The 55,805-nt window shown below is 65.0% G+C and carries 56 protein-coding genes (1 of these 56 cut by a window edge); 26 read left to right on the plus strand and 30 right to left on the minus strand.

Features of this window, described 5'->3' with window-relative positions; all coding sequences use genetic code 11:
* The first annotated feature begins 84 nt into the window (after positions 1–84).
* Together F3W81_RS15945 and F3W81_RS15950 are read left to right on the plus strand one after the other, a co-directional pair.
* On the plus strand, positions 85–840 hold the full coding sequence (locus tag F3W81_RS15945) for a metallophosphoesterase family protein (RefSeq protein ID WP_193080166.1): 756 nt from the start codon (positions 85–87) through the stop codon (positions 838–840).
* 75 nt (positions 841–915) lie between these two features.
* Positions 916–2,094 carry an acetyl-CoA C-acyltransferase family protein gene (locus F3W81_RS15950; protein WP_193080168.1) on the plus strand — a complete coding sequence of 393 codons (1,179 nt, stop codon included), beginning with the start codon at positions 916–918 and terminating at the stop codon, positions 2,092–2,094.
* A gap of 98 nt (positions 2,095–2,192) precedes the next feature.
* Here F3W81_RS15950 and F3W81_RS15955 read toward each other — a convergent pair whose 3' ends face one another.
* From F3W81_RS15955 to puuE, 4 genes are read right to left on the minus strand one after another with little or no spacing between them, the layout of a single operon-like run.
* Positions 2,193–3,548, minus strand: a complete 1,356-nt coding sequence (locus F3W81_RS15955; protein ID WP_193080169.1) for a uracil-xanthine permease family protein — start codon at positions 3,546–3,548, stop codon at positions 2,193–2,195.
* A 51-nt stretch (positions 3,549–3,599) separates the two neighbouring features.
* A complete protein-coding gene (locus tag F3W81_RS15960; RefSeq protein ID WP_193080171.1) occupies positions 3,600–4,085 on the minus strand; it encodes an ureidoglycolate lyase in 486 nt (161 codons plus the stop codon).
* Positions 4,082–4,903 carry a bifunctional allantoicase/(S)-ureidoglycine aminohydrolase gene (locus F3W81_RS15965; RefSeq protein ID WP_193080173.1) on the minus strand — a complete coding sequence of 274 codons (822 nt, stop codon included), beginning with the start codon at positions 4,901–4,903 and terminating at the stop codon, positions 4,082–4,084. The genes F3W81_RS15960 and F3W81_RS15965 overlap by 4 nt, the downstream gene beginning before the upstream one ends.
* Positions 4,900–6,312 carry an allantoinase PuuE gene (gene puuE / locus F3W81_RS15970; protein ID WP_193080175.1) on the minus strand — a complete coding sequence of 471 codons (1,413 nt, stop codon included), beginning with the start codon at positions 6,310–6,312 and terminating at the stop codon, positions 4,900–4,902. Before puuE ends, F3W81_RS15965 begins: the two co-directional genes overlap by 4 nt.
* Before the next feature lie 102 nt (positions 6,313–6,414).
* Between puuE and uraH the strand changes: the two genes are divergently transcribed.
* Positions 6,415–6,774, plus strand: coding sequence for a hydroxyisourate hydrolase (uraH, locus tag F3W81_RS15975; RefSeq protein ID WP_193080177.1), 360 nt, complete (start codon positions 6,415–6,417; stop codon positions 6,772–6,774).
* Between the two features lie 67 nt (positions 6,775–6,841).
* On the opposite strand, the gene F3W81_RS15980 is transcribed toward uraH, so the two are convergent.
* The 3 genes from F3W81_RS15980 to F3W81_RS15990 form a co-directional block, all read right to left on the minus strand.
* On the minus strand, positions 6,842–7,486 hold the full coding sequence (locus F3W81_RS15980; RefSeq protein ID WP_193080179.1) for an OmpA family protein: 645 nt from the start codon (positions 7,484–7,486) through the stop codon (positions 6,842–6,844).
* A gap of 173 nt (positions 7,487–7,659) precedes the next feature.
* Positions 7,660–8,547: a methylated-DNA--[protein]-cysteine S-methyltransferase gene (locus F3W81_RS15985; RefSeq protein ID WP_193080181.1), complete on the minus strand. Its 888-nt coding sequence runs from the start codon at positions 8,545–8,547 to the stop codon at positions 7,660–7,662.
* A 100-nt stretch (positions 8,548–8,647) separates the two neighbouring features.
* Positions 8,648–9,223 carry a Hint domain-containing protein gene (locus tag F3W81_RS15990; protein WP_193080182.1) on the minus strand — a complete coding sequence of 192 codons (576 nt, stop codon included), beginning with the start codon at positions 9,221–9,223 and terminating at the stop codon, positions 8,648–8,650.
* A 190-nt stretch (positions 9,224–9,413) separates the two neighbouring features.
* Here F3W81_RS15990 and nth point away from each other — a divergent pair, with 190 nt between their 5' ends.
* Together nth and F3W81_RS16000 are read left to right on the plus strand one after the other, a co-directional pair.
* Positions 9,414–10,058 (plus strand): endonuclease III, encoded by a 645-nt coding sequence (gene nth / locus F3W81_RS15995; RefSeq protein WP_193080184.1) that lies wholly within the window; start codon positions 9,414–9,416, stop codon positions 10,056–10,058.
* On the plus strand, positions 10,055–11,041 hold the full coding sequence (locus F3W81_RS16000; RefSeq protein WP_193080185.1) for an adenosine kinase: 987 nt from the start codon (positions 10,055–10,057) through the stop codon (positions 11,039–11,041). The genes nth and F3W81_RS16000 overlap by 4 nt, the downstream gene beginning before the upstream one ends.
* A gap of 70 nt (positions 11,042–11,111) precedes the next feature.
* On the opposite strand, the gene lpxK is transcribed toward F3W81_RS16000, so the two are convergent.
* From lpxK to F3W81_RS16030, 6 genes are all read right to left on the minus strand, one after another.
* On the minus strand, positions 11,112–12,119 hold the full coding sequence (gene lpxK / locus F3W81_RS16005) for a tetraacyldisaccharide 4'-kinase (protein ID WP_193080186.1): 1,008 nt from the start codon (positions 12,117–12,119) through the stop codon (positions 11,112–11,114).
* Entirely contained in the window at positions 12,119–13,339 is a 1,221-nt protein-coding gene (locus F3W81_RS16010) for a 3-deoxy-D-manno-octulosonic acid transferase (RefSeq protein WP_193080188.1), read from the minus strand. Before F3W81_RS16010 ends, lpxK begins: the two co-directional genes overlap by 1 nt.
* Before the next feature lie 6 nt (positions 13,340–13,345).
* Positions 13,346–13,591, minus strand: coding sequence for a DUF4170 domain-containing protein (locus F3W81_RS16015; protein ID WP_193080189.1), 246 nt, complete (start codon positions 13,589–13,591; stop codon positions 13,346–13,348).
* Between the two features lie 125 nt (positions 13,592–13,716).
* Entirely contained in the window at positions 13,717–14,568 is an 852-nt protein-coding gene (locus F3W81_RS16020) for an inositol monophosphatase family protein (protein ID WP_193080191.1), read from the minus strand.
* The gene (locus tag F3W81_RS16025) at positions 14,555–15,898 is read right to left on the minus strand and encodes a TldD/PmbA family protein (protein ID WP_193080193.1); all 1,344 of its coding nucleotides are present in this window, start codon (positions 15,896–15,898) and stop codon (positions 14,555–14,557) included. Before F3W81_RS16025 ends, F3W81_RS16020 begins: the two co-directional genes overlap by 14 nt.
* 98 nt (positions 15,899–15,996) lie before the next feature.
* The gene (locus F3W81_RS16030; RefSeq protein ID WP_193080195.1) at positions 15,997–17,460 is read right to left on the minus strand and encodes a DUF2125 domain-containing protein; all 1,464 of its coding nucleotides are present in this window, start codon (positions 17,458–17,460) and stop codon (positions 15,997–15,999) included.
* 185 nt (positions 17,461–17,645) lie between these two features.
* On the opposite strand from F3W81_RS16030, the gene F3W81_RS16035 reads away from it, so the two are divergent.
* From F3W81_RS16035 to F3W81_RS16045, 3 genes are all read left to right on the plus strand, one after another.
* On the plus strand, positions 17,646–18,401 hold the full coding sequence (locus F3W81_RS16035) for an SDR family oxidoreductase (protein ID WP_193080196.1): 756 nt from the start codon (positions 17,646–17,648) through the stop codon (positions 18,399–18,401).
* Entirely contained in the window at positions 18,401–19,003 is a 603-nt protein-coding gene (locus F3W81_RS16040) for an enoyl-CoA hydratase/isomerase family protein (RefSeq protein ID WP_193083941.1), read from the plus strand. The genes F3W81_RS16035 and F3W81_RS16040 overlap by 1 nt, the downstream gene beginning before the upstream one ends.
* A gap of 131 nt (positions 19,004–19,134) precedes the next feature.
* On the plus strand, positions 19,135–20,295 hold the full coding sequence (locus tag F3W81_RS16045; protein ID WP_193080197.1) for a TIGR03862 family flavoprotein: 1,161 nt from the start codon (positions 19,135–19,137) through the stop codon (positions 20,293–20,295).
* On the opposite strand, the gene F3W81_RS16050 is transcribed toward F3W81_RS16045, so the two are convergent.
* The 4 genes from F3W81_RS16050 to leuS all read right to left on the minus strand — a co-directional run bounded on the left by F3W81_RS16050 (position 20,292) and on the right by leuS (position 25,113).
* Positions 20,292–20,894: a glutathione S-transferase family protein gene (locus F3W81_RS16050; protein WP_193080198.1), complete on the minus strand. Its 603-nt coding sequence runs from the start codon at positions 20,892–20,894 to the stop codon at positions 20,292–20,294. The two genes, F3W81_RS16045 and F3W81_RS16050, sit on opposite strands and share 4 nt — an antisense overlap.
* Positions 20,895–20,967: 73 nt before the next feature.
* Positions 20,968–21,996, minus strand: a complete 1,029-nt coding sequence (gene holA, locus F3W81_RS16055; RefSeq protein WP_193080199.1) for a DNA polymerase III subunit delta — start codon at positions 21,994–21,996, stop codon at positions 20,968–20,970.
* Positions 21,993–22,541, minus strand: coding sequence for an LPS assembly lipoprotein LptE (gene lptE / locus F3W81_RS16060; RefSeq protein ID WP_193080200.1), 549 nt, complete (start codon positions 22,539–22,541; stop codon positions 21,993–21,995). Before lptE ends, holA begins: the two co-directional genes overlap by 4 nt.
* Positions 22,528–25,113 (minus strand): leucine--tRNA ligase, encoded by a 2,586-nt coding sequence (leuS, locus tag F3W81_RS16065; protein WP_193080201.1) that lies wholly within the window; start codon positions 25,111–25,113, stop codon positions 22,528–22,530. The genes lptE and leuS overlap by 14 nt, the downstream gene beginning before the upstream one ends.
* Before the next feature lie 173 nt (positions 25,114–25,286).
* Between leuS and F3W81_RS16070 the strand changes: the two genes are divergently transcribed.
* Positions 25,287–26,534, plus strand: coding sequence for a glycosyltransferase (locus tag F3W81_RS16070; RefSeq protein ID WP_193080202.1), 1,248 nt, complete (start codon positions 25,287–25,289; stop codon positions 26,532–26,534).
* Positions 26,535–26,587: 53 nt separating this feature from the next.
* Here F3W81_RS16070 and F3W81_RS16075 read toward each other — a convergent pair whose 3' ends face one another.
* Entirely contained in the window at positions 26,588–27,085 is a 498-nt protein-coding gene (locus F3W81_RS16075) for a DUF3576 domain-containing protein (protein ID WP_193080204.1), read from the minus strand.
* 488 nt (positions 27,086–27,573) lie between these two features.
* On the opposite strand from F3W81_RS16075, the gene F3W81_RS16080 reads away from it, so the two are divergent.
* Entirely contained in the window at positions 27,574–28,491 is a 918-nt protein-coding gene (locus F3W81_RS16080) for a porin (RefSeq protein WP_193080206.1), read from the plus strand.
* Positions 28,492–28,605: 114 nt separating this feature from the next.
* Positions 28,606–29,253 (plus strand): YggS family pyridoxal phosphate-dependent enzyme, encoded by a 648-nt coding sequence (locus tag F3W81_RS16085; RefSeq protein ID WP_193080208.1) that lies wholly within the window; start codon positions 28,606–28,608, stop codon positions 29,251–29,253.
* A gap of 77 nt (positions 29,254–29,330) precedes the next feature.
* Here the strand turns inward: F3W81_RS16085 and F3W81_RS16090 are convergent, their stop codons facing one another.
* Together F3W81_RS16090 and ribA are read right to left on the minus strand one after the other, a co-directional pair.
* Positions 29,331–29,816, minus strand: coding sequence for a L,D-transpeptidase family protein (locus F3W81_RS16090; RefSeq protein WP_193080210.1), 486 nt, complete (start codon positions 29,814–29,816; stop codon positions 29,331–29,333).
* A complete protein-coding gene (ribA, locus tag F3W81_RS16095; RefSeq protein ID WP_193080211.1) occupies positions 29,813–30,904 on the minus strand; it encodes a GTP cyclohydrolase II in 1,092 nt (363 codons plus the stop codon). Before ribA ends, F3W81_RS16090 begins: the two co-directional genes overlap by 4 nt.
* A gap of 173 nt (positions 30,905–31,077) precedes the next feature.
* On the opposite strand from ribA, the gene F3W81_RS16100 reads away from it, so the two are divergent.
* Both F3W81_RS16100 and F3W81_RS16105 read left to right on the plus strand, forming a co-directional pair.
* On the plus strand, positions 31,078–31,764 hold the full coding sequence (locus tag F3W81_RS16100) for a response regulator transcription factor (protein ID WP_193083943.1): 687 nt from the start codon (positions 31,078–31,080) through the stop codon (positions 31,762–31,764).
* Positions 31,765–32,206: 442 nt separating this feature from the next.
* On the plus strand, positions 32,207–32,995 hold the full coding sequence (locus F3W81_RS16105) for an exodeoxyribonuclease III (RefSeq protein ID WP_193080212.1): 789 nt from the start codon (positions 32,207–32,209) through the stop codon (positions 32,993–32,995).
* Positions 32,996–33,022: 27 nt separating this feature from the next.
* Here the strand turns inward: F3W81_RS16105 and F3W81_RS16110 are convergent, their stop codons facing one another.
* Positions 33,023–34,441, minus strand: coding sequence for a hypothetical protein (locus F3W81_RS16110; protein WP_226941713.1), 1,419 nt, complete (start codon positions 34,439–34,441; stop codon positions 33,023–33,025).
* A 200-nt stretch (positions 34,442–34,641) separates the two neighbouring features.
* On the opposite strand from F3W81_RS16110, the gene F3W81_RS16115 reads away from it, so the two are divergent.
* The 4 genes from F3W81_RS16115 (at position 34,642) to F3W81_RS16130 (ending at position 36,962) form a co-directional block, all read left to right on the plus strand.
* The gene (locus F3W81_RS16115) at positions 34,642–34,911 is read left to right on the plus strand and encodes a hypothetical protein (RefSeq protein ID WP_193080213.1); all 270 of its coding nucleotides are present in this window, start codon (positions 34,642–34,644) and stop codon (positions 34,909–34,911) included.
* A gap of 243 nt (positions 34,912–35,154) precedes the next feature.
* Positions 35,155–36,072 carry a thioredoxin family protein gene (locus F3W81_RS16120; protein ID WP_193080214.1) on the plus strand — a complete coding sequence of 306 codons (918 nt, stop codon included), beginning with the start codon at positions 35,155–35,157 and terminating at the stop codon, positions 36,070–36,072.
* A gap of 42 nt (positions 36,073–36,114) precedes the next feature.
* A complete protein-coding gene (locus F3W81_RS16125; protein WP_193080215.1) occupies positions 36,115–36,759 on the plus strand; it encodes an LON peptidase substrate-binding domain-containing protein in 645 nt (214 codons plus the stop codon).
* Positions 36,756–36,962 (plus strand): Trm112 family protein, encoded by a 207-nt coding sequence (locus F3W81_RS16130; protein WP_193080216.1) that lies wholly within the window; start codon positions 36,756–36,758, stop codon positions 36,960–36,962. Before F3W81_RS16125 ends, F3W81_RS16130 begins: the two co-directional genes overlap by 4 nt.
* 1 nt (position 36,963) lies before the next feature.
* Here the strand turns inward: F3W81_RS16130 and F3W81_RS16135 are convergent, their stop codons facing one another.
* On the minus strand, positions 36,964–38,214 hold the full coding sequence (locus F3W81_RS16135; RefSeq protein WP_193080217.1) for a UbiH/UbiF/VisC/COQ6 family ubiquinone biosynthesis hydroxylase: 1,251 nt from the start codon (positions 38,212–38,214) through the stop codon (positions 36,964–36,966).
* Between the two features lie 82 nt (positions 38,215–38,296).
* On the opposite strand from F3W81_RS16135, the gene F3W81_RS16140 reads away from it, so the two are divergent.
* From F3W81_RS16140 to F3W81_RS16155, 4 genes are all read left to right on the plus strand, one after another.
* Complete coding sequence (locus F3W81_RS16140) at positions 38,297–39,631, plus strand: amidase (protein ID WP_193080218.1); 1,335 nt, start codon at positions 38,297–38,299, stop codon at positions 39,629–39,631.
* 121 nt (positions 39,632–39,752) lie between these two features.
* Positions 39,753–40,931, plus strand: a complete 1,179-nt coding sequence (locus F3W81_RS16145) for an aminotransferase class I/II-fold pyridoxal phosphate-dependent enzyme (RefSeq protein ID WP_193080220.1) — start codon at positions 39,753–39,755, stop codon at positions 40,929–40,931.
* Between the two features lie 12 nt (positions 40,932–40,943).
* Complete coding sequence (locus F3W81_RS16150; protein WP_193080222.1) at positions 40,944–44,207, plus strand: DNA translocase FtsK; 3,264 nt, start codon at positions 40,944–40,946, stop codon at positions 44,205–44,207.
* Positions 44,208–44,339: 132 nt separating this feature from the next.
* A complete protein-coding gene (locus F3W81_RS16155; RefSeq protein WP_193080224.1) occupies positions 44,340–44,966 on the plus strand; it encodes a LolA family protein in 627 nt (208 codons plus the stop codon).
* Positions 44,967–45,026: 60 nt separating this feature from the next.
* Here the strand turns inward: F3W81_RS16155 and F3W81_RS16160 are convergent, their stop codons facing one another.
* Both F3W81_RS16160 and F3W81_RS16165 read right to left on the minus strand, forming a co-directional pair.
* Positions 45,027–45,605, minus strand: coding sequence for a transglycosylase SLT domain-containing protein (locus tag F3W81_RS16160; protein ID WP_193080226.1), 579 nt, complete (start codon positions 45,603–45,605; stop codon positions 45,027–45,029).
* A gap of 83 nt (positions 45,606–45,688) precedes the next feature.
* On the minus strand, positions 45,689–46,570 hold the full coding sequence (locus F3W81_RS16165) for an AEC family transporter (RefSeq protein WP_193080228.1): 882 nt from the start codon (positions 46,568–46,570) through the stop codon (positions 45,689–45,691).
* Positions 46,571–46,654: 84 nt separating this feature from the next.
* Between F3W81_RS16165 and hspQ the strand changes: the two genes are divergently transcribed.
* Positions 46,655–46,981, plus strand: a complete 327-nt coding sequence (gene hspQ / locus F3W81_RS16170; protein ID WP_193083953.1) for a heat shock protein HspQ — start codon at positions 46,655–46,657, stop codon at positions 46,979–46,981.
* A 38-nt stretch (positions 46,982–47,019) separates the two neighbouring features.
* Here hspQ and F3W81_RS16175 read toward each other — a convergent pair whose 3' ends face one another.
* The 3 genes from F3W81_RS16175 to F3W81_RS16185 all read right to left on the minus strand — a co-directional run bounded on the left by F3W81_RS16175 (position 47,020) and on the right by F3W81_RS16185 (position 49,672).
* Positions 47,020–48,594: a gamma-glutamyltransferase family protein gene (locus F3W81_RS16175; protein WP_193080230.1), complete on the minus strand. Its 1,575-nt coding sequence runs from the start codon at positions 48,592–48,594 to the stop codon at positions 47,020–47,022.
* A 258-nt stretch (positions 48,595–48,852) separates the two neighbouring features.
* A complete protein-coding gene (locus tag F3W81_RS16180; protein ID WP_193080232.1) occupies positions 48,853–49,344 on the minus strand; it encodes an ATP-binding protein in 492 nt (163 codons plus the stop codon).
* A complete protein-coding gene (locus tag F3W81_RS16185) occupies positions 49,334–49,672 on the minus strand; it encodes an STAS domain-containing protein (protein WP_193080234.1) in 339 nt (112 codons plus the stop codon). Before F3W81_RS16185 ends, F3W81_RS16180 begins: the two co-directional genes overlap by 11 nt.
* Before the next feature lie 109 nt (positions 49,673–49,781).
* Here F3W81_RS16185 and F3W81_RS16190 point away from each other — a divergent pair, with 109 nt between their 5' ends.
* From F3W81_RS16190 to F3W81_RS16205, 4 genes are read left to right on the plus strand one after another with little or no spacing between them, the layout of a single operon-like run.
* The gene (locus tag F3W81_RS16190; RefSeq protein WP_193080236.1) at positions 49,782–50,954 is read left to right on the plus strand and encodes a thiolase family protein; all 1,173 of its coding nucleotides are present in this window, start codon (positions 49,782–49,784) and stop codon (positions 50,952–50,954) included.
* Positions 50,955–50,975: 21 nt separating this feature from the next.
* Positions 50,976–51,431 carry a GAF domain-containing protein gene (locus tag F3W81_RS16195; RefSeq protein ID WP_193080238.1) on the plus strand — a complete coding sequence of 152 codons (456 nt, stop codon included), beginning with the start codon at positions 50,976–50,978 and terminating at the stop codon, positions 51,429–51,431.
* A gap of 45 nt (positions 51,432–51,476) precedes the next feature.
* Positions 51,477–51,854, plus strand: coding sequence for a GFA family protein (locus F3W81_RS16200; protein ID WP_193080239.1), 378 nt, complete (start codon positions 51,477–51,479; stop codon positions 51,852–51,854).
* A gap of 39 nt (positions 51,855–51,893) precedes the next feature.
* Positions 51,894–52,553: a pseudouridine synthase gene (locus tag F3W81_RS16205; RefSeq protein ID WP_193080241.1), complete on the plus strand. Its 660-nt coding sequence runs from the start codon at positions 51,894–51,896 to the stop codon at positions 52,551–52,553.
* Between the two features lie 101 nt (positions 52,554–52,654).
* Here the strand turns inward: F3W81_RS16205 and F3W81_RS16210 are convergent, their stop codons facing one another.
* From F3W81_RS16210 to F3W81_RS16220, 3 genes are all read right to left on the minus strand, one after another.
* On the minus strand, positions 52,655–53,497 hold the full coding sequence (locus tag F3W81_RS16210; RefSeq protein ID WP_193080243.1) for a PhzF family phenazine biosynthesis protein: 843 nt from the start codon (positions 53,495–53,497) through the stop codon (positions 52,655–52,657).
* Positions 53,498–53,606: 109 nt separating this feature from the next.
* Entirely contained in the window at positions 53,607–54,635 is a 1,029-nt protein-coding gene (locus tag F3W81_RS16215; RefSeq protein ID WP_193080245.1) for a serine/threonine protein kinase, read from the minus strand.
* A 320-nt stretch (positions 54,636–54,955) separates the two neighbouring features.
* On the minus strand, positions 54,956–55,805 hold the 3' portion of the coding sequence (locus F3W81_RS16220) for an aldehyde dehydrogenase family protein (RefSeq protein WP_193080247.1). It continues 596 nt past the right edge of the window; the window shows 850 of its 1,446 coding nt (coding positions 597–1,446); the start codon falls outside the window, past its right edge; the stop codon is at positions 54,956–54,958.

Here is a 55,805-nt window from a genome sequence, read left to right on the forward strand (position 1 = left end):
GTTTACGCTGACTTTCGCGGGCCGGGCTCTGGCCATTGGCGGCGAAAGCTGCTTCCTTCGCGGCGAAGCAGCAGGAGCGGTGTCATGAGCATCTATGCCATTGGAGATATTCACGGACAGCTGGAAATGCTGGAAGGCGCATTGGCCAAAATTGAGGCTGACGGCGGCCAGACCGGGCCGGGTGGCGCGGACGAGGTGATGTTTCTCGGCGATCTGGTGGACCGGGGGCCGCACAGCCGCGAAGTGATCGAACGGGTGCGGTCTGGCATCGCAGAGGGGCGCAACTGGACAGCGATTCGCGGCAATCACGACGACATGTTCCGCAAGTTCCTGACCGGCGGCGTCGTCTGGCACGAAGAGATCAAGAGCGATCTGGCCTGGACGCATCGCCGTCTTGGCGGGCTGGCGACGATGCAGAGCTATGGCGTCGACGTCGCTGAAGGGCGGCCTCTGTCCGAGATCTGGGCCGAGGCGCGGGCATTGGTGCCCGCCGCGCACCGGGAGTTTTTGAACGAGACGCCCTTCTGGGCCGAGCGCGGCAAGGTGCTGTTCGTGCATGCGGGCATCCGCCCGGATGTGCCGCTGGAGGAGCAGACGATTTCCGATCTGACATGGATCCGCGGGCCGGGGTTTGAGGATTATACGCGGCCGCACCCCTGGCTGGTGGTTCATGGGCACACGATCATGGAGCGGCCGATGCACTTTGGAAACCGCATCAACCTCGACACCGGAGCGGGGGCCAACGCGGGGCCGCGGTTCCTGACGGTGGCGGCGTTCGAGGGCGAGGAGTGCTTTGTGCTGACGGACGCGGGCCGGATGCCTTTGCGCCCTGCCACGTAACGTCATTTGGTGGATCTGTTGCGCGGCCCCGGTGGGGCGGGCAAGACAGGGAGACGGATTGAGGGAGGAAAGACCATGGACGATATCGTTATTCTGAGCGGCGTACGCACCGCCATCGGCACCTTTGGCGGCAGCCTGTCGAGCGTGCCCCCGATCGAGCTGGGCACCATTGCCGCCCGCGCCGCGCTGGAGCGTGCCGGGGTCGAGGGCGGCCAGATCGGCCATGTCGCCTTTGGGCAGGTGATCAACACCGAACCGCGCGACATGTATCTGGGCCGGGTGGCGGCGATGCAGGCGGGCATTCCCGACACGACGCCAGCGATGAACGTCAACCGGCTGTGTGGGTCGGGCGCGCAGGCGATTGTCTCGATGGTGCAGGCTCTGGCGCTTGGCGATGCCGATTTCGCGCTGGCGGGCGGTGCTGAGAGCATGAGCCGCGCGCCCTATATCGTGCCGGATCAGCGCTGGGGCGCCAAGATGGGCGATGTGCGCACGCTCGACATGCTGCTGGGCACGCTGAACTGTCCGTTCGGTACCGGGCATATGGGCATCACGGCCGAGAACGTCGCCGCCGAGCATGGCGTCAGCCGCGAGGCGCAGGACGCCTTTGCGCTGGAGAGCCAGCGGCGCGCGGCGGCGGCCATTGAGGCGGGCTATTTCGCCGAGCAGATCGTGCCGGTCGAGATCACTGGCAAACGCCAGAGCGTGCGCTTTGAGGTCGATGAGCATGTGAAGCCGAAGACGACTCTGGAGGCGCTGGCCGGGCTGCGGCCTGCGTTCCAGAAAGACGGCTCGGTCACGGCGGGCAATGCCTCGGGCCTGAACGACGGGGCGGCGGCGCTGGTGCTGGCGCGGGGCGATGCGGCAGAGCGTGCGGGGCTTAAGCCGCGCGCGCGGGTGCTGGGGTATGCCCATGCCGGGGTGCGCCCGGAGGTCATGGGCGTCGGGCCGATCCCGGCGGTGCAGGCCTTGCTGAAACGCACCGGGCTGAGCGTGGCAGATTTCGACGTCATCGAGTCCAATGAGGCCTTTGCGGCGCAGGCGCTGGCGGTGACGGCGGGGCTTGGCTTGGACGCGGCCCGTGTGAACCCGAACGGCGGCGCGATTGCGCTGGGGCATCCGGTGGGCGCGACGGGGGCGATCCTGACCGTGAAGGCGCTCTATGAATTGGAGCGGGTCGGGGGCAAGCGCGCGCTGATCACCATGTGTATTGGTGGTGGTCAGGGGATTGCGCTGGCGATCGAACGGATCTGATCTTTGCGCTTTGAGAGGTGAAAAAGGGCGCGCCTTACGGCGCGCCCTTTGCCTTCGGCGAAAGTATTTTTGGCAAGATGAGAGAGCGCCGGGGCGCCTCAGTCCATGTGGTCGGGCAGGACCAGGTTGAGGATGACCGAGAGGGCGGCGGCGGGCAGCAGGCCTGAGGTTAGCAGGATCTGCAGGGTGCGCGGCAGGTGCTGCAGGGCGGTGGGTTCGAGTTGCAGGCCGAAGCCGACCGAGAGCGAGATGGCAAAGATCACCATGTTGCGGCGGTTCCAGGCGACCTCGGACAGCATGTTGATGCCGGCGGCGGCGACCATGCCGAACATCACCACGACTCCGCCACCGAGCACGTTGATCGGGACGGTGGAGACGATGGCGCCGAATTTCGGGATCACGCCGCAGAGGATCAGGAAGATCGCGCCGATGGTGACGACGTGGCGGCTCATCACGCCGGTCATCGAGATCAGGCCGACGTTCTGACTGAAGGAGGTGTTGGGCAGGCCGCCGAAGACACCGGCGATGGCCGTGCCGAGGCCGTCGGCGTAGGTGGCGCCCGAAATCTCGGTGTCCGTTGCCTCGCGCCCTGCGCCGCCCTTGGTGATGCCGGAGACGTCGCCGACGGTTTCGATCGCGGAGATCACGGCCATGAAGCACATGCCGACGATGATCGCCGGGTCAAAGCCGAAGCCCCACATCAGCGGATTGGGCAGGTCGAAGACCGGGGCGCGTCCGACGCCGGCAAAGCTGACCTGGCCCATCAGCAGCGCCACGACATAGCCCGTCAGCAGGCCGACCAGCACTGCCGAGACCGACAGCAGGCCGCGTGCAAAGAAGCTGAGGGCGAGGGAGACGATGATCACCACGAGGGCCGGGATCCACATGGCGGCGGAGCCGAACTCGGGCTTGCCGAGCAGCGGCACGCCTCCGGCGGCGTATTGGATGCCGGTTTTCAGCAGGGCGAGGCCGATCATCAGCACGATCAGGCCGGTCACAAGCGGCGGCAGGGCGAAGCGCATCTTGCCGATCACCGAGCCGAGGCAGAAGTGGAACAGTCCGCCGATCATGATGCCGGTCATAAGCGCGCCCATGCCAGCGGTGCCTTGTCCCGCGACCGCCGGGATCATCACCGGCAGGAAGGCGAAGGAGGTGCCCTGCACGATGGGCAGGCGCGCGCCGACGGGGCCGAAGCCGATGGTCTGGAACAGCGTCGCCACCCCGGCAAACAGCATCGACATCTGGATCATGTAGGTCATGTCGGGAAAACCGAGCGCGCCCTGATCCGAGCCGAAGCCGAAGCCTGCCGCGCCGGCAATGATGATCGCGGGCGTCACGTTGGAGGCGAACATCGCCAGCACGTGCTGGATGCCCAGCGGAATGGCCTTGGAAAGCGGCGGTGTGAAGTTCGGGTCACGCCGCTGTTCCGGCGTGCCCATGGAGGTGTTGACCATGTTTCTGTCCCCTGACTTTTGTCACTGCGCCCCTGTTGCCGGGGCACTGGGTCAGGAGGTTACAGTAAATGGCTGGTCGAGGAAGTGCTCTTCTAGGTTCGGTGTGGTGCCGATGCGGTCCACAACCGCAAATAGTCCCGGTGCTGCCAAAGGGGTGAGCACGCCGTGCCATGTGTCGCGCAGGAAGTTCACCCCCTGACCCGGCGCGCAGAGGAAAGCGCGCGGCATGCCGGGGGTGCCGTGGTCGTCCGGGGCGACGATGACCATCCAGGGCGACTCGGACATCGGGATGAAGGCCTGCGAGCCTTCGGGGTGACGCTCCAGCAGGTCGCAGGTGTAGGGCAGGCTGCGGGCCTGCGCCTTGAAGATCGAGATGCCCGCCCGGCCTGCCTCGCCGAAATCGAGGCGGGCGCGGTCGTGGTGGCGGTTGCACATCCCGGCGTTGATCACCTTGTCGACCGCGCCGCTGGCGTCGAGGATATCGCCAAAGGGGGCGAAGGCCTCGGGCGTCAGGGGCTCGGCTTTGACGGTGATCACAGGGTCAGCTCCGGATGGCGGTTGACGTCCTTGTAGAGCAGGTAGCGGAAGGGTTCGTCGCCGATCTGTTCGCAGGCCTGTGGGCAGAAGGCGCGCAGCCACATGAAATCGCCGGGGCCGACCTCAACCCAGTCGGTGTTGAGCAGGTAGCGCGCGCGCCCCTCCAGCACGTAGAGGCCGTGTTCCATGATGTGGGTTTCAGCAAAGGGGATGCGGCCGCCGGGCTGGAAGGTCACGATATTGACGTGCATGTCGTGGCGCAGGTCGGTCGGTTCGACAAAGCGGGTCGTGGCCCAGGCGCCATTGGTGCCGGGCATGGCGACCGGGGTTTTGTCGTCGTCGTGGCTGGTGAAGGCAGTCGGTGCCTCGATCCCCGGCGCGGGGGTGTAGCGCTTGCGCACCCAGTGGAAGCTGGTCGTGGCGTCCGTGTCGTTGCTGAGCTGCCAGTCGGCGGCGGGGGGCAGATAGGCATAGCCGCCGGGGGTCAGCTGGTGCACCGCGCCGTCCAGTGTCAGCGTCAGGGTGCCGTCGGTGACGAACAGCACGCCCTCGGCGCCTGCGTCGGGTTCGGGGGTGGTGCTGCCGCCGCCCGGGGTCAGCTCAACGATCAGCTGCGCGAAGGTTTCCGAAAAGCCCGACAGGGGCCGGGCGATGATCCAGGCGCGGCAGCCGGTCCAGCCGGGCAGGAACGAGGTGACGATATCGCTCATGCAGGCCGCCGGGATGATGGCGTAGGCGGTGGTAAAGCGCGCCGGGTCGTAGTGGCGTTCGTCCTGCGCGGGCAGGCCGCCACGGGGGGTGTAATAGCTGCGGGTCAAAGCAGATCCTTCAGTCGGTGATAGGCGATACGCTCAACCTGAGCGCAGGCGGTCTTGAATTCGGTGGCGGCGTCGTTTTGCAGACGCGCGGTGAAGGCGGCGATGATGCCCGCCTTGTCGGTATCCTTGACGGCGATGATGAAGGGAAAGCCGAACTTCGTCTGATAGGCGGTGTTCTGGGCCTCGAAGAAAGCGCGTTCGTCGTCGGTCAGCGCATCAAGTCCGGCGCTGGCCTGCTCGGAGGTGCTCTCTGCCGTCAGGCGTTTCGCGGCGGCGAGTTTGCCGGCGAGGTCGGGGTGGGCCTGCAGCACGCCCAGTTTCTCGGCGTCACTGGCCGAGCGGAAGGGGCGGACGAGCGCGCTCCACATGCCGATGGGGGTGTCATGGGCGGGGCCAAGCTCCAGCTCGAACGCGCGCTCGGCGATCCAGGAGGAGTGTTCGTAGATGCTGCCGAAGGTGGCCACGAAACTGTCGCGGTCCATCTGGCTGGGGATCAGCGCGGGCGTGACGTTGGGGTGCACGGCGGCCCAGTGATCGGCGATGTCGATACGGCGGGGGAACCAGACGTCGCCCTTGGACTGCGCATATTCGATGAATTTCTTCAGCGCGGCGATGCGACCGGGGCGGCCCAGCAGGCGGCAATGCATGCCGATGGACATCATCTTGGGGCTGCCTGCCTCACCTTCCTCATACAGGATGTCGAAGGAATTCTTCAGGTGCTCGTAGAACTGATCCGGGCCGCCAAAACCGGCGGGCACGGCAAAGCGCATGTCGTTGGCGTCCATCGTGTAGGGGATGACCAGTGTCTCGTGCCCCTCAACCGTCAGCCAATAGGGCAGGTCGTCATCGATGGTGTCGGAAACCCACTTCATGCCAAGCTCGGCGGCCAGCTTGACGGTGTTCATCGAGCAACGCCCGGTGTACCAGCCCTGCGGCGCTTCGCCCGTCAGCTCGGTATGCAGGCGGATCGCCTCCACCATATCGGCGCGCTCGACCTCTTCGGGGGCGTCCTTGTACTCGACCCACTTGAGACCGTGGGAGGCGACCTCCCACCCGGCCTCCTGCATCGCCCAGAGCTGTTCGGGGCTGCGGGCCAGCGCCGTGGTGACGCCGTAAACGGTCAGGGGGATACCCGCGCCGGTGAACAGGCGGTGCAGGCGCCAGAAGCCCGCGCGCGCGCCGTATTCATAGACCGATTCCATATTCCAGTGGCGCTTGCCCTCCCATGGCGTCGCGCCGATGACTTCGGACAGGAAGGCCTCGGAGGCCGCGTCACCGTGCAGGATGTTGTTTTCGCCGCCTTCTTCGTAGTTCAGCACGAAAGACACGGCGACCTTGGCGCCACCGGGCCACTGCGCATCAGGCGGTGTGGGGCCATGGCCGATCAGGTTGCGCGGATAGCGGTTCATGTGCTTTGTCTCCGTCTGTACTTTGGGGCTGCCACGGGGGCCGGAGCATAGTCTCCACGGCTGCCGGGGGGTTTCAAGCAAATTTACGGGAAAGGGACAGGAATGGCGACAGGCTACCTGACAACGCATGTTCTTGATACGGCGCGGGGTGTTCCGGCAGCGGGGATGGAGATCGTTCTTTATCGTCTGGCGCATGGCGCGCGCGACGAGCTGGCGCGGATGACGACCAATGCGGACGGGCGCACCGACAGCCCGATCCTGCCGGCGGCGCATTTCCTGCAAGGGCAGTATGAGCTGGAGTTCCACGCGGGTGCTTACCTCGACGCCTGTGGCGTGCCGGCTGAGGCGCCGCGGTTCCTCGACGTGGTGCCGATCCGGTTCGGTATCTCGGACGAGGAGAGCCATTATCACGTGCCGCTGCTGCTCTCTCCCTTCGGGTTTTCGACCTACCGGGGCAGCTGAGGGCCACATAGCAAAACGCCCCGTCCTTTCGGGCGGGGCGTTTCAAATGTCGGATCGTTGCGTCGGATCAGCTGTTCGGCAGGATCACGATATCGACGCGACGGTTCTGCTGGCGGCCTTCCGGGGTCAGGTTCGACGCGCGCGGCTGATCTTCGCCACGGCCGTACGCCTGAACGCGGTTGCCCGAGACGCCGTAGTTGATCAGCGTGCCTGCAACCGAGCTGGCGCGACGTTGCGACAGATCTTGGTTGTACGCGGCGGTGCCGGTGTTGTCGGTGTGGCCGATCACCTGCACGGTGGTGCCCTGGTACTGGTTGATCGACTGCGCAACGGCGCGCAGATCCGACGTCAGGTCGGGGCGCAGGTTGGCGCTGTCGGTGGCGAACAGGATGTCCTGCGGCATGGTCACGACAAGGCGGTCGCCGGTGTTGACGATCTGCACGTTGTTGCCCAGCTGGTTGCGCAGTTCCGCTTCCTGCTTGTCGAGGACGGAGCCATAGGCACCACCGGCCAGACCACCGGCGACGGCACCGATTGCAGCGCCTTTGCCTGCGTCCTTGCTGACAACAGCCCCGAGAGCGGCACCGAGCAGAGCGCCCGTTCCGGCACCGGCGCGGGTGTTCTGGTAGCCATCATTCGGATCTGTACAGGCCGAAAGCAGGATCATCGCAGAGCCGGCAAGGGCAAAGGTGGCGGTTTTCATAAGGTGCATAGCTGCCTCTTTAAAATTCTTCGACCGCGCTGAGCGGCCCAAACACGCTTCAGCACAACGCATGTCGCTAAAGCTCCTAATCTATAACGCACGACTCTCCGGCAGGTTTCCGCTTTTGTAAAATGAATTCCGAGACCGGCGCTTACCCGCCGGTTTGGGCCTTGCCTGAAGGGTCAGGATGGCTGGGTCGCATCGCTCTGCGCGCTTTCCCAGGCCAGCATGGCGCGTTTCACCGGCAGACCCCAGTGATAGCCGCCCAGACCGCCGGATTTGCGGATGGCGCGGTGACAGGGGATCAGAAAGCTGACCGGGTTGCGCCCGACAGCCGTGCCGACGGCGCGCACGGCGCGGGGGCTGCCGATGGCCTGCGCCAGATCGGAATAGGTGCTGACATGGCCGCTGGGAATCGCCAGCAAGGCCTCCCACACCTTGATCTGGAAGGGCGCGCCCAGCATGTGCAGCCGGGTTTCGCCGCGCTGCGCAAAGGCCGGATCGGCGAGGGGGGCGATATGGGCGGCATCCTCGGTATAGGTCGCGCGGGGCCAGCGGGCGGTCATGTCGGCCCAGGCGGCGGCGCGCCCGGTCTCGGCGGTGAAGGCGATCCCGCAGAGGCCCTTGTCCGTCGCCATCACCAGCGCCTCGCCAAAGGGGCTGTCCCTATGGGCCCAGCGGATCGTCAGGCCCGCGCCGCCCAGAGCATAGTCGCCGGGGCTCATCGCCTCCCAGCGCAGAAACAGATCGTGCAGGCGGCCAGAGCCGGAGAGGCCGGTTTCCAGCGCGGTGTGCAGGGTGGAATGACGGGTCGCCAGCAGATCGCGGGCATGGCCGAGCGCGAGGTACTGCTGATAGCGTTTTGGCGACACGCCGACCCAGGCCGAGAAGAGGCGCTGAAAATGCGCCGTGCTCATCCCCATTTGCGCGGCGAGGTCCGAGAGGGCGATCGGCGTCTCGGCCGCGTCGATGGCCTGCATGGCGCGTCGCATCAGGGCGTAGTGATAGCGCGCCTCGACCCCGGTCTGGGCAGGCTCGGTCGCGGGAAGGGTGCGGGCAGGGTCGGACATGGCGGGCCTCATGGCGGGGCGGTTTTGACGACGATAGGCGCGTCTGCCACCCGGCGCGACCCGGTTCTTGCGCGAAATGACGGGGCGGGCGCGCCGCTGTTCAGGCCGCCAGAAGCTCCAGCAGGGAAAGATCTGCGGGGCAGTTCTTCCGGATTAGCTTTGCCTCCTCGCGCGACAGGCAGTGACGGGCAAGGTCCGCGTCGCTGTCCAGCAGCCCGGTGTTGCGGCGCACGGCGGGCGGCAGATCAAGCCGCGCGGCCATGGCAGGATCGGTGGTTTCGACCCAGAGTGCGCCGGCGCTGATGATCTCATGTCGCTCCATCAGGATCAGGTGATAGGTCAGGCCGCCCATCCGGGGGTCGTGGTGGATACGATCACGGCGCGACACCTCGCCAAAGCGGGCCAGCACCTCGTCACAGCCGAAGGTCGCGGCGACCTCGGGGTGCCGGATCAGGCCGCGATGGCCAGGGGCCACGCGGGTCTGTTCGTGCAACACGCCCTGCGGGCCAATCTCGCCGCGCAGGAAGGCCATCGGCGCGGGCAGCGGCAGCCCTTCCGGTGTACGATGCAGCCGGGTGATATGCACGATTGGCCGCGAGCCGTTGTCGCGTGTCAGCAGCCGGTCGCCCGGCGCCAGCCATTCCACAGGCATCTCGCCCTCGATCGTCAGGACCATCGTGCCCGGTCCGAGCCCTGAGATGGGGGATTGCTGGCCGGGGCCGCCGCGGGCCCTTTTGGGGAAAAACAGCGGTGAAACCGGGTGTGAAACGTGCATGTCGCGACCTCCGCACCCAGAATGCGGCTCAGCCCTTGATGCGGGGTTAAATGCCCTTGTTGTAATCGCGCTTTCAGGGCAGAAACCGCGCATGGCCCGCCAATTACCCTATCAGACCCTGCGCGAGATCTTTTCCCGGTTCCAGGCGGCGGACGCCGAGCCGAAGGGCGAGCTGGATCACGTCAACGCCTATACCCTGCTGGTGGCGGTTGCGCTGTCGGCGCAGGCGACGGACAGCGGCGTCAACAAGGCGACGCGGGCGCTGTTTCCCATCGCTGATACCCCAGAAAAGATGCTGGAGCTGGGCGAAGACGGGCTGATCGCGCATATCAAGACCATCGGCCTGTTCCGCAACAAGGCCAGGAACGTCATCAAGATGGCGCGTATTCTGGTGGATGAGTACGGTGGTGAAGTGCCCAATTCCCGCGCTGCGCTCGAGGGGCTGCCCGGTGTCGGGCGCAAGACTGCCAATGTGGTGCTGAACATGTGGTGGCACTATCCCGCACAGGCGGTCGACACGCATATCTTTCGCCTCGGCAACCGCTCTGGTATCGCGCCGGGCAAGGATGTGGTGGCGGTAGAGCGTGCAATTGAAGACAATATTCCGGCAGACTTTCAACTCCATGCCCACCACTGGATGATATTGCACGGGCGCTATACCTGCGTCGCCCGCAAACCCAAATGCGCGGCCTGCCTGATCCGCGATCTCTGCGAATATGAGGACAAGAACCTATGACCAAATATGACGTGATCGGGATCGGCAATGCCGTGATGGATATCATCAGCCAGACAGACGAGGTGTTTCTGTCCGAGATGGCGATCCAGAAGGGCATCATGCAGCTGATCGATCAGGATCGGGCTGAGGTGCTTTATGCCGCGATGCCGACGCGGCGGCAGATCCCCGGCGGCTCGGTCGCCAATTCCATCGCCGGTGTGGCCAATCTGGGGCTGAAGACCGCCTTTATCGGCAAGGTCAGCGACGATGATGTCGGGGCGAGCTATGCCGAACAGACCCGCGCGGGTGGCACCGATTTCCCGAATGATCCGGTGGCGGGGGGCGATCTGCCCAGCTCGCGCTCGATGATCTTCGTCAGCCCGGATGGGGAGCGTTCGATGAACACCTACCTCGGGATTTCGTCCGAGGTCGGTCCCGATGATGTGCCCGAAGAGGTCTGCAACGGCGCGCGGATCCTGTTTCTGGAGGGCTACCTCTATGACAAGGACAAGGGCAAGCAGGCGTTCGAGACGGCTGCCAAGCTGGTGCGTTCGGCGGGCGGGATGGCGGGGATCGCGCTGTCGGACCCGTTCTGCGTTGACCGGCATCGCGCCGATTTCCGTCGGCTGGTGAAGGAGCTGGATTACGTCATCGGCAATGAGCACGAGTGGAAAGCGCTGTATCAGACCGAGGAACTGGATGTGGCGCTGGACACCGCCGCGAGCGAGAGCGGGCTGGTGGTCTGCACGCGCTCTGGTCATGACGTGGTGATCGTCAAGGGGCATGAGCGCGTCACGGTGCCGGTGCATGAGATCACGCCGGTGGATGCCACAGGCGCGGGCGATCTGTTTGCGGCTGGGTTCCTCTATGGGCTGGCGACTGGTGCGGATCTGGAGACGTCGGGGCGGATGGGCTGTATCGCAGCGGCCGAGGTGATCAGCCATTACGGCGCGCGCCCCGAGGCGGATCTGAAGGCGCTGTTTGCCGAGCAGGGGCTGATGTAGCGCCGCCTGCCAGGGGGGGCCGTTGGATATTTATAACAGGGAAACATCAGGGGCGTTCGCGCCCCTTTTTCTATGCGCGGCGCGTGTCGCGGAAGAGGCGGTCGAGGGCCGTGTCGAGGGGGGTGGCGTTGGCGATGGCGAGGCGGACGGGCAGGGTCAGCACCTTCTGGCGGTAGCTTTGCGGCAGGCGCACGGCGTCTTTTTCGGTGGTCACCAGCTGCGCGCCGAGGGCGGCGGCGTCACGCTCCAGCCGGGTGAGGAGGGCGGTTGTCAGGGGCTGATGATCGGCCAGAGGCTCGGCATGGCGGAGGTTGGCGCCGAGGGCGCGCAGGGTGGCGAAGACCTTTTCCGGGTGGGCGATGCCAGCGAAGGCGAGGACGTCGAGGCCCTGCCAGTCCATCCCCGTCTGCAGCGGCGCGAGGTGGCCGGTGAGGTGGGGCAAGGTGATGTGCGGCCCCCAGGTGTTGGCGAAGCTGGACTGGGCCTGCGGGTCACCGATCGAGAGCAGAAGATCTGCCCGGTTGAGCCCGGGTCCAACGGGTTCGCGCAGGGGGCCGGCGGGCAGGCAGTAGCCGTTGCCGAAGCCCTTTGCTGCGTCGACCACGACGATGGAGAGCGCCTTGGTGAGCGAGGGGTCCTGAAAGCCGTCGTCCATCACGATGACATCCGCACCTGCGGCCACGGCGGCGCGGGCGCCTGCGACGCGGTCGCGCGCGACCCAGCCGGGGGCGAAGGCGGCGAGAAGAAGTGGCTCGTCGCCGGTTTCGGCGGCGCTGTGGCGGGTCGGGTCGACGCGGGTCGGGCCGGTCAGGCTGCCGCCATAGCCGCGTGACAGGAAGTGCGGGGTCAGGCCGCGCGCGCTGAGGCGCATCAGCAGGTCGATGGCGGTCGGCGTCTTGCCGGTGCCGCCTGCGTTGAGGTTGCCGATGCAGATCACCGGCACGCCGGGGTCGGTTGGCGTGCCCTGTGCCAGACGCCTTGCGGTCGCGCGGCCATAGAGCCAACCCAGCGGCGAGAGCAGGCGGGCGCGCAGCGTGGGTCGGTCGGGCGGGGTGAACCAGAAGCCGGGCGTCTGCATCAGCGCTTGCCTGCCATGTCGAGCTCGGCGCGAATCCAGTCGACCACACGGTCCGTGGCTTCGGCGCCGTCGGTGGCGACCTGCCAGGCGGCGGCGGCCATGGTGGCGGCCTGATCGGGGGCGATCAGACGCGAGAGCGCCTTTTGCAAGCCGTCGGAATCGCGCACGATGCGGGCGGCTCCGGCCTGGGCGAGGCGGGTGTAGGCGGCGATATGGCGCGACACGAAAGGCCCGTAGACGATGGCCGACCCGAGGGCGGCAGGCGCATAGGGGTCGTGCCCCTTCATGCCGCGCTTCAGCGATCCGGCCATGAAGGTGATGGGCGAGAGGCGATACCACAGGCCCATCTCTTCGGGACTGTCGGTCAGCAGGATCTGCGTTTCCTCACGCGGGGCTTCGTCTTCGGACCAGCGCAGGGCGCGCCAGCCTTCGCGCGACAGGGTTTCGGCCATGACTTCGGCATCCTCGGCGCGGGCGGGCACCAGCACCAGCAGCAGGCGGTGCGCAAGGCGCGAGGCGCGGCGGTGGGCATCCAGCACCGTCTCAAGCTCATCCAGCTGCACCATGGCGGCCAGCCAGATCGGGCGACCAGCCAGACCCGCGGCGAGGTCATCGCGCAGGGCGTCATCGCAGGGCAGGGCGCAGCCGCCTTCCTGCAGGGGGCCGGTGATTTCGATCAGCGCCTGCTCGACACCATGGCGCTGCAGTTTGCGCGCGGTATTGGCCGAACTGGCAAGCACGGTATGAAAGCCCACTAGCAGACGGCGGCTCTGGCCGACGCGCAGGCCCCAGCGGGGTTCGTCAAAGGCGTCTTCCTCGGCCTCGGCCAGCAGCATGGCCAGATTTTGACGGCGCGCCTGATGGAGCAGCACCGGGCGCAGATAGCCGGTCAGCCAGATCAGCAGATCCGGGCGCCAGTGATCGAGAAAGGCGGTGACGGCGGCGCTGTCATCCTCGGGCAGGTCGCCATAGATCAGGCCGGGTTCGTCGAGCGGCGGCTGGGTGCCGCCCTCGGTGAAGGTCAGCAGGATGGTATAGCCTTCGTCCTGCGCAATAAGGCGGCTGGCCAGTTGCTCGGCCGCTTTCTGGCGGGCGGCCAGCGGGCAGTGGATCCAGATCAGCACGCCGCGCGGGCGTGCAGGGACTGCACCCGCCGTCTGCGGGCGCGCAGCACGGCGGGTCAGTGCCTTATAGGCCGCAAAACCGGCAGCGCGCCCCATGTCGGATCAGTGACCCAGTTCCTCGGTGGTGGAGACTTCGACCTCTTCATCGCGCAGGCGGTGAATATGGGCGATGAAATAGCGCATATGGGCGTTGTCCACGGTCTTTTGCGCGGCAGCTTTCCAGGCGTCGAAGGCGCTGGCGTAATTGGGGAACATCCCGACGATATCGATGTCATCGACATCGCGGAACACGTTTTTCGCCGGATCGACCAGCTCTCCGCCGAAGACGAGGTGAAGGCGTTGCGCCATGGGCAGGCTCCTGTTGACGAGGGGCGGTGAGGCCCGAAATTGATGGGGGCAACCTGCGCAGATTGGCCCGCAGGGTCAAGGGGAAGGGGCAAATGCAAGCGGCTTTGCGCGTCTCAGGGGCCGCTTCAGTCGCGCTGTGGCGGCAGTCCGGGGTCGTCTGGCGCAGAACCGGGCTTGTGCGGGCCACGCGGCGCTAGCCGGGCCATCATCTTTTCGTGCAGGCTGGGCCCGGCAGCGATGACCCCGTTCAGCAGGGGACGCGGGTTGTTGAAGCGCAGCGGCGCGCCGATCCGATCCGAGGCGATGGCCCCGGATTCCGAGACGATCAGCGACCCGGCGGCGATGTCCCATTCCCAGCTCGGGCGCAGGGTCAGCATGGCATCGAAACGCCCCTGCCCGACCAGCGACAGCCGGTAGGCCAGCGAGGGCCGGTAGACGCGGGTGAAATCGGGCACGCTATCACGCCAGTTGGCGGCGTCGAAGTTGGGCCGCGCCGCCAGCACCGTCGCACCAGAGAGCGCGTCCTTTCCGGTGCACAGGATCGGCACGCCGTTCAGCGTGGCGCCGCCGCTGCGCGTGGCGGCATAGAGGCGGTCCTTCATCGGCAGATAGACCACGGCGGCGGTGATCTGCCCGGCTTCGGCCACGGCCAGCGAATGCGCCCAGGTCTCGCGTCCGTTGACGAAGGCGCGGGTGCCGTCGATCGGGTCGATGATGAAGACGCGGTTCTGGGTCAGGCGCGCGTCGTCATCGGGGCTTTCCTCGGACAGCCAGCCATAGCCGGGGCGGGCGCTGCCAAGCTCGCGGTGCAGCATGGTATTGACGGCGAGGTCCGCCTCGGTCACCGGGCCCTGATCGTCGGGCTTTTCCCAGGTCTGATAGCCGCGCTCAGCAAAGCCGCGCGCGATCTCGCCCGAGGCAAGGGCGGCGTCGATCAGCAGATCAAGGTCATTGGTGGCGGTCTCAGGACCCTGCAATCGTCATCCCTTCGACCAGCAGAGAAGGCACCACTGTCGCGCGCCATGTCTTGCCGTCGTTCGCCGGGATCAGCCGCTGCAGCATGTCACGCAGGTTGCCCGCAATGGTGCATTCGTTGACCGGCTTGACGATCTCGCCGTTCTCGACCCAGAAGCCAGCAGCCCCCCGGGAATAGTCGCCCGTGTTGGGGTTGATGGTGGACCCGATCATCGAAGTGACCAGCAGCCCGGTGCCCATCTGCGCCATCAGGTCGGCGCGGCTGGCCTCGCCCATGCTCAGCGACAAGTTCCAGTTCGACGGCGAGGGCGGCGAGGACAGACCCCGCGCCGCATTCCCGGTCGAGGCCATGCCGAGCTTGCGCGCGGTGGCAAGGTCCAGCGTCCAGCCGGTGAGGATGCCGTCCGAGACGATTTCGCGCCGCCTTGTGGTCAGGCCTTCGGCGTCAAAGGGGCGGGAGTTGCCGACGCGCACGCGCAGCGGGTCCTCGACCAGCGACATGCCCTCGGGCAGCACCTGTTCGCCAAGGCGATCGCTGAGGAAGGACGAGCCGCGCGCAATCGCCGCGCCATTGACCGCGCCGAGCAAATGGCCGATCAGGCTGACCGCGACACGCTCATCAAACAGCACGGGATAGGAGCCGGTTTTCGGCGCCGTCGCCCCGACGCGCTGCAACGCACGCTCGGCGGCCAGTGCGCCGATTTCATCCGGGCTGCGCAGATCGGCCTGAAAAATCCGGCCATCGCCGTCATAATCGCGCTCCATCCCGGCGCCGGTACCGGCAATCGCCACGCAGGAGGTCGAGCGGGACGAGCGTTTGTAGCTGCCTGAAAAGCCGTTGGTCGCGGCCATGTAGACCTCGCTCGCGCCATATCCGGCAGAGGCTTCGACCTGGCTGATGCCGTCCTGGGCCAGCGCTGCGGCCTCGGCACGCATGGCGTCGTCCTGCAAGGCGGCGGGGTCGGGTTCGGGCGCGGGGTCGTACATCTCAAGGCCTTCGGCGTCGCGTCGCGCCGACAGCTGGTCGGGGTCGGCAAGGCCGATATGGGCGTCCTCGGGGGCCTCGCGGGCCATGGCGACGGCGCGTTCGGCCATCATGGCGAAGGTCTCGGAGCGGCTGTCGGAGCCGGAGACGCAGGCCTGACGCTTGCCGACGAACACGCGCAGACCGGCCTCAAAGCCTTCGGCGCGTTCGGCGTGTTCCAGTTTGCCGCCGCGCACGTCGATCGACAGCGAACTGCCTTGGCGCGAGAGAGCATCTGCCGCGTCCGCCCCGGCCGCGCGCGCGGCCTCCAGCAGCTTATGGGTGAGATCGGCCAGTGATTGCGACATGGGAACCCCTCAAGGAAAACTGTTCCTGACCTAGCCGCTGGGGGGGCGCGGATCAAGGCGGCTGAGGGGCGCAGGGCCCGTCAGCCGCCCCGGCAGCCCTATTCCGAGATGACCTGACCGTTGATCATGACCTTTTCCTCGGGTGTGATGATCACCGTGGTGGCCAGATCGTCAGGCCCCGAGACCTGACGCGCCAGCATCCCGGCATAAAGCGCCGCGCCATAAACAAACTGCGGCGGCAGGATGCCACTGTCGCTCAGCGTCTCAAGCACGCCCATGACGCCCTTGGCAGTCAGGTCGATCTGGCCGCTGAACTTGGGGTAATTGCCAAGGCGGCTGCGCTGCGAGAGGTCCGTGTCAAAGGCCCCTTGCGCCGTGATTTCCGCGCCGATCCCGGTCAGGGCAAAGCGGTCGATGGCCAGCCGGTCAAGCTCGGGCTCTTCGCTTTGCGCGTTGAAACGCCCGGCGCCGGACAGGGCGAGGTCCAGCGACATCGGGTCATGCGGCAACTTGTTGGCGGCATCGAACATCGCCCAGATCGCGTCGGGCACGTTCATGCTCTGCAAGCTCAGAGCCAGGCTGAAGGGCGCGGTCTCGTCCTGCGCCATGGTCGGCCCCGTGGCCTGAAACGTCACCTGATCGACCGAGGTTTCCAGTGGAAAGCCAAGATCCGCATCCGCAAGGGCCAGCGTCACGTTGCGGGCCGAGGCGTCGTAGCTGAAAGCATCCGCATCGATTCGGGCGGTGCCTCTGCCCTCCTGACTGTGCGACTGCAGGTTCACGGAGTCGGTCTCGTCCTTGAAGCTGAACGCCAGGCTGGCAGAGGCAAAGCTCTGCTCGGTGGTCACCTGACGCGCGGATTGCAGGCCGTCCTGACGGACCAGCGCCGTGTCGATCTGACTTTGCGAGGACGAGCTGATGTCGTTCACGGCAAAGCTGAAGGCGACATCTCCGACGGTCGGCTCGCTCATCTGCAGATCAAAGGCGAGGCCAGCAATATCCGAGGTCTGCAGAATACGGATGGTGTCGCCAAGGCTCAGGTCGGCCTGCCCCTTCGGCTCGGTTGCGCGCAGGGTGATGGGGGGCGTCAGCTGCTCCGGCGATGCGGTGGCACTGCGATTCGTGATGCTTTCGAGGCTGACGTTGAAGGCCCGCGCATCGTAGGTGTACCGGGTTTGCCCCGGCACGCCGCTGGCGATCATGCGAAACCCCTGCTGGCCATAGCTGCCGGCAAGGTCGGACGTCGGCGAACTGATCCGGAAGGGCGCGGAATTCGGCAACGAGATCAACACGCTGTCATCGGCAGCAGGGGCCAGTGTGATCTCACCCAGCGTCACCTGCGCGGGCGCTTCGCCACTCTCTCCCGGCAGGGTCAGGGCGATGTTGGTCAGGCTCAGCGTCCCGGCGCTGCGCAGGACATCGGCCTCAATCCCCAGACCGGAGTCGCTGAAGGCGCTTTGCCAATCGCTCCACACGTCATCAGGGGTCAGGGAAAATGCAGGGTTTGCAAATGCTTGGCTAAGAGCAAGACAGCTGACGGCGACGTGAATACGAACGGACAAATCGGTAACTCCTCATGGCACTCCGTGTTGTCGCCGCTCTGCTTGTGCGGGTCAAGCAATCGCACTGCGGCCAGTGGGGCATCGGCGGACTTCGGGGGGCGGGGGTGGACCGCCGCCAGCGGCTTCGATACCTCTGGGGCAAAGGCGCGCCGGTTGCGGTGCGCCGCCTCATAAGGAGACAGCAGATGACGGATCTGACGGGAAAGACAGTGATGATCACCGGGGCCAGCCGCGGGATCGGTGCCGCAGCGGCGCGGACCTTTGCAGACGCGGGGGCGACGGTGGTTCTGCTGGCGCGCAGCGACGAGGAAATCGCGACACTGGCGGGAGAGATCGGCCCCTCGGCGGTGGCGATTCCCTGCGATGTCTCGCGCTACTGGGAGGTCGAGGCCGCTGTGAACAAGGTGGTCGAGACCTTCGGCCGTCTGGATGTGCTGATCAACAACGCCGGGATACTGAAGCCGATCGTCAGCCTCGCCGAGGCCGACCCCGACGAATGGGGCCATGTGATCGACGTCAATATCAAGGGCGTTTTCAATGGGATGCGCGCGGCCATGCCGGTGATGATGGCGGCTGGCGGCGGCACCATCCTGACCGTTTCCTCAGGGGCGGCGCATAACGCTCTGGAGGGTTGGAGCGCCTATTGCGCTTCAAAAGCCGGGGCGGCGATGCTGACGAAATCCGCCCATCTTGAAGGGGTCGAGCATGGCTTGCGCGTCATGGGCCTCAGCCCCGGCACGGTGGCGACGCAGATGCAGCGCGACATCAAGGCCAGCGGCGTCAATGCGGTCAGCACGCTTGACTGGGAGGCCCATGTGCCCGCCGAATGGCCTGCAATGGCGCTGTTGTGGATGTGCGATGCGGCCTCGGACGCGCATTTGGGCGAGGAGCTTTCGCTGCGCGATGAGGCGCTGCGTGCGCGTCTGGGCCTGGGCGCGTGATCCAGCAGGAGGAACTGGCCTCGGGGCAGTGGCTGGTCACCATCGACCGCCCCGACAAGGCCAATTCGCTGACGCCCGAGATGCTTGAGGCGCTCTGCGTTGTCTTCGAGAACCTTGAGGAGGCTCACCTGGTTATCCTGACCGGGGCAGGCCGCGTCTTTAGCGCCGGGGCCGATCTGGAGGCCGCGCGGGACGGTCTTGGCGTCTCGCCCCTGTGGGAGCGGCTGTCGACGGCGGTGGCCGTGGTGCAGGGCCTGACCATTGCGGCGCTGAACGGCACGCTGGCCGGTGGCGCGATGGGGATGGCACTGGCCTGCGATCTGAGGATCGCGGTGCCGGGTGCGCGGGTGTTCTATCCCGTGATGCGGCTGGGCTTTTTGCCGCAGCCCTCGGACCCGGCGCGGCTGGTGGCGCTGGTCGGTCCGGCGCGGGCCAAGCTGATCCTGATGTGCGGCGCGCGGATCGAGGCTGCGGAGGCGTTGGGTTTTGGTCTGATCGACCGGGTGGTCGAGGGCGATGTGGTGGACGCGGCGCGTACGCTGGCGGCGGATGTCATGGCCGCCGACCCGGCCCATGTGGCGGCGATCAAGCGGATGATCTGAGGCTGTCGGGGCGGCGTTTGGACAAGGCGGATGTCTGCGCCAGTATCTGAAGGGTGTTGAAAAGGGGGCTCTGCCCCCGTCGGCAGAGCCGACTCCCCCGGAGTATGAGAGCAAGAAGAAGGTGTGCGGGAATGCGGCAGGCGCTGGTGATCGGGGGCGGCCCGGCGGGGTTGATGGCGGCCGAGGCCTTGGCGGCGGCGGGTTTGGCTGTGACCGTGGCCGAGAAGATGCCGACCATGGGGCGCAAGTTTCTAATGGCCGGCAAGAGCGGGCTGAACCTGACCAAGGACGAGGCGCGCGAGGATTTCATTGCCGCCTTTCGGGCTGAGTGGCTGCGCCCGGCGTTGCAGGCTTTTGGGCCTGGCGAGGTGCGCGGCTGGGCCGAGGCGCTGGGGGTGGAGATGTTCACCGGCTCGACCGGGCGGGTGTTTCCCGTGGGGATGAAGGCCTCGCCGCTGTTGCGGGCCTGGCTGGCGCGGCTGGGGGGCGCGGGCGTGTCCTTGCGCACCCGCTGGGACTGGCAGGGCTGGGACGGGGGCGCGGCGGTCTTTGCCACACCGGAGGGCAGGGTGCAGGTGGGTGCCGACGTGACGGTGCTGGCGATGGGCGGGGCGAGCTGGCCTCGGCTGGGCTCTGACGGCGCATGGGCGCGGCACGTCGGGCCGGTGGCGCCGTTTCAGCCGGCGAACTGCGGCTTTCGGGTCAACTGGTCGGATCATATGGCGGCGCATTTTGGCGCGCCGATCAAGGCGGTGGTGTTGCGGGCGGGGGCTGAGGAAAGCCGCGGTGAGATCGTGCTGAGCCGGGAGGGTCTCGAGGGCGGTGGCATCTATGCGCTGGCGCATCTGCTGCGCGAGGGGGCGGAGTTGCGGGTCGATCTGCTGCCCGACCATACGCTGGCGGATATCGCGGCGCGGCTGGCGCAGGGCAAGGCGGGCGACAGCCTTTCGAACCGGCTGCGCAAGGGGCTGAAGCTGGACGGGGCCAAGCGCGCGCTGTTGCAGGAATGCGCGCGGCCTTTGCCGCAGGACCCCATGGCGCTGGCGGCCGTGCTGAAGGATCTCAGGGTGCCGCTGCAGGGGCCGCAGGACATGGCGCGGGCGATCTCGACCGCCGGAGGGCTGCGGGCCGGGGCGTTGGATGCGGGGCTGATGCTGCGGGACCGGCCCGGGGTTTTCGCAGCCGGAGAAATGCTGGACTGGGAGGCCCCGACGGGGGGCTATCTGCTGACGGGCTGCATGGCGACGGGCCTTTGGGCGGGCCGCCACGCAGCGGCGTTTGCCGGGGTCTAGGCGGCCATCGCCTTTTCCGAAGCGCGGGTGGCGCGGTAGGCGTCGCGCGCCCGCACCCGTGTGGCGTAATCGAGCAGGACCGGGTTTTCGACCGGGAATTTCGCCGAAGTGGCCCAGTCGAGGCAATGCACGGCCAGCAGATCAGGCACGCTGAAGGCATTGCCCATCAGGAACTCGCCCTGCATCCGCACCGCAAGCTTTTCACAACTGCGCGCGAACTCCCACCGCAGGGACTCCTTGATGGCGGGCACGCGGTGCTGTTCGGGCAGGATGAAGCTGTGACGTGTCGCCGTCCAGAGCGGGCCTTCGATCTCGTCCAGGATCTGGTGGGTGACGCCGTCCTGCCGGGCGCGGGCGATGGTGCCCGCAGAGGCGGTGAGGCCGCCGTGCTTGTCGGCGAGATAGGTCAGGATCGCCGCGCTGTCGGTCAGGGGCTGGCCGTCCACCAGCAGCACCGGCAGCTTGCCGAGGGGGGTGTGCGGCGCAAGACTCGCGTCATGTGGGTGGGCGTGGGTGCGCTGATAGGGCTGGCCCAGCTCCTCCAGCATCCAGATGACGCGAAAGGTCCGATTGTTGGCGCTGCCGATGACGTTGTACATGATTTTCTCCTCCCAGAGTTTGGCGGAAGAACAGCGCACCTTGGCCAGAAAAGCCAGCGAAACGTGGCGGCGCTTAGCGGCTGCGCCCCATCATCGCGAGACGGATCAGCATGCGTTCGACCAGCGCCATATCCGGCGCGCTGCGCCCGGCCGAGCGCAGGGTCAGGTCGGTGTCGGTGATCAGGCTCAGCGCCTGTTCCAGCCGGTTGGCGCCCCAGCCCTGCGCCTGATTGAGCATACGGTCGCGTCTGGGGCCAAACATCGGCGGGCGCAGCTTGCCGATGCCCGCGCCGGGGCCGTCGGGGTGGGCGGCGATGGTGTAGAGCGTGCGAAAATGGCGCATCGCGGCGATGCAGAGGCCGGTGGCGCTGGCGCCCTGCCCCTGCAAACGGGCCATCATCGGGCCGATCTCGGCACTGCGGGCCTCGGCCACGATATGCAGGATATCGTCCATGTCCGCCTCGGTGCTGGCGGGCGCGCAGAGGGTGATTTCGGTGGCCGTCAGGGGTGTGTCATCGCCGAATTTATACAGCGCGATCTTGTCGACGGTCTGGCGGAAATCGCCCGGGTCCAGCGCCAGCGCCAGCGCCGAGAGGTCGCGCAGCGCGTCGGGGGGCAGCTTGGTCAGACCCGCCTTGTTCAGCGTCGCCTCGATCTCTTCGCGGCTGGGGGGATCGTCGTAGATGGCGCAGGCATAGGCGTTCTTGTGGCCCTCGAAGGCCTTGCGCAGTTTCGACGTCGGCTTGAGCTGGCCGGCAGTGATGATCAGCTGGGCGTCACCCTTTTGCCAGTCCTCGATGGCGGGCAGGATGTTGGGCGACTGCAGTTCGGTCGCGCCCTCAAGGTAGACGACGCGGGGGCCGGGGAAAAAGCTCTGGGCCTTGATGGCGTCGATCAGGGCGGCGGGGTCGCGGCGCAGCTCTGAGGCATTCATCCGCGTCAGGCGCATTTCCTCTTCGCCCATCGGGCCGACAAGGGCGGCGACCATCTCCTGTCGGCGCAGGGAAATCCGCATCGCGTCAGGCCCATAGAGCAGCACGCCGAGGCGGTCTGCCTCAGGGCGGGCGGCGTAGCGGGCGATGTCGCGCGAGGCGAGCTTCATGGCGTCAGGGGCGCAGGGGGCACGGCTGCGGGGGCCGGGATTTGCGGCGCGCGCGCGGCATCGGTGATCAGGCGCGGCACCAGCATGTTGATCAGCATCGACATCAGCCGCTTGTGCGCATCGCGCTGTGCGGCCTGCGTGGCGACGGTGGTGCCCGTGGCCGAATAGCCCGAGAAGTTGCTGACCTTGCCCGCGCCCAGCTGGGTGCCGGTGGCGATGTCGCGCAGGGTGTAACTGAGGTCGCCCAGCACGTTAAAGCGCGCGGTATTGCCGTTGGAGGTGATCGCCAGAGCGGACTCGGTCACGTTCAGTTTCATCGCCAGATCGTAGACCGGGTTTTCCGCCCGGCCCAGCCGCTGTTCCAGATCGCGCACCAGCTGGTAGCTGTCGCCTGAGTCGGGATCGGGCAGGCGGGTCGCGTTCAGCAGGCGGTTGCCGCCGCCGTCTGGGGCGAAGGCAGGGGTGAAACCGCAGGCCGACAGCGCCGCCAGAGCGGGCGCTGCGACCAGCAGTTTCAACAGGTTACGTCGGTCAGATGACCACATTCACGATCCGCCCCGGAACAACGATGACTTTCTTCGGCGTGGCTCCATCCAGCGCCTTGATCACAGCGTGATGGGCCAGCGCCAGTTTTTCAACCTCTGCCTTGTCCATATCCGCCGGTACGTCGATTTCCGCCCGGCGTTTGCCGTTGATCTGGATCGGCAGGGTCACGACATCATCGACCAGCATCGCCTCGTCCGCGACGGGCCAGGGGGCATGCGCCACGAGGCCTTCGCCGCCAAGGATCTGCCACATCTCTTCGGCGAGGTGCGGCGTCATCGGCGACATCAGCTGGGCAAGCGCGCGGGTCGCGGTGCGCTTCGCCTCGGCGCCCGCTTTCGATTTCTGCACCGCGTTGGTGAAGGCATAGAGCCGCGCGATCGAGGCGTTGAAGCCAAAGCTTTCGACCCCCAGCGTCACGTCGTGGATCGCCTTGTGCATCTCGCGCAGCAGGGCGGTGTCTTCGGTGGCATCAGCAGGCGCATCGGCGTCGAGCTCCGCCGCCAGACGCCAGACCCGGGCGAGGTGCTTGGACGCGGCCTCGGCCCCCGAAGCGGTCCATTCGACGTCTCGCTCCGGAGGGCTGTCAGACAGCACGAACCAGCGCGCGGTATCGGCGCCGTATTGCTGGATGATCTGCACCGGGTCGACGACATTGTTCTTGGATTTCGACATCTTGGCGGAGGGAATGATCTCCACCTCGCGGCCATCTTCCAGGTAGCCCTTGCCGTCGCGCAGGGTCACTTCCTCGGGGTAGTGATACACCGGACGACCTTCCGCGTTGCGGGTCTGGTAGATCGCGTGGGTCACCATGCCTTGGGTGAACAGCGCATCGAAGGGCTCTTTCGCGGACTCCGGCAGGTGGCCGGTGATCTGCATCGCGCGCGAGAAGAAGCGCGAGTAGAGCAGGTGGAGAATCGCATGCTCGATGCCGCCGATGTACTGATCGACGTTCATCCAGTAGGCGGCCTCAGCCATATCGGTCGGCGTCGTCGCATGGGGCGCGGTGAAGCGGGTGTAGTACCACGAGCTGTCGACGAAGGTGTCCATCGTGTCGGTTTCACGCTTGGCCGGCTGGCCGCACTCGGGGCAGGCGCAATCGCGCCAGCTCGGGTGCCGGTCGAGCGGGTTGCCGGGGATCGAAAAGTCGATCGGCGTGCCGTCTTCGTCGTAGGGCAGCTGGATCGGCAGGTTCTCTTTCTTCTCGGGCACGACGCCGCAGTCAGGGCAATGCACGACCGGAATCGGGCAACCCCAATAACGCTGACGGCTCAGACCCCAGTCACGCAGACGGAATTTCGTCACGCCATGGCCGACACCGTTGGATTCGCAGAAATCGACGGCGGCGTTGACGGCCTCTTCACCGGTCTGCTCCTCTTCACCCGCGATCAGGCGGGTATAGCGGACCTTTTCGGTTTTCGCGGGTACGAAGGGGGCGGCCTGAATGTCGATCTCGCCCTCAAGGGGGGCGAAGGTTTCGACGATAGGCAGGTCGTATTTCTTGGCGAAGTCGTGGTCGCGCTGGTCATGCCCCGGGCAGCCGAAGATCGCGCCGGTGCCGTAATCCATCAGGATGAAGTTGGCGATATAGACCGGCAACTCCCAAGCGGTATCAAAGGGATGACGCACGCGGATGCCGGTGTCGAAGCCCATCTTTTCGGCCTTCTCGATGGCTTCCTCGGTGGTGCCGCCACGGCGCGCTTCGGCACAGAAGGCCGCGACCTCGGCTGATCCGGCCTCAAGCTCTTTCGCGAGGGGGTGATCGGGCGAGATGCCGACAAAGGACGCCCCGGCCAGCGTATCGGGCCGGGTGGTGTAGACGTCGATGCGGTCGAAATGCTCGGGCGCGTTGACGGTGGAGAAGGCGAATTGCAGACCGCGCGACCGACCGATCCAGTTGGCCTGCATCAGCTTGACCTTGGCGGGCCAGTTGTCGAGGGTATCCAGCGCCTCAAGCAGCTCTTCCGAGTAGTCGGAGATCTTGAAGAACCACTGCGTCAGCTCGCGCCGCTCCACCTCGGCACCCGAACGCCAGCCGCGCCCGTTCTCGACCTGCTCATTGGCAAGGACGGTCATGTCGACGGGGTCCCAGTTGACCACGGCGTTCTTGCGATAGACCAGATCCTTGGCAAGGAAATCAAGGAACAGCGCCTGCTGCTGGCCGTAGTATTCCGGATCGCAGGTGGCGAACATGCGCGACCAGTCGAGGCCGAAACCCAGCGGTTTCATCTGCGCGACCATCGTGTCGATGTTGGAATAGGTCCAGTCCTTGGGGTGGCCGCCATTCGCCATCGCGGCGTTTTCGGCCGGCATCCCGAAGGCGTCAAAGCCCATCGGATGCAGCACGTTATGCCCCGTCGACAGCTTGTAGCGCGCGATCACGTCGCCCATGGTGTAGTTGCGCACGTGGCCGATGTGGATGCGCCCTGACGGATAGGGGAACATCTCCAGCACATAATATTTGGGCTTGTCGCTGTCGCGCAAGTCCTGTGCCAGCGGCGCCTTGAAGACATTGGCGTCTTCCCAGGCTTTCTGCCACTTCGGTTCGATCTCGGCTGCGGAATAGCGCGACATGGACGCTCCCTCTCGGCTCGTGCGGATGGTGTTCATTTGACGTTAGTTTCGGTGCGGGTTGATAGGGCCGCGCGCGCCAAGGGTCCAGCGATTTAGCGAAACTTCGCAGATCTGGCTGCTTTGCAAGCGGGGATGGGCCTGTGTAAATGGGTGTGAGAGTGAAGGGACGGCACGTGAAGATCCTCTTTATACATCAGAACTTTCCCGGCCAGTTCAAGCACCTTGCGGGCGCTCTGGCGGCGCGTGGCCACAACGTCAAGGCGCTGACCCTGCGCGTGAACGAGGTGGTGGCCTGGAACGGCGTGCAGGTGCTGCCCTATGCGGTGGCGCGCAAGGGCCGCCAGGCGCTGCATCTATGGATGACGGACATGGACAGCAAGGTGACCCGCGCCGAGGCCTGCTTTCATGCCGCCTGCAAGCTGCGCGACGCTGGCTTCAGCCCTGATGTCATCATTGCGCACCCCGGCTGGGGCGAATCGCTGTTTCTGCGCGATGTCTGGCCTGAGGCGCGGATGGGCATCTATTGCGAGCTCTATCATCTGCCCGGCTACCCCCACCTCGGCTTTGATCCCGAATTCCGCCGCGCCAATGAGGCGACCGAGCCGCTGCGTATTCGCATGAAAAACATCAACAACCATTTGCACTTTGATATCGCGACTGCAGGCCTCAGCCCGACCGCCTTTCAGGCCGATACCTTTCCGCCCGGCTTTCGTGACCGCATCAGCGTGGTGCATGACGGTATCGATACCGAACAACTGCGTCCCGATCCGAACGCCGGTTTCACCTTGCCGACGGGCCGCCGCCTGACCCGCGCGGACGAGGTGATCACCTTCGTCAATCGCAACCTCGAACCCTATCGCGGCTACCATGTCTTCATGCGCGCCCTGCCTGCGCTGCTGGCCGCGCGGCCGCAGGCGCAGGTGCTGATCGTCGGGGGCGACGGTGTCTCCTACGGGGCGCAGGCGCCGCAGGGGCAGACCTGGAAGCAGATCTATATCGACGAGGTGCGCGGCCAGATCCCCGACGCCGACTGGGCGCGGGTGCATTTTCTGGGCCGCATTCCCTATGATGACTTTCGCGCCATGCTGCAGGTCGCGCGGGTGCATGTCTATCTGACCTACCCCTTCGTGCTCAGCTGGTCGCTGCTAGAGGCGATGGCAAGCGGCGCGGCCATCGTCGCCTCAGACACCGGTCCGGTGCGCGAGGTGCTGCGCCATGGCGAGACGGGGCAGCTGGTCGACTTCTTTGATGGGGCAGGGCTGGTGCGCGAAGTCGCGGCGCTGGCGGATGATCCTGCGGCGCGGGCGCGGCTTGGCGCGGCGGCACGGGCGCATGTCATCGCACACTATGACCTGAAGACGCACTGCCTGCCTGCGCAGATCGCTTGGGTCGAATCCCTCAGCCTTCCCGCCCGGTCGTGAAAAAGGCGCCGCCCCGCAGGGCCGCGCCTTCGCATCAGATCAGCTGTTATGCCTTAGAACTTGCGGTCACCGACCCGCAGCTGACGCGCCCGTGTCAGGATCGCATCTTCGACCGCGCGCTGTGTGCCTGCGTCGACCGCACGGCCGCCCGAGGTTTCCAGCGCCACGTTCAGCGAGCGGGCCTCAAGAGCCGGGTCCGAGATATAGACCGTCGCACGGTAGGAGCGACCACCGCCCGGAGGCGTGCCGTACCCGGTCGAGATGACGCCAGTGAACGGATCGATCGACTGGATCGGCAGGAAATCCAGAACTTCCAGCGAGGCGTTCCAGAGATAGCGGTTCACGGCGACCTTGGTGCCATCATCGTTCTGCTTGAAGGCGTCCCAGATCTTGCCGCCCTTGCCGAAATCCCGCTCGTTCTGAATGTTGACCTTCTGGCCACCGGAATTTCCGCCGTCCTCGACGTTGCCCTCAGGCCCCGTTGCCCCGCAGGCGGCGAGCGCGAAAAGACCTGCGATGGCCGACAACCTGAATGCGCGAGTAGACGTCATGCTTTAGCCCCGTTCCAAACTTCCCCTCCGATCTATCGAAGCGGGCGATAGGGGGCAAGGTTCTTTGCTCAAACAGGGGGGCGGCCTGCACCGCTCCGCCGAAGCGCGGCGTAAATGACCGCGCAAAGCCGCAAAAAGCCCGCCCCTATAAGACGTGCCGGCCCCTATCAGGAGGGTTTGCCGCAAAACCGACGCTTTCAGGTGAGTCTCTCTGCGCCTTTAAGGTGTGAGTCTCTTTGCCCGATTGCGGCGATGCCCGGCCCGCGTCTTGCGGTGGTGAGCAGGTATAAGGATGAATTCCCGCAGCTTTCCGGGGGATTTCTACCGACCGGACAGGATGACTGTGGCAGCTTTGCACCATTTCGGACGGCGCGTGCACGGGGGGGGAGCGGTAAGCTTGCAATGCAAAGGTGAAAAGAGCGAAAGACTTCTCATACCCAAATCGGATGCTCCGTTTTGGGGCAGACTGATAAATCGAGGGAAAAACAATGAAAAAGATTCTCATCGCGTCGACCGCGCTGGTAATGGTTGCAGGCGCAGCTTCCGCTGACGTCGCATGGTCCGGCTTCGGCCGTTTCGGCGTCGTCTATGACGACGCAGCCGGCACCGACATCACCTACCTGGAACAGCGTTTCCAGCTTGACGTCGTCGGCACCACTGAAACCGACAACGGCCTGACCGTTGGTGGCCGTTACCGTCTGCGTTCGGAAGAGGACAAAGCCGGCAACGACGCAGGCGCACCTGGCTACGTCCGTCAGACTAAAGCTGGCACCGTAAACGCCGCACAGATGTTCATCCAGTCCGGTGGCCTGGAACTGTCCGTCGGTAACGTTCAGTACGCACTCGACTCGATGGCGAACCTGGCAGTCGGCAACATCGGCCTGCAGAACTTCACCTCGTTCCTGGACGGCCCGGGCTACGCTTCGCGCGGCGCTTCGCCGACCGGCCTCGCACTGACCTACGCAATGGGCGGCCTGAACGCTCACCTGTCCTATGACACCGAAGCTCAAGCGACCGACGCATACGTGTCCTACGATTTCGCTGGCTACACCTTCGGCGTCGGCGGCCAGGACAGCGACGCTTACACGACTGATTGGGTTGTCGCAGTTGGCGGCACCGTTGGCACCGCGACCTTCAACGCTTCGTACGTCAACGATGGCACGAACGGCACTGGCGGCGTTGGTGGTGGTTACGCAGTTGCAGCACACTTCGACGTTGCTTCGGGCCTGACCGTTGGCGGCTACCTGACCTACTTCGACTCCGACACTGCTGGTGTTGACTCGGCAACTGGCCTGGGTGTCGACGCTTCCTACGCACTCGGCGGCGGCGTTAACCTGGTTGGCGGCATCTACGGCACCGACGACGACAAAACCGAAGCAGATTTCGGCATCAACTTCCGCTTCTGATTTCAGAAGTGTGAATGTGATTGGAAGGGGCAGGTCGTTTGACCTGCCCTTTTCTTTTGTCCCGGTTTGATGTTCCTTGGCGCCACCTGATCCCTTTGTTCAACAAGGCTGCCCATGTCCCTGACCGAGATCCGCACCCGTATTCAAACCGCCTGTGACGAGGCTGGCCGCGACCCGGCCACCGTCACGCTGATCGCTGTCTCCAAGATGCAGGCGGACGAACGTGTCCGCGAGGTGCTGCAAGAGGGCCAGCGCGTCTTTGGCGAGAACCGCGTGCAGGAAGCCGCCGGCAAATGGCCCGGTTTGCGCGAGGAATTTGAAGCGATTTCCTTGCATATCATCGGCCCGTTGCAGAGCAACAAGGTGCGTCAGGCGATGGATCTGGCCGAGGCGATCCATTCCGTCGACCGCCCCAAGATTGCCCAGACCATCGCCCGTATCTCCGATGAGATCGGCCGCTGCCCGGCGCTGTTCCTGCAGATCAACACCGGCGAAGAGCCGCAGAAAGCCGGGGTGCTTCCGGGCGAGGCCGATGCCTTTGTTGCGGAGTGCCGGGCCTTGTCTCTGCCGGTCGCCGGGCTGATGTGCATTCCTCCGGTCGAGGAAGAGGCGGCATTGCATTTCGCGCTGCTGGCCAAGATCGCTGCGCGCAACGGTCTCGACGGCTTGTCGATGGGCATGTCGGGGGATTTCGAGAAGGCGATCCGCTTTGGCGCGACGCATGTGCGGGTCGGCTCGGCGATTTTCGGGGCGCGCGACTGAGAGCGGGGAGGGGGCGCTGCCCCCCTCGCCTGGCGGCGAGTCCCCCGAAGTATTTCGGGCAAGATGACAGGGAGGCGTCAGCTGATCCGGATCCGGGTGCCGGGTTTGAGGTGACGGGCGAGCGCATGCAGGTGATCGCGGCGCAGGGCCAGGCAGCCTTCGGTTGGAAAGCGCGGGCGGCGCCATTGGTGGAGGAAGATGGCCGAGCCTTTGTGGGGCGTCGCGTCGGGCCAGTTCCAGTTCAGTGTCAGGATGAGGTCGTAGAGCGGGTCGGCCCGGCGCAGGCGTTCGTGGCTGGCCGGGAAGGGCGCTGTGACGTGGTGGTTGTAGTCGGGGTGATCCGGGGCGTCGCACCACAGATCTGCGGGGCCGATGGCGCGGGCCCAGGGGCTTGGTTTTGCGATGCGGTCGGCGCGGTACCAGAGTTCGGCGATGCGATGCGTGCCGGTGGGGGTGGCGCCGTCGCCTTCGGCCTTGTCTGTGCGGATGCCGCCGCGACCGATGCTGCAGGGGTAGGTCGTGGTGCCGAGGCGCAGGCCCCTCGGGGTCAGGCGCAGAATCACAGCAGATGCCCCGATTTTGCCGCCTTTGTGGCGAGATAGGCGCGGTTGAAGGCGTTTTCGCCGACTTTCAGGGGCACACGTTCGGTCACCTCGACGCCGTTCTTCTGCAGCATGTCGATCTTTTTCGGGTTGTTGGTCAGCAGGCGGGCCTGCTTGAATCCCATGCGCTGCAGCAGCTCGGCACCGAGGCGGAAGTCGCGCTCGTCATCCTCAAAGCCGAGGCGGTGGTTGGCTTCGACCGTATCAAAGCCTTGATCCTGCAGGGAATAGGCGCGCATCTTGTTGGCGAGGCCGATGCCGCGCCCCTCCTGATTGAGGTAGAGCAGGACGCCTGCGCCTTCGGACCCCATCTGGGCCAGGGCACCACGCAGTTGCGGGCCACAATCGCATTTCAGCGAGCCGAGCACATCGCCGGTGAAGCAGGCCGAGTGCAGGCGGGCCAGCACCGGCTTGTCGCGCGAGGGGCGGCCGATCTCGATCGCGTAGTGCTCCTCGCCGCCGTCTTCGGGGCGGAAAATATGCACCCGGCCCGCGTCCGAGGCGATCATCGGCAGGCGGGCCGAGACGACGGGATGCATCGGGCTGGCGGTGTCGAGCAGGCTGTTGGTGGCGCCGGCGGGCAGGGTGGTCAGGTGATGTTCAGCGGCAAAATCGCGGGCGTTTTCAAGCTCAAGCAGCAGGGCGGCGGGCAGAAGACGGGCGGACTTGGTGAGCTTCAGGGCGATACGGTGCAGGTCTGCCGGGCCATCGCGCAGCGCGATCAGCGGGCCTTTCATGGGATGGCGCAGGTCGTCTGCCGGGTCGGCCAGCGCCTTGACCCAGGCCGGGCTGGCGTCGGCGGGCAGCGGCAGGCGCGCGAGGTCGCCGTCATAGGGGCGGGCTTTCAGCGTTTCGGCGCGCCGGGCGGTGATCGCCAGCACCGGGGTGCCGGGCAGGGCCAGCAGATCGGCGAGGCGTTCCGGGCTGAGGGTTTCGGCCGCCAGCACCAGCGCCGCGCGCGTCCCGTCCAGCAGCACGACAGGCAGACCCATGCGCAAATCGGTGCGCGCGCGGGCGATGCGTTCGGTGATCTCAGGGGCAAGGGACATGGCAGGATCCATCGGGCAGGGCGGTGTCACAGGCGTTCATACTTAGCCCCTGCGTGTCGGGTTTGAAACATATCCCGCGCAGGCAACACGAGAGCGTGAGGCTTTTGTCGCAAATCTTGTCGAAGACGTGAACGCCCTCCATGTCAGACGGGAGCCGGATGGAGGGCTGTTCAATGCCACAAATGAAAAAGATACTGCTGGTCGATGATGATGATGACCTGCGCGAGGCGCTGAGCGAGCAATTGGTGATGACCGAAGATTTCGATGTCTTCGAGGCGTCAACCGGTGCCGGTGCCATGCAGAAGGTCAAGGAAGGCTTGTTCGATCTGGTGATTCTGGACGTTGGCCTGCCGGATACCGATGGCCGCGAGCTGTGCCGTTTGATGCGCAAGCAGGGCGTGAAGAGCCCGGTGCTGATGCTGACGGGGCACGATTCGGATGCCGATACCATCCTGGGTCTGGACTCCGGGGCGAACGATTATGTCACCAAGCCGTTCAAGTTTCCTGTGCTGCTGGCCCGTATCCGCGCCCAGCTGCGTCAGCATGAACAGAGCGAAGACGCCGTCTTTCAGCTCGGGCCGTACAGCTTTCGCCCGTCCATGAAGGTGCTGGTGACCGAAGACGAGAAGAAGATTCGTCTGACGGAGAAGGAAACCAACATCCTGAAATATCTCTATCGCTCAACTGACGGTGTGGTGGCACGCGACGTGCTGCTGCATGAGGTCTGGGGCTATAATGCAGGCGTGACGACACATACTTTGGAGACGCACATCTATAGGTTGCGCCAAAAAATTGAGCCTGATCCCTCGAATGCACGGCTTTTGGTCACTGAAAGTGGCGGATATCGGCTGGTCGCGTAAGGTTTTCCTTACTTCCCAGTGGACTACGGGGAATGTATGTTTGTAGCATGTTCCTGTGGAACCACCCCGCACATATCCGGGTTTGATATGTACCTCCCTGTTGGACTTGCCCGGACCTTTGGTCCGGGTTTTTTTTGATCAATAGCCTTTATAGGCACATCCGGTGGCCTAGACGCGCGCCGCCACCAAGGCAGGCGGTCTCAAAATCCCGATGACCTGCGCCTCAGCCGCCGCGTCACCCAGCCGGCCGTCCTGTGTCGCGCTGAGGGTGACCCCGGCGGGCGCGTTCAGACCGCGTGCGGCGTATGGCCTGCGGGCAGCGCGATCAGCCGTGCGAGGCTCAGCATGGGGCCTGTCATGAAACGGGTCGCTTTCCTTGCCTGGTGGCGGATGATACCCCGAAGACCAAGCGCCACGACCCGAATAAGGCAAGTAAAACACCATGTCATTTACCCTCGCCACCTGGAACATCAACTCGATCCGCCTGCGCGAAGCGCTGGTCTGTCAAATGCTGGAAAGCGCCGGGCCGGACGTTCTGTGCCTGCAGGAATGCAAAAGCCCGGTCGACCTGATCCCGATCGAACGCTTCCGCGAGCTGGGGTATGCCCATATGATCGCCCGTGGCCAGAAGGGCTATAACGGCGTCGCCATCCTGTCGAAACTGCCGATCGAGGAGACGGGCGCTCAGGATTTCGCCGCGCTCGGCCATGCCCGCCATATCGCGGGGCGGCTGGAAAATGGCGTCACCATCCACAATTTCTACGTCCCCGCAGGCGGCGACAAGCCCGACCGCACGATCAACGACAAGTTCGGCCAAAAGCTCGATTACCTGACCGAGATGCGCGACTGGTTCCACGCAGAGCGCCCGGAAAAGGCGATCCTCGTCGGTGATCTGAACATCGCACCACGGCCCGATGACGTCTGGGATCACAAGAAACTGCTCAAGATCGTCAGCCATACCCCTGTCGAGGTCGAGCATCTCGCGCAGGTGCAGGACGCAGGCGCCTGGGTCGACATCACCCGCCAAGACATCCCCGAGGGCAACCTGTTCAGCTGGTGGTCCTATCGCTCGCCCGACTGGGACGCTGCCGACAAGGGCCGCCGTCTCGATCACATCTGGGCGACGCCGGATATCTCAGGCGCGGCGCATTCCAGCCGCGTGCTGCGCGATGTCCGCGGGTGGGAGCAGCCCTCCGACCACGCCCCGGTCCTGGCGACCTTCGATCTGTAATGCGCAGGGGCGGGGGTCACCCCGCCTTCACACCCAGAGCAACACCCAAACCGACAGCACCACCGCGCAGATCACCGAGAAAAGCCCGTTCCAGCGCAGGCTGACATCGGCGGGCGTCACATCCCCCAGCCGCGCGATCAGCATGACCGAGGCCGTGAAGGGCGAGGTCACCCCCGCCAGCGCCCAGCCCGCCGTCAGCGCCAGTACCATGGGCGTCGGAGAAATCCCCAGAACTTCGGGCGCGGGCAGCAGCGGGCCAAACAGCGACACGAACAGGATCGGGTTCATCCCCACCTGACCGCCCAGCGGGATCAGCCAGACCGGCAGCAGCAACAGCACCCAGACCGGCACCGCAGACAGGTCCAGCCCGCTGGCCGCCACCATCGGCGCCAGCAGAGCCCCCGCGCCACTGCCCAGAAACCCGGCCATGCTCAGCAGCACGATCTCACCGCGAAACGCCGGCAGCTCTCGGAACACAAACGCCCCGACATGGCCGCCGAGGTGGCGCGTGCGGGCCCCCACCGGCACGCCGATCAGCAGCCACAGCCCCGCCACCACCGGCACCACGCTCAGCACCGAAAGCGAGGCCGACTGCCCCGTCGTCACATGCAGCACCATCACCGGCACGGCGATCAGCAGCAGCAGCCACAGCACCGGCAACAGCACCCGCGCGTGATCGTCATGCGAGCGGTCGCGCACCGGAACACGCCCCGGCGCCAGCTTGCTCTTGTAGGCCTTGTCCAGCGCCCAGCCGATCCCCGTCAGCAGCGCCGCCGACCCCAGCGAGGGCACCAGAATCGCGCCCCAGCTCGCCCCCGGTACCACGCTGGTCGAAATCACGATGGCAAAGCTCAGCGGCGACCACATCAGGCTGGCGGCAAAGCCCCGGTGCACCGCCTGCAGCATCCGCCGCGTGCGGATCGCGCGCACCTCGGCGTCCGGCTCGCGCGCCGCGCTTGAGCGCGCCATGCTCCCCAGCAGCGAAATCGAGCCGTAGTTCAGCACCAGCGCAAAGGTTTGCCCGCCAAGCGCCAGCGCCGAATAGCGTCGCCCCGGAGGCTGTTGCGCCAGAAACACCGCCGCCCGCGTGATCGCCTCCGAAATCTCGGCCGTATGGCGCAGCGTCGCCAGCGCACAGAAGAACGCGAGGATGAAGCTCGCCCGTTCCAATGCGTGTCCCAGCACCGCCGCCGCCTCTCCCGGGTCCGCGATCCAGGCGTAGGCTGCCAGCGCCAGCGCCAGCACGACGAAGATCTGGCGCGACCAGCGCACCTGAGGCGTCAGCAGGGCGATCGCCAGAACGGTGCCGCAATTGGCGATGGCGTCAAACCCCCACCAGCTGAACCAGCTGCGCAGAATGACAAAGACCACCACCGTGGCGAGCAACCCTCCCACCAGCTTTTGCGCCGTGGAAACAAGCTCTTGGTCGCTGGGGTCGTCGCGCATGGAGTCCCTTTCCGAGGCGTTTGAGCCCCAGATAGCCGCGGGCTTGGCGCAAACACAAGGTATGGCGGCCTTGCACGGCGCGCACCCCGCCGCGCGCGTCTAAATTCCCCGCACCGCCCTTGTGGGCACAGGCAAAGCGTTCCAACGTAGGGCCGGGGCAGGGAGGAGTGCAGCATGAGCGACGCAGACAAAGCCTGCTCATGGAGGAAGCCGGAGGCGATCTGAGTGCCTTTGCTGCGATGATCCCTATCATGTTGCGGCGCTTCCCCGCATGGACGGCTTATCTGGACGAGGTCAGTATAGCGGCGCCCGCAGGACCTCCGATCTCCCAAAACATCCGGGATCTGGAGGCCGTCAGTGACCAGCTGCATCAAACCGACTTTGTAGCCGACGCGCTGCTTGCGCTTGCCGCTCACTTCCCGAAGTGGCTCGGATGGCTGGGACCAGTTATCGCGGCCCTCGGGACATAAACAAACCCTCACCGCCCGCCCCGTTAACCTCCGCACCGGCTCCGAAAACGACACCGACCGGATACCGACGCGATACCGTTCAGATACCGACCTCGCTTTTCGCCGTTAACTCAGTCACTTGCTCAAATCCTGCGGGCACGGCGGGGGCAGGTTAATCGAAGCGCAGTCTCGACCGCTCTGGCATCTTGGAAAACCGTCCCTCAAGGTGCATATAGAGGCCAAGCATTTGAAGGGAGTTCCGCCATGATCGAGCTTGGAACCGGCACCAAGACCACCGCCCCCGCGGGCAACTATGTCAAAGACGTCAACGAGGCCAACTTCATGCAGGAGGTTGTCGAAGCCTCTCAGCAAGTGCCTGTGATCGTTGACTTTTGGGCCCCGTGGTGTGGCCCCTGCAAGACCCTTGGTCCGCAGCTGGAAGAGGCCGTCAACGCACAGGGCGGCAAGGTCCTGATGGCCAAGATCAACGTCGATGAAAATCAGGGCATCGCGGGTCAGATGCAGATCCAGTCGATCCCCACCGTCTATGCCTTTTTTGAAGGCAAACCGGTCGATGGATTTCAGGGTGCGATCTCTGGCTCCGAGGTGAAAGCCTTCGTTGAAAAGCTGGCGAAGATGGCCCCCGAAGAAGACGACGGTCTTGGTCAAGCAATTGAAGCGGCTGAGGAAATGCTGACTGAGGGCGCGGCCGAAGACGCCGCCCAGACCTTTGAGGCAATCCTGCAGGAAGATCCCAACAGCGTCGCCGCCTACTCTGGTCTGGTGCGGTCGCACCTTGCCCTCGGCGATGTCGATCAGGCCGAAGCCGTGCTGAACGGCGCCCCTGCCGAGATCTCGACCGCGCCGGAACTTGAGGCCGCCCACGCCCAGATCGAGCTCGCCAAACAGGCTGCCAACGCCGGCCCGGTGGCCGAGCTTGCCGCGCAGGTCGAAGCCGACCCGACCGACCACCAGGCGCGCTTCGACCTCGCCCTCGCGCTGCATGCCGCAGGGCAGGTGCAGGAGGCCGTGGATCAGCTGCTGGAACTGTTCCGCCGTGACCGCGAGTGGAACGAAGGTGCTGCAAAGGCTCAGCTTTTCACGATTTTTGAAGCGCTGAAGCCGCAGGACCCGATTGCTCTGAACGGACGTCGCAAGCTCAGCTCGTTGATTTTCGCTTGATCGGGTCTTTCCCGGCGCGGCTTGTGGCCTAGAGTCCTTGGCATGATACAGCCCGCAGATCTGCCCGACGTCATCCCGATTTTTCCCTTGCCCGGCGCGCTCTTGCTGCCCCGGGCAAGGCTGCCGCTGCACCTGTTTGAGCCGCGCTACCTCGCCATGTTCGAGGAATGTCTGAAAACGCCGCACCGTCTGATCGGCATGGTGCAGCCCAACGAGGTGCCCGGTCGCCCCGGCACCGGCCTGCAACAGATCGGTTGCGCCGGCCGCCTGACGCAGTTCTCGGAAACCGAGGACGGGCGCTACATGATCACCCTGACCGGCATCTCGCGCTTTCGCGTGGGCGAGGATGTCACCGGCTTTACCCCCTATCGCCGCTTCCGGATCGACTGGAACGGCTTCGATATCGACATGGGCGAGAGCGAGCTGGATCCCGGCTTTGCTCGCCGCAGCTTCATGGATCTTCTGTCGCGCTATTTCGAACATCAGGGCCTGTCGACGGACTGGGATACGCTGAAGGATGCGGATGATGAGCTTCTCATCAACTCCTTGTCTATGCTGCTGAATTTCGACCCCGAAGAGAAACAGGCGCTGCTTGAGGCGCCGTCCTTGCAAACCCGTCGCGAAACGCTGGTGACCCTGCTGGAATACGCTCTGCGCGGCGGCGACGGACAGGAGATGATCCAATGACCGACCTCGAAGAGACCCAAGCCCAGCTGTTCGACCGCCGTATGCTCGAGGCGCTGGTCTGCCCGCAGACCCACGCCACCCTGCGCTATGATGCCGAGCGTCAGGAGCTGATTTCGGAAGCTGCGCATCTGGCGTTCCCGATCCGCAACGGCATCCCGATCATGCTGGTGGACGAGGCCCGCGACCTGCGGGCCGCGGACTAAGTCAGCGCATCAGCTCTGGCAGGTCGCCGGTCAGCCCGGCGGCCTCACGTATAAAGCCACGCCGCAGTTTCGGCAGTGCGCCAACCGCGCCGAGGCCAAGGTCTCGACCCAACCGCAAAATCGGATTATCGTTTGAAAACAGTCGGTTGGTTAGGTCCGTCGCCATGGCGAGCGTGGCCGTATCGAAACGCCGCCACTCCTGATACCGCTCCAGCACATCCAGCGCGCCGATGTCTTCGCCGCGCATATGTGCCTCGCTCAGCACCTGCGCCAGAGCTGCGACATCGCGCAGACCGGCGTTCAGCCCCTGACCGGCAATCGGGTGCATCCCATGCGCCGCATCGCCGACCAGCGCCAGCCGCAGGCCCGAAAACCGCTCGCAGACCGACAGGCCGAGGGGGTAGGTAAAGCGTTTGCCCGCAAGGGAAATCTTGCCCAGAAAATCACCGAACTGGGGCCGCAGGGCCTCAAGATATTCGTCATCCGACAAGGCGTGGATGGCGGCGGCATTGGCGCTCGTCTCGCTCCACACGATCGAGGAGACATTGCCCTTGAGAGGCAGGATCGCCAGCGGCCCGGCAGGCATGAAGAACTGATGCGCGACGCCGTGGTGCGGTTTTTCATGGGCAATCGCACAGACCAGTGCCGTTTGCCCATAACCCCAGCCGCGCCGCTTGATGCGGGCGCGCAGGGCGGTGCCACTGGCGCGCCCGTCGCTGCCGATCAGCACGCGGCCCCGCAGGGCGCGCCCCGAGGCCAGCGTGACTTCGGCGTGTTGTGCGGTGATCTCTTGCGCGGTGACTGTCTCGCCACTCACCTGTGTAATCAACGGGTTGGCAGCGACGGCGTCGAGCAGGGCGCGGCGCAGGTGGCGGTCCTCGACCATGTGGCCCATCGGGCCTTCCTCGATCTCGGCGTGATCGAAGTGCAGGAAAAAAGGCGCGCCGCCTTGCCCTGCGTGACCGTCGGACACCTTGATGTCGAGCATCGGTTGCGCGTGCTCGGCAACGGCGTCCCAGACCCCGAGCGCGCGCAGCAGCCGCACGGAGGCGAGCGCCAGCGAATAGGAGCGACCGTCAAAATCGCTCTGGCTGCGGGCACTTAGGGGCAGGGCGTCGATCACGGTTGCGCTCAGCCCGGCACGGGCAGCGGCAAGCGCAAGCGCCGGGCCATTCAGCCCGCCACCGACGATGAGAAGATCGCTATCATGTTCCATGGCCCTCAATATGAGGGGGCGGGCGGGATTGTCCATGTGCCTTTCCGACGCTAGCCTCGCCACAAATGGAAACTCAGCGCGGAGCGGCTCTTCGCGCGACAAGGGCAGGTGCTTGAGCATGGGCAATCGGGATTGGCTGAACTGGCGGGCGTCGGATTTGGGGGCGGCAATCGGGCAGGGGGCGATCGACCCCGTTGCGCTGACGCAGGTCTACCTTGATGCCATCGACGGTCATGAGTACCGCGACCGCATCTATGCCCGCGTGACCCATGACCGCGCACTGGCCGAGGCGGGGGCGGCCGCAAAACGCGCGCAGAACGGCACGCGCCGGCATGCTTTGGACGGTGTGCCGGTCAGCTGGAAGGACCTGTTCGATTCGGCAGGCGTTGCGACGGAGGCAGGCTCGGCTTTGCTGAAGGGGCACACGCCTCAGGCTGATGCGCGCGTTTTGGCCAATGCGACCCAGGCGGGCCTCGTCTGTCTGGGCAAGACGCACATGTCAGAGCTGGCGTTTTCCGGCATCGGCATCAACCCGGTGACGGCAACTCCGCCGAACGTCAACGATCCGGCGTTGGCGCCGGGGGGGTCGTCTTCGGGGGCAGCCACGTCGGTCGCTTTCGGTCTGGCGGCGGCGGCCATTGGCTCTGACACCGGCGGCTCGGTGCGTATCCCTGCGGCCTGGAACGATATTGTCGGCTTCAAGACGACCTCGGGGCGGATCAGCCTCGATGGGGTTCAGCCGCTGTGCAAGCGGTTCGACACCATCGGCCCGCTCTGCCGGTCCGTCGCGGACGCAGTGCTGCTGCTGTCGGCGCTGGAGGGCAAACCCGCCGCAGATCTGGCGGGCGCCAGCCTGCGTGGCCTGCGCATCGGGGTGCTGGAGACGGAGGTGCTGACCGACATCCGCCCCGAGCCTCTCGCCGCGTTCGAGGAGGCCAAGGCGCGTCTGGCCGACGCCGGGGCGGAGCTGGTGCCGGTACGCTCGGCCGCACTGGAGCGCGCCTCGCCTCTCGCGGCGTACCTCTATGCGTCTGAGGCCTACGGGCTGTGGGCGGATGTCATCGAGGCCAACCCCGACGTCATGTTCCCTCAGATCCTTGAGCGCTTCCGCGCCGGGGCCAAGGTCTCGGCCCCCACATATGTCGCCTCGTGGGAGAAACTGTTCGCCGCGCGCAAGGAATGGAATGACCAGATGGGCGGCTTTGACGCGGTGATCTGCCCGACCGCGCCGATCCTGCCGCCGAATGTTGAGCGGATGTTGACGGATGACGCCTATTACGTCTCCGAAAACCTGCTGGCGCTGCGCAATACCCGGGTTGGCAACATGATGGATCTGCCTGCCGTGAGCTTGCCGACAGGGCACAAAAGCTGCGGCATCACACTGATGGGCAAGCCGATGCAGGAGGAGGCGCTGGCCCGTGTCGCCGTCGCCGCCGAGGCCGCATTGTCCTGAGGCCACAGGGCTGTGTCTTTCCGGCCATGACACAGCCATGCCACTGGACGGCTTGGGCATTTCTGCGCTAGTCTGCTGTCAAACGGGGCGAAACGATCCCGTATTCAGAGGCAGTTTCCATATGTTTCCAGAGCGGTTTTCGAACCTTCCGGAATATGCGTTCCCACGTTTGCGCGCCTTGCTCGATCATCACGAGCCGGGTGGAGACGTGGTGCATATGACCATCGGCGAACCCAAGCACCCGTTTCCGGACTGGGTGCCCGAGGTGCTGTCCGCCTCTGCTGCTGAATTTGCGAAATACCCCCCGAATGAGGGCAGCCCCGAGCTGCGCGGTGCGATCTCTGACTGGATTGCGCGCCGCTATGGCGTCCGCGTCGATCCGGAACGTCAGATCATGCCGCTGAATGGCACGCGTGAGGGGCTCTACAACGTCGGCATGGCGCTGTGTCCGGAGCAGAAGAACGGCAAGCGGCCGGTCATTCTGATCCCGAATCCCTTCTACCAAGTCTATATGATCTCAGCGATTTCTGTCGGGGCCGAGCCTGTGTTCGTGCCCGCGACGAAGGAAACCGGGTTTCTGCCCGACTACGCCGGTCTGCCCGAAGATATCCTGAACCGTACCGTCGCGGCCTATATCTGTTCGCCGACCAACCCGCAGGGTGCCGTCGCGCCCGAGGGGTACCTGCGCGACCTTCTGGCGCTGGCGGAAAAGTACGATTTTCAGGTCTTCTCGGACGAATGCTACTCCGAGGTTTACCGCGACACGCCGCCGGTCGGTGCGCTTCAGGTCGCACAGGACATGGGCGTCGATCCTGAGCGGGTTCTGATCTTTCAGTCGCTCTCGAAACGCTCCAACCTGCCGGGTTTGCGCTCGGGCTTCGTGGCGGGCGGGCCGGAAAGCCTGCGCCGTCTGAAGCAGCTGCGCGCCTATTCCGGGGCCCCGCTGCCATTGCCGCTGCAGCGCGTGTCCGAACGGGTCTGGGCGGACGAGGATCACGTGATCGAATCCCGTCGTCTCTACAACGAGAAATACGCTGCCGCCGACGCCGTGCTGAATGGCGTGCCGGGGTATCAGGGGCCCGAGGCGGGGTTCTTCCTCTGGCTGCCCGTGGCGGACGGAGAGGCGGCGGCGCTGAAGCTTTGGCAACAGACGGGGGTCAGGGTTTTGCCGGGCGCCTATCTCAGCCGCGACGTTGGGGGCCATAACCCCGGCGCAGGATATGTCCGGGTCGCCATGGTGGCCCCAAAAGACGCGATGGTGGCCGGGCTGATCAGCCTGCGCGACTGTCTGTACAGGTAACGAGGAGGCGACATGGCATTTCAGACCAAGGGACGCGACCCGCTTTTTGACAGCACCATGCAAGAGGCACTGGAAAAGCGCGGCAAGGAACTGATCGGGCTGATGCTGTTGGTCTTCGGGCTGATGGTTGCCGCTCTGCTCTACAGCTACACGCCGGCGGACCCGTCGTGGATGTCGGCCAGCGATGCGCCGGTGCAGAACTGGCTGGGCCGGTTCGGCGCCTCGATCGCTGCGCCGATGATCATGGTGATCGGTGCCGGGGGCTGGGCGATTGCCGCGCTCTCTATCGTCTGGGGCCTGCGCTTCGGTCTGCATTTCGCGGACGAAGGCCCTGTCGGCCGCCTTGTCTTTGCACCGGTGTTCGTCGCGGCTGTGGCGGTCTATGCCGGGACGCTGAACACCGGGGCCGAGTGGCCGCATGCCTTTGGTCTTGGCGGGTTGTTCGGGGATACCGCGCTTGGTGCCCTGATGGGCCTGCTGCCGCTGCCCATCGACACGGCCATCCGTCTGCTGGCGGTTGGTCTGGGCCTTGGCTCTGCCGTGCTGGGTCTGTGGGTCATGGGCTTCACCGTGTATGAGCTTCGCCGCATGTTCCGCCTGATGGTGCTGGGCCTTGTCCTGCTTTACGCCATGGTGCTGAAGGTGCTGGGTCGTGGTGCCGCTGGTACGATGCGCGCCGCTGGCAGTGCCGCCACCCATGCCGCAGGTCGCGGGCGCGATCATCTGGAACGCCGCCGGGCCGTGCGCGCGGAACGCACTCAGGGCGCCTTCTACGACGATCCCACCGTCCAGCAGGACTGGGAGGAAGACCCCTGGGCCTCGCCCGATATGCCGCTGTATGATGAGGAGGACGAACAGGACTACGCCCTGTCGCAAGCCTACGAACAACAGCTGCCCGAACCGAAGCCCGAGCCACGCTCGCGTTTGCTGGGGCGTCTGTCGAACGGTCTGAAGCGGCGCGCGGACCCCGCCGATATGCCCCCGGATGAGCTGGTTGTGAGCAAGCCCGTTGCGCATATGCCCTATGGTCATGATCCCAGCGTGCCCGAAAATCAGCGCATCCAGGCCAAGATCGCCGATGTCGTCCGCTCGCGCGCGCGCTCTGTACCCGTCATCCGCTCGGTTCAGCCGGCAGAGCAGGCACAGCCGCAGGGCAACCGTCCGCGTCGTCCCGCCCCGCTGATCGTCAGCCCGACGCGCACCGAGCCGCCGCTGACCTCGGCGTCGCAGCCCGCGCGCCCCTTTGCGCCGCCACCGCCCGTCGCCGCGCTTCGCAGTGCCCCGCGCGCTGTGGGAGCTGCTGACCCGCGCCACGCGGCCTACCCCTATCCCGACGAAGTGTCTGCCTATGCGGCAGAGCCCGAGATCGAAGCGGACTACGAGACGGACGAGCCTTTCGTCGATCTCGATGCGGAGTATGAGGCCGACTACAGCACAGAGACCTACGCCGATGAGGCATTGGTCGCTCCGCCACCTCAGCCCGTCGACACCCGCGAAACATCTGGCCCCCGCGTGCTGCGCGGCGCCTATCGAAACGATGACGAGGACCCGGCCTGGCTGGACGAGGAGGCCTCGGCCTTTGGCGATGACTATGGCGCGCCCGAGCCCGGGATTGCGGACGATCATACCCACACCAAGGCCTTTGCCCCCGAAAGCGTCCCCCCCTCCCCTGCCGTGCCGCGCCCCCCCGTGGCCGCGCCGCAGGTGGCCGCGCGTGCGCCCGAACCCGCCCCTCGGACCTATCAGGAGCCGGAGAAGGTCCATTATGACCTGCCGCCGCTCAGCCTGCTGACCAACCCGGAAAACATCCAGCGCCTGCACCTGTCGGACGAGGCTTTGGAAGACAACGCCCGGATGCTGGAAAACGTGCTGGATGATTACGGCGTCAAGGGCGAGATCGTCTCGGTCCGTCCCGGTCCCGTGGTGACGATGTACGAGCTTGAGCCTGCGCCGGGCCTGAAGGCCAGCCGCGTGATCGGTCTGGCGGATGATATCGCGCGCTCGATGTCGGCGCTGTCGGCGCGTGTTTCGACCGTGCCGGGCCGCTCGGTCATCGGGATCGAACTGCCGAACGAGACCCGCGAAAAGGTCGTGCTGCGCGAGATCCTTGCGGCGCGCGACTTTGGCGATACGCACATGAAACTGCCCCTCGCGCTCGGCAAGGATATCGGCGGCGAGCCGATGATTGCGAACCTTGCCAAGATGCCCCACCTGCTGATCGCAGGGACCACCGGCTCGGGTAAATCCGTGGCGATCAACACGATGATCCTGTCGCTGCTCTATCGGCTGACGCCGGAGGAATGCCGCCTGATCATGATCGACCCGAAGATGCTGGAGCTGTCGGTCTATGACGGCATCCCGCACCTGCTGTCCCCCGTTGTGACCGATCCGAAGAAGGCCGTCGTGGCCCTGAAATGGACCGTCGCCGAAATGGAGGACCGCTATCGCAAGATGTCCAAGATGGGCGTGCGCAACATCGACGGCTACAATGGCCGGGTGCAGGACGCGATCGACAAGGGCGAGATGTTCAGCCGCACCGTGCAGACCGGCTTTGACGACGGCACCGGCGATCCGGTGTTCGAGACCGAAGAGATCAAGCCCGAGAAGATGCCCTATATCGTCGTCATCGTCGACGAAATGGCGGACCTGATGATGGTCGCGGGCAAAGAGATCGAGGCCTGCATCCAGCGTCTGGCGCAGATGGCGCGGGCCTCGGGTATCCACCTGATCATGGCAACGCAGCGTCCTTCGGTCGACGTCATCACCGGCACCATCAAGGCGAACTTCCCGACCCGGATTTCCTTCCAGGTGACCTCCAAAATCGACAGCCGTACGATCCTGGGCGAAATGGGGGCCGAACAGCTGCTGGGCATGGGCGACATGCTCTACATGGCCGGTGGCGCCAAGATCACCCGCTGCCACGGCCCGTTCGTGTCCGATGAGGAGGTCGAAGAGATCGTCAACCACCTCAAGGGCTACGGTCCGCCGTCCTATATCGGTGGCGTGGTCGAGGGCCCCGAGGACGACAAGGCCGATGACATCGACGCGGTGCTGGGCCTGTCCACCGGCGGCAATACCAACGGCGAAGATGCGCTGTATGATCAGGCGGTTGGCATCGTGATCAAGGATCGCAAGTGCTCCACCTCCTACATCCAGCGCAAGCTGGCCATCGGCTACAACAAGGCGGCGCGTCTGGTTGAACAGATGGAGGACGAGGGCGTCGTGTCCTCCGCCAACCATGTTGGCAAGCGCGAAGTGCTGATCCCGGAACAGTGAGACGTGTGAGGGGGCTTTAGGGCCCCCTCGCGCTGCACTTTCGGCGAGGCTTTGCCGGTTAAAGTGGAACTGTGACGGCTCTGTGATCGTTCGGTGCTGGAATGGACCGCTGCCGGAGACTACATCCCTGTTATGAACAGACTGACCCGCCTTCTAGCGCCCGCCGCCACAATGACCGCCGCTGTAACCGCGACGGTTGTCGCCATGGCGCTGCCTGCCATGGCTGATCCGATCTCGCTCAACGCGATTTCAAAGTACCTCAACGGCATGACGACCGCCGAGGCAAAGTTCACCCAGATTGCCAGCGACAATTCGGTTTCGACCGGAACGCTGTACATCAAGCGGCCCGGGCGGATGCGGTTTGAGTATGACCCGCCGCAAGCAGCGCTGGTTCTGGCCGGTGCCGGCGCGGTCAAGATCTACGACCCGAAGACAAAAAGCACCGAAACCTATCCGCTGAGCCGCACTCCGCTGTCCATCATCCTGGACAAGAATGTTGATCTAGGGCGTGCCAATATGGTGACCTCTCACCGGGAGCAGGGGCCCTCGACAGTGGTACGGGCGCAGGATCCGGCGCATCCGGAATATGGCTTTATCGAAATGGTGTTCACCGACAATCCGGTCGAACTGCGCCAGTGGGTCGTGCATGACGACTCCGGTGGCCAGACGACGATCGCGCTTGGTGAGCTGCGCACTGGCATGAACCTGCCGGGAACGCTGTTCACGGGGACCGGTTCGGTTGGTGACTCAGGCCGCTGAGGACGCGGCTAACCCAATAAAAAGGCCCGATCATCACGCCTGATGATCGGGCCTTTTGCGTTAGCGGCAGTAGGGCAGCTGTTTCGCGTAGAGATCCGAGCGGACAGCGACGCGTTGCGACACCGACAGCAACCAGGATTTGTTGTTGTGGCTGCCGCGCAGATAGCCCGTGCGCCCTTCGTGATAGGCGAGGTACTGGTTGCGCGCATCCGTCAGCGGAATGCCGATGCGCTTGGTCGTGCCGGACATGTACCAGCCCATGAAATCAGCGGCATCGTCGATATCTGTGCGCCGTGCGCGACGGCTGCTGGTCTGTTCGCGATAGTCATCCCAGGTGGAATCCAGCGCCTGGCTATAGCCATAGGCCGAACTCTGCCGGCCCATCGGGATGATCCCCAGCATGTAGCGATGCGGTGTGCGCGCATTGCCGATGAACTTACTTTCCTGATGCATGACGGCCATCATGACGTTCGTCGGAACCCCCCAGCGACGCTCAACCTTCTTGAAGGCACGGCGATAGTGGGGACGTTCGGATAGGATGGAACACGCATCATCCAGATTGCGCGGCGCCGTTGTATCGCGACTGCCGCAAGAAGCGACAAGCATCACGATCAGCAGCGCGAATAGCTTTCTGCCCATATGTCTCTCGTTTTTTTATCTGCTCGGTTTTTCAATTAGCGTACACGAAGCCGTGTAATAGCGAAACCGACAAAGCTGTGATGCTAAAGCAGAATTGCCAGCAATACGGGGATTGCCGCCACCGACATAAGGGTCGAGGCGACGACAAGGCCCGCAACGGCCTGCGCATCGGCGCCATATTTCTCGGCCAGCAGGTAGGAGGTCACGGCGACCGGGGTCGAAATCTGCAGGATCAGGACGGCGAGGGCGACCGGTTCAAGCTTAAAGAACGTCCCCACGCCCCAGGCAATCCCGACGCAGAGCACCAGCTTCAGCGCCGACAGCCCGACTGCGAGGACCATGCGCCCCGGTGTCAGGCGGGCTACGGCGACGCCAAGGGTGATCAGCATGATCGGAATGGCAATCTGGCCGACAAGCTCCAGCGTATTGGTCAGGAAACGCGGCGTTTCCCAGCCCTGCCACAGAAAAATCCCTCCGAGGATGGTGCCCCACAGCAGCGGTTCGCGCAGCGCACGCAGGACTGACCCGCCGCCCGACACCACCCAGATCCCGAAGGTAAAGTTCCACAGTGCCATGATGGCAAAGACGATCACCGCGTAGCCCAGCCCGGCCTCACCAAAGGCGAACATAGCCAGCGGCAGACCGAGATTGCCGGTATTGCCATAGATCAGTGGAGCGAGGTATGTCCGCATGTCGAGTCGAAAGACCCAAAGTGCGATGGCGGTCACAGCGGTCAGAACACCGTAGCCGACGGCCGCAGCCAGAGACAGGGTGGTCAGCGCGACAGGGTCAATCTCGGTCCGCATCAGGGCGGTGAAGATCAGACAGGGCACAGACAGGGTCATCGCCAGACGGGTGACGAATTCGACCTTGTATTCGACCCCCATACGGACCCAGATATATCCGATGGTGGCCAGCAGGAAAACAGGCGCGACAATCTCGAGAACTGTAAGGACGAGGTTCACACTCTGTTTCCTGAATATTATAGTAGGGCGTTGGACAAGCTGCGGTGTTTGACGTTAGTAGTGGGGGCCATGGGCTGCAAGACGATGCTGACAACGAAAGCTAAATATCATCTGGGCCAGATCGTGCGACACAAGAAGCACCCCTTTCGTGGGGTGATTTTTGACGTCGATCCGGAATTCAGCAACACCGAGGAATGGTATGACGCCATTCCCGAAGACAGTCGTCCTGCGCGCGAACAGCCGTTTTATCACCTGTTGGCCGAGAACGATCAGAGCTATTATGTGGCCTATGTCTCGGAACAGAACCTGGTCGAGGACAGCTCGGGTGAGCCTGTAGATCACCCTGATATCCCTGATCTTTTTGGCCCATTTGAGGATGGCGCCTATCCTCTGCACTTCCAGTTGAACTGACGTGGGAAGGCCGCGCGGGGCGGCCTTCGCCAGCGTGGTCAATAGCCGATCGCGCAGCCGTCCTTGCGCGGGTCTGACCCTGCCTCCAGAAATCCGTTCGCATCAATCCGGATCGCCTGCGCGCCGCCAATCGGGCCGGCTGGGGTGACGACCGCGTGCCCGCGTGCGGCGAGCTCCGCGTGCACCCCAGCAGCATAGCCACGTTCCAACTGAAGCGAGCCAGCCTCGGGGAAAGACCGTGGCGCATCGATCGCTTCCTGCGGGCTGAGGCCGTAATCACGCAAATTTGTGACGAAACGGGCATGTCCCGCCGCCTGATATTGGCCACCCATCACACCGAACGGCATGTTGGGTACGCCGTTTTCAGCCAGCATGCCCGGAATGATCGTATGCATGGGCCTCTTACCGGGGGCGAGCGTGTTCGCGTGGTCCGGCGTCAGGGTGAAGCCGCACCCGCGATTGTGCAGCAGCAATCCGAACTTCGACGTCCCGATACCGGAACCGAAGGGCATGAACACCGAATAGATCAGCGAAACGGCCATGCGATCCTTGTCGACCACGGTGATATAGACCGTGTCGCGATGCGGCTGGCCCTCGGGCTTGGTCGTCGCGCTGCGGGCGCGTTTGGGATCGATGCGGGCCGCAAGTTGCGCCGCGAACGCCGGATCAAGCATCTGCGCGCCGCTGGCATGGGCCGGGTCGGCGATCAGATCGTTGCGCGCGTCATAGGCAAGCTTGGCCGCTTCGGCCTCAAGATGCGCGCGGTCAGCCCCAAAGGGGTCGAGGCTCGCCAGATCGAAATGCGACAGGATGTTCAGGATCAAAATTGCTGTGGCACCCTGGCCGTTTGGCGGATGCTCAAACAGGGTTGCGCCCTTGTAGTCGCCCTTGATCGGTGTGGTTTGCAGGCCTTTCACAGTGGCGAAATCCTCGGCCGTGTGACTGCCGCCGGCGGCGTGCAGGGCTGAGAGCATGTCTTCGGCGACCTCCCCCTCGTAAAACGCCGAGGCACCGTGGCGGGCGATGCGACGCAGCACCTCTGCCTGACCCGGCAGGTCGAAGCGGGTACCCGGTTTGGGTGGCGCGCCCCATGGCAGGAAATGCCCGCGGGCGGTGTGGTTGAGCGTGGGAAAGGACTGCGCCCAGTCAAAAGCGACGCGGGAATGCACGGGCACCCCGGTTTCAAAATAGCTGATGGCAGGGGCGAGGCTGTCGGCGAGGCCCAGCTTGCCCCAGGCGGCGGACATTGCATCAAAGGCCTGCACCGCGCCGGGCAGAGTGACGGCCTGCGCGCTGTCGGTCGGGATCTTGGTGTGACCCTCATCGCGCAAAGCCTGAGCGTCGGCGCCAGCGGGCGCGGCACCTGAGCCGTTGAACCCCAGAACCTGATCCGAGCCGGCGGGCTTGACCAGCACAAAGCAATCGCCCGCAAGGCCACACATCGCGGGTTCGCATACGCCGAGGGTCACGGCCCCGGCGATGGCTGCGTCCATCGCATTGCCGCCACGTTTCATGATGTCGATGGCCACCTGCGCCGCAATCGGGTGCGAGGTCGCGCAGATGCCATTCTCGGCCCAGATGGGCGATCGGCCCGGCAGTTGAAAATCGCGCATGTTGCCTCCTCTTTCAGCGAGCAGAGGCTGCGCGGAGGCGCGGGCAAGGTCAAGAGATCATTGCAGGATGTCTTGGTCTGATCTTTGGCGCGATGCGGCGGAGGCGTATGGCGCACTGACAAGGCAGTGGTTTTCGGTTTTCTGAGGGATGATGGCCGAACCATGAAGCGATTGCCGAGAGCATGAGCGCAAGGCCACGCACGACTTGATCCAGAGAACTCCCTCGCCATCCGCTAGTTGCCAGCGGTCCGGGGGCTGTCAGTTGGGCAGGAGCGTGACGCCGATATTGATGCGGAAGCTGAGCCTGTTGATGTCACCAGTCCGGAAATATTGCACGTCATGCGAAAGATCCTGAATCAGGAACCAGCCAAATCCGCCTTCTGGCAGGGCGTCCAACTCCTCCGGCAGAGGGATGCGCAGACCTATGGGGGCGATGCCGTCGGGCATGGGTTTGCCCTCGTCAAGGATGGTGAAGTGCAGCCCGTCAGGCCTATGCGCGCATTCCAGACTGATCCAGCCACGCTCGCCCTCTCCGTAAGCATGCTCAACGACGTTGTTCAGGGCCTCTGCCAGAACCAGCTCGACCGTTCCAAGTTCCTCAGGCTCAAGGGACAGCGCGGCAAGGCTGCCGATCACAGTCTCAAGCGCGCGACGCACCGAGAGGGACGTGCTGGGAAAGCTGATGCGAATGTCACGCTGCAACTGAAAAACGGGGCGTTTCGTTGGCGCGGAGATAGCCTCACGAGGCATGGGGGTGCACCGCGGCTTCTGCAGCTAGGTGGATGGGAAAGACCGTATCCATGCGCGTCAGTCGAAATACCTTGTCGACATTGGGGCGGAGAGCGGCAAGCTCCAGCTTGGCCCCGCCGTGCATCTGCTTCATCGCGGCGACAATTGCGCCGAGCCCTGAAGAATCGACGAATTCCACCTGTGCGAGATCCAGCACCACGCGGCCCTTTGCCTCATCCAGAGCGGCACGCATCTGGTCCTTGAACTGGATGGCGACAGCGGCGTCGATGCGCAGGGCGTTGACGGTGACGATCATGACATCGTCCTGAAGGCGCGAAGTAAGATCCATTCTGCGTGTATTCCCCAAGTCTGGCATCAGCGCGTTGTTGATTGGCACAGAGACTAGACGGCAATCCTTACCATTCGGTATGCATGTTCAGCACATGCAGGAGGATGCGATGCAGGAGGTTGTCATCGCGGGCGCGGCCCGCACGGCGATGGGGGGATTTCAGGGGGTCTTTGCAGGGGTTCCTGCGGCCAACCTGGGTGGCGCGGCGATTGCGGCTGCGCTGCGTGGTGCCGGAATTACCACGGTGGATGAAGTGCTTATGGGCTGTGTGCTGCCCGCCGGGCAGGGACAGGCCCCGGCGCGGCAGGCAGGCTTTGCAGCCGGTCTGGGCGAGGAGGTTCCGGCCACCACGCTGAACAAGATGTGCGGCTCCGGCATGAAGGCGGCGATGATGGCGCATGACCAGATCGCTCTCGGTCACGCCGCGACCATGATTGCGGGCGGGATGGAGAGCATGACCAACGCCCCCTATCTGCTGCCTGCGATGCGCAGCGGGGCGCGGCTGGGCCATGCGCAAACGGTGGATCACATGTTCCTCGACGGGCTTGAGGACGCCTATGACAAGGGTCGTCTGATGGGCACCTTTGCCGAAGATTGCGCCGAGGCCTTTCAGTTCACCCGCGAGGCTCAGGACGATTACGCGTTGAAATCGCTGTCAAATGCGCTGGAAGCTCAGGCTTCGGGCGCCTTCGAGGCCGAGATTACAGCGGTTGTCGTGCCCTCGCACAGGGGCGACAGCACTGTGGTCGAGGATGAGCAGCCCGGCACGGCGCGGCCCGAAAAGATCCCCCAGCTCAAGCCCGCGTTTCGCAAGGACGGGACGGTGACGGCGGCCAATTCCTCGTCGATTTCCGATGGGGCTGCGGCTCTGGTGCTGACCTCGCGGGCCACGGCGCGGGCGCGCGATCTGCCGATCCGGGCGCGCATCATGGGCCATGCGAGCCACGCTCAGGCGCCGAAGGATTTCCCCACGGCCCCCGTACCGGCGGCGCGCAAGCTGTTGAAAAGGCTCGGTTGGTCCGTGGCGGATGTCGACCTGTGGGAGGTGAACGAGGCCTTTGCCGTCGTCCCCATGGCCTTCATGCACGAGATGGGTCTGGGGCGCGATGTGGTAAATATCCACGGCGGCGCCTGCGCCCTGGGTCATCCGATCGGCGCCTCTGGCGCGCGGATCATCGTGACGCTGTTGCATGCGCTGGAACGCCATGATCTGAAACGGGGTATTGCGGCGATCTGCATCGGTGGCGGCGAAGGTACTGCCATCGCGATTGAGCGCCCCTGACGCGCCTCGGAAAGGACTGATATGCCTGATTATTCTAGCCTCGCGGCGACCGTCGCCTCACTGACCGAAGGCGAGAGCGACGAGGTTGCGCTGATGGCCACGCTGGCGTGCGAGCTGCACCATAGCGACGACCGTTTCGACTGGACCGGGTTCTACCGGGTGACTGAGCCGGGCCTGCTGAAGATCGGGCCCTATCAGGGGGGCCACGGCTGCCTGAAAATCCCTTTCGACAGAGGGGTTTGCGGGGCGGCCGCGCGCAGTGGCGAAACCCAGCTGGTGCCCGATGTCGACGCCTTTCCGGGCCATATCGCCTGCGCCAGCAGCACCCGGTCTGAACTGGTGATCCCGGTGCGCAACGGCTCCGGTGCCGTGATTGGCGTGCTGGATATCGACAGCAATCAGCCCGATGCCTTCACGCCCGAGGATGCCCGCCAGCTGGAAGAAATTCTGCACAGCGTCTTTTGTGGACGACCATGACGACGGGCGAAAAAACCATGCAAACCAACGGGAAGGCCTGAAAATATGCTGAAAGGATCATGCCTCTGCGGCGGGATCTCCTGGCAGACCGAGGCCGCGCCGCGTGCCTCTGTCGCCTGCCATTGCACGCAATGCCGCAAGACCTCTGGGCACTACTGGTCGGCGACGCAGGTGCCGACCGAGGCGCTTGAGATGATCCGCGCTGACACGCTGGCCTGGTACCAGAGCTCGCCCCAGGCGCGGCGCGGGTTCTGCAACGCCTGCGGGTCGTCGATCTTCTGGCAGATGGAGGGCGAGGGGATGACCTCCATTGGGTCGGGGACCATCGACGGCGACAGCGGACTCACCACTTCCAAGCATATATATTGTGGTGACAAGGGCGACTACTACGACATAGAGCCCGGCCCCGACAAATCTGCCTGAGCCATTTACGCGGGACGGGGCAAGGTCTATCACCCGCATATGTCGAGCGAATATAGCCCCCCGGACGTGCCCCTGACCGTGATCCACGAGGACCACGAACTGCTGATCGTGGACAAGCCTGCCGGGCTGCTCTCGGTCCCCGGCAAGGGCGATCATCTGGCGGATTGCCTGCTGAGCCGCATTCAGTCGGCCTTTCCCAACGCCCTGCTGGTGCACCGTCTGGACCGCGACACCAGCGGCGTGATGGTCTTTGCCCTGTCGCGCCATGCGCAGCGTCACCTGGGGTTGCAGTTTGAGCATCGCCGGATCAAAAAGACTTACTATGCAAGGCTTTATGGCAAGTTGGAGCCTAAGGCCGGCACCGTCGATCTGCCGATTATCGTTGATTGGGAGAACCGGCCGCTGCAAAAGATCGACCATGAAAACGGTCGCGCGGCGGTCACCGACTGGAAGGTCAAAAGCTATGGCGCGGCGGGGCCTGAGGGCGAAACCCGCGTGCGGCTGTTCCCCCATACCGGGCGCTCGCACCAGCTGCGGGTGCATATGCTGGCGATGGGCCATCCGATCCTGGGCGACCCGTTCTATGCCAGCGGCGCGGCGCGCGACCACCCTCGTCTGATGCTGCACTCCGAAGAGATCCGGCTGCTGCATCCCGACGGCGGCGCGGGGCAAAAATTCCGCTCCAAATCGCCGTTCTGAAGGGCTGCGCCGGAGGGCGCTGCGATACCCTCGACAGGGCCGAAGTGCGATGTCGGTATCCGGTCGGTATCTGAACGGTAACTGAACGGTGCGAAATCGGCTCAGTCGTCGATCAGACGGGTCGCGCCGCTGACCTGAACCGGCGCGTGCGGAAGGCCGGATACGGCGACCTCAAGCAGGGAGGGCTGGTCCATATCCTCGCCCTGACGGATGGTGAAGCGGCCTCCGCCCACCAGCGCAGGCCAGCCGAGATCGACCAGCGCGCCGCCAAGCGCGGCGGCGGCGGCCCCTGTCGCGGGATCCTCGACCACGCCGCCGATCGCAAAGGCGTTGCGGGCGGCAAAGGCAAGGTCAGACGTGATGTGCAGCAGCGATACAGTGGTCAGCCCCTCGGCCTGCATGAGATCGCGCAGGGCCTCGAACGGATAGGCCATGGCGGAGAGCTGGCTGCGCTCTTGCAGGGTCAGAATGGCGTGCTGCACCCCGGCATGGGCCAGCAGGGGCGGCAGGGTGGGGTCGAGGTCCGCAGTCGTCAGACCAAAGAGATCGGTCAGCCTGCTCAGAAGATCCCTCGCCAGCGGGCGCGACCAGGTTGGTGGAGAGCGCAGACTGGCCTGCCAGTGACCCTCGGCCAGGTGCGCGTCGACGGTGATGCTGCCCTGCGCCAGAGTGAGACGGAAATGCCCGGCGCCGCGGTGCTGGCCAAGGGCGGCCCCAAGCGCGATGGTGGCATGGCCACAAAAGGCGACCTCGGCCTCGGGTGAGAAATAGCGCACCTGCCAGGCGTCGCCGTCGGGCGCGGCAAAAGCGGTCTCGGAATAGCCGACCTCGCGGGCGATGGACTGCATCTGCTGCGGGCTCGGCAGAGTGTCCGCGATGACGACGCCGGCAGGATTGCCGCCGGTCTGGCCCAGACAGAAGGCTGAAATGCGTTGCAGGGTCATGGGGGGCTCCGTCGTCTGCGATCAGGGATGACAGGACGCTAGAGGGTCTACGGCATAACGGGTAATGAATTTATAAAGCCAAATCATCACAATTGGCGATGTGTCGGTGTCACTTGCGCAGGATACGGTCCGTCAGGTTTTGCCGTCCGGGCAGGATCTGGCCCAGCTCGACCGACAGGGCCGCATCGGCGCGGCGCATCTCTTCCAGCTCGTCCAGACGGTTTGCAGCGACCAGCGACAGCACATCCAGCCGCACCGAGCCACTGGCGCTGCGCGGCAGACAGACGACCGGCTGCACCTTTTCCGACAGGGACTCGGGCACAAGCGCGCGCAGCTCCTCCTGGGAAAGATCGGTTTCGGCAAAGGTGTAAAGGCCGACGCCCTTGCCGGGCAGAGCGAAATTGGTCAGCACATGCGTGGTGATACGGGGGTGCGCGCTGAGGATCCGGGTGATCTCGGCACCGTCGCTCTCGATCCGGTCCTCTGTGCCCTCACCGTCGGACCAGTCGAGCAGCCGCCGGGTGATGAAGTTATAGAGCAACTTGCCGGTGGCCATCCAGATGCGGGTCGGGACGGCCTTGTGATTGAGCATGGTGCGCTCGGCAGGGGTAAGCAGATCCGGCGCATAGGCCCGCTTCTGCTTCAGCAGATGGCGCAGATCCTCGCGCGCCATGGTGCGGAACAGGGCGCCGCGCCGTCGATGCACCGAGGCAAGCTGAAAATCGATGACAGCAGCGCCACCGTCTGGCCGGCAAAGCCAGTTCTGCGGCTTGGCAATGTCGTTGTGTGTGACGCCGCGCCGGCGCATCTCGCGCAGCAGCCGCTTGGCATCGCGATAGAAGAGGGCTTCGGAGGGGCGTGCCAGATGCAGTGGCGTGCCCTCTGACCATTCGCGCAAAATCCCGGTGCGGTCATAGCGTAACAATTCCGGACAGCCTTCGATGCCCCGCACAGCGCGCAGACCCCGCACTTCGCGCCGGGCCAGGAACCAGGCGATCGGGCGCGACCAAAGCGGCAAGGCATCGAGCTTGCGCAGCGCCAGTCGCCGTTCGGGCGAACGTGCGAGATGCCCCGAGATGGTCTCGGAAAAGGCGTCGCGCTTGAGCACCGTGACGGGGATGAAGTCATTTTCTGACAAGGGCAGGCCCGGGATTTGTGATCATTGGCGCATCTAGCAGGGCGGAGCGGGTTTCGGCAAGCCTCGCAGGGGGGCTCTGCCCCCGCCGCGCGTGCCGCGCGCCTCCCCCGAAGTATTTCAGGCAAGATGACAGGGGAGCCGCGCGCTTTATCATCTTGCCAAAAATACTTCCGCCGGAGGCATCCGAAAGCTGGCCATGCGCGAAGGCGGAATGAAAACAGCCCCGCCGTTGAGGGCGGGGCTGACTGTCAGGCCGGATCCTTGATCTTGCCGGGGGCCGGAGACGAGGCCAACTCGGGATCGAGGAACAGGGTCCGCTTTCAGGCCATTTCGGCATCCCAGCCTGAGACCGCCTTGACCTCCATGAAGTCCTCAAGGCCCCAGACGCCGCCTTCGCGGCCGTTGCCCGAGGCTTTCATGCCACCAAAGGGCGAACCGGCGCCGCGTGAGGTGCCGTTCATCTCGACCATGCCGGAGCGCAGAGCGAGGGCCATGCGGTTGGCTCGCTTGGCGTCGCGGGTCTGGACGTAGTTCGTCAGGCCGTAGGGCGTGTCGTTGGCGATGGCGATGGCCTCTTCTTCGGTGTCGAAGGGGATCATCGTCAGGACCGGGCCAAAGATTTCCTCGCGCGCGATGGTCATCTGGTTGGTGGCGTCGGCAAAGACCGTTGGGCGCACGAAGTAGCCACGGTTGAAGCCCTCGGGGCGGCCGGTGCCGCCGGCGACGAGGCGGGCGCCTTCATCAATGCCCTTCTGGATCAGGTCCTGGATCTTGTTGAACTGCGATTCGTTGACGACGGGGCCGATGTGGCGGCCTGCGTCATGCGCCGAACCGACGGCAACCGAGCTTGCGACAGAGGCGGCGGTCTCAACCGCGGCATCGTAGATCTCGCGCTGGACAAGCATCCGGGAGGGCGCGTTGCAGCTCTGGCCGGAGTTGCTCATCATGTGCAGCACGCCGCGTTTGACGGCTTTGTCGTCGGCATCGGCGAAGATCACGTTGGCGCCCTTGCCGCCGAGTTCGAGGTGCACCTTCTTCAGCGTTTTCGCGGCGTTTTGCGAAATCGCCACGCCGGCGCGGGTCGAGCCGGTGAAGGAGACCATGGCGACATCCTCGTGACCCGACAGCGCCGTGCCGACGCCGGGGCCGTCGCCGTTGACGAGGTTGAAG

The sequence above is a fragment of the Pseudooceanicola spongiae genome (assembly GCF_014899185.1).
Taxonomy (GTDB): Bacteria; Pseudomonadota; Alphaproteobacteria; order Rhodobacterales; family Rhodobacteraceae; genus Pseudooceanicola; species Pseudooceanicola spongiae.

Coding starts and splice junctions, on each gene's coding strand:
- F3W81_RS15945 (WP_193080166.1), top strand. CDS start 85: ATGAGCATCTATGCCATTGGAGATATTCACGGACAGCTGGAAATGCTG.
- F3W81_RS15950 (WP_193080168.1), top strand. CDS start 916: ATGGACGATATCGTTATTCTGAGCGGCGTACGCACCGCCATCGGCACC.
- F3W81_RS15955 (WP_193080169.1), bottom strand. CDS start 3,548: ATGGTCAACACCTCCATGGGCACGCCGGAACAGCGGCGTGACCCGAAC.
- puuE (WP_193080175.1), bottom strand. CDS start 6,312: ATGAACCGCTATCCGCGCAACCTGATCGGCCATGGCCCCACACCGCCT.
- uraH (WP_193080177.1), top strand. CDS start 6,415: ATGGCGACAGGCTACCTGACAACGCATGTTCTTGATACGGCGCGGGGT.
- F3W81_RS15980 (WP_193080179.1), bottom strand. CDS start 7,486: ATGCACCTTATGAAAACCGCCACCTTTGCCCTTGCCGGCTCTGCGATG.
- F3W81_RS15985 (WP_193080181.1), bottom strand. CDS start 8,547: ATGTCCGACCCTGCCCGCACCCTTCCCGCGACCGAGCCTGCCCAGACC.
- F3W81_RS15990 (WP_193080182.1), bottom strand. CDS start 9,223: ATGGTCCTGACGATCGAGGGCGAGATGCCTGTGGAATGGCTGGCGCCG.
- nth (WP_193080184.1), top strand. CDS start 9,414: ATGGCCCGCCAATTACCCTATCAGACCCTGCGCGAGATCTTTTCCCGG.
- F3W81_RS16000 (WP_193080185.1), top strand. CDS start 10,055: ATGACCAAATATGACGTGATCGGGATCGGCAATGCCGTGATGGATATC.
- lpxK (WP_193080186.1), bottom strand. CDS start 12,119: ATGCAGACGCCCGGCTTCTGGTTCACCCCGCCCGACCGACCCACGCTG.
- F3W81_RS16010 (WP_193080188.1), bottom strand. CDS start 13,339: ATGGGGCGCGCTGCCGGTTTTGCGGCCTATAAGGCACTGACCCGCCGT.
- F3W81_RS16015 (WP_193080189.1), bottom strand. CDS start 13,591: ATGGCGCAACGCCTTCACCTCGTCTTCGGCGGAGAGCTGGTCGATCCG.
- F3W81_RS16025 (WP_193080193.1), bottom strand. CDS start 15,898: ATGTCGCAATCACTGGCCGATCTCACCCATAAGCTGCTGGAGGCCGCG.
- F3W81_RS16035 (WP_193080196.1), top strand. CDS start 17,646: ATGACGGATCTGACGGGAAAGACAGTGATGATCACCGGGGCCAGCCGC.
- F3W81_RS16045 (WP_193080197.1), top strand. CDS start 19,135: ATGCGGCAGGCGCTGGTGATCGGGGGCGGCCCGGCGGGGTTGATGGCG.
- F3W81_RS16050 (WP_193080198.1), bottom strand. CDS start 20,894: ATGTACAACGTCATCGGCAGCGCCAACAATCGGACCTTTCGCGTCATC.
- holA (WP_193080199.1), bottom strand. CDS start 21,996: ATGAAGCTCGCCTCGCGCGACATCGCCCGCTACGCCGCCCGCCCTGAG.
- lptE (WP_193080200.1), bottom strand. CDS start 22,541: ATGTGGTCATCTGACCGACGTAACCTGTTGAAACTGCTGGTCGCAGCG.
- leuS (WP_193080201.1), bottom strand. CDS start 25,113: ATGTCGCGCTATTCCGCAGCCGAGATCGAACCGAAGTGGCAGAAAGCC.
- F3W81_RS16075 (WP_193080204.1), bottom strand. CDS start 27,085: ATGACGTCTACTCGCGCATTCAGGTTGTCGGCCATCGCAGGTCTTTTC.
- F3W81_RS16080 (WP_193080206.1), top strand. CDS start 27,574: ATGAAAAAGATTCTCATCGCGTCGACCGCGCTGGTAATGGTTGCAGGC.
- F3W81_RS16085 (WP_193080208.1), top strand. CDS start 28,606: ATGTCCCTGACCGAGATCCGCACCCGTATTCAAACCGCCTGTGACGAG.
- ribA (WP_193080211.1), bottom strand. CDS start 30,904: ATGTCCCTTGCCCCTGAGATCACCGAACGCATCGCCCGCGCGCGCACC.
- F3W81_RS16100 (WP_193083943.1), top strand. CDS start 31,078: ATGCCACAAATGAAAAAGATACTGCTGGTCGATGATGATGATGACCTG.
- F3W81_RS16105 (WP_193080212.1), top strand. CDS start 32,207: ATGTCATTTACCCTCGCCACCTGGAACATCAACTCGATCCGCCTGCGC.
- F3W81_RS16110 (WP_226941713.1), bottom strand. CDS start 34,441: ATGCGCGACGACCCCAGCGACCAAGAGCTTGTTTCCACGGCGCAAAAG.
- F3W81_RS16115 (WP_193080213.1), top strand. CDS start 34,642: ATGGAGGAAGCCGGAGGCGATCTGAGTGCCTTTGCTGCGATGATCCCT.
- F3W81_RS16120 (WP_193080214.1), top strand. CDS start 35,155: ATGATCGAGCTTGGAACCGGCACCAAGACCACCGCCCCCGCGGGCAAC.
- F3W81_RS16125 (WP_193080215.1), top strand. CDS start 36,115: ATGATACAGCCCGCAGATCTGCCCGACGTCATCCCGATTTTTCCCTTG.
- F3W81_RS16130 (WP_193080216.1), top strand. CDS start 36,756: ATGACCGACCTCGAAGAGACCCAAGCCCAGCTGTTCGACCGCCGTATG.
- F3W81_RS16135 (WP_193080217.1), bottom strand. CDS start 38,214: ATGGACAATCCCGCCCGCCCCCTCATATTGAGGGCCATGGAACATGAT.
- F3W81_RS16140 (WP_193080218.1), top strand. CDS start 38,297: ATGGGCAATCGGGATTGGCTGAACTGGCGGGCGTCGGATTTGGGGGCG.
- F3W81_RS16145 (WP_193080220.1), top strand. CDS start 39,753: ATGTTTCCAGAGCGGTTTTCGAACCTTCCGGAATATGCGTTCCCACGT.
- F3W81_RS16150 (WP_193080222.1), top strand. CDS start 40,944: ATGGCATTTCAGACCAAGGGACGCGACCCGCTTTTTGACAGCACCATG.
- F3W81_RS16155 (WP_193080224.1), top strand. CDS start 44,340: ATGAACAGACTGACCCGCCTTCTAGCGCCCGCCGCCACAATGACCGCC.
- F3W81_RS16160 (WP_193080226.1), bottom strand. CDS start 45,605: ATGGGCAGAAAGCTATTCGCGCTGCTGATCGTGATGCTTGTCGCTTCT.
- hspQ (WP_193083953.1), top strand. CDS start 46,655: ATGCTGACAACGAAAGCTAAATATCATCTGGGCCAGATCGTGCGACAC.
- F3W81_RS16175 (WP_193080230.1), bottom strand. CDS start 48,594: ATGCGCGATTTTCAACTGCCGGGCCGATCGCCCATCTGGGCCGAGAAT.
- F3W81_RS16180 (WP_193080232.1), bottom strand. CDS start 49,344: ATGCCTCGTGAGGCTATCTCCGCGCCAACGAAACGCCCCGTTTTTCAG.
- F3W81_RS16185 (WP_193080234.1), bottom strand. CDS start 49,672: ATGGATCTTACTTCGCGCCTTCAGGACGATGTCATGATCGTCACCGTC.
- F3W81_RS16190 (WP_193080236.1), top strand. CDS start 49,782: ATGCAGGAGGTTGTCATCGCGGGCGCGGCCCGCACGGCGATGGGGGGA.
- F3W81_RS16195 (WP_193080238.1), top strand. CDS start 50,976: ATGCCTGATTATTCTAGCCTCGCGGCGACCGTCGCCTCACTGACCGAA.
- F3W81_RS16200 (WP_193080239.1), top strand. CDS start 51,477: ATGCTGAAAGGATCATGCCTCTGCGGCGGGATCTCCTGGCAGACCGAG.
- F3W81_RS16205 (WP_193080241.1), top strand. CDS start 51,894: ATGTCGAGCGAATATAGCCCCCCGGACGTGCCCCTGACCGTGATCCAC.
- F3W81_RS16210 (WP_193080243.1), bottom strand. CDS start 53,497: ATGACCCTGCAACGCATTTCAGCCTTCTGTCTGGGCCAGACCGGCGGC.